General features: G+C 49.3%; 51 protein-coding genes, 8 tRNA genes and 3 rRNA genes (2 of these 62 cut by a window edge). 5 read left to right on the top strand and 57 right to left on the bottom strand.

Going from position 1 to position 57,671, the window contains the following annotated elements; translation table 11 throughout:
• The 12 genes from V3C10_00615 to V3C10_00560 all read right to left on the bottom strand — a co-directional run.
• A protein-coding gene (locus V3C10_00615) for a rhomboid family intramembrane serine protease (GenBank protein ID WVP62363.1) crosses the window boundary here: on the bottom strand, positions 1-481 show its 5' portion. 149 nt of this gene lie to the left of the window's left edge; only the first 481 of its 630 coding nucleotides appear in the window; its start codon is at positions 479-481; its stop codon lies beyond the left edge, outside the window.
• 97 nt (positions 482-578) lie between these two features.
• Entirely contained in the window at positions 579-2,462 is a 1,884-nt protein-coding gene (locus V3C10_00610) for a DUF6382 domain-containing protein (protein ID WVP62362.1), read from the bottom strand.
• A 15-nt stretch (positions 2,463-2,477) separates the two neighbouring features.
• The gene (locus V3C10_00605; protein WVP62361.1) at positions 2,478-3,032 is read right to left on the bottom strand and encodes a hypothetical protein; all 555 of its coding nucleotides are present in this window, start codon (positions 3,030-3,032) and stop codon (positions 2,478-2,480) included.
• A gap of 26 nt (positions 3,033-3,058) precedes the next feature.
• On the bottom strand, positions 3,059-3,493 hold the full coding sequence (locus V3C10_00600) for a prepilin peptidase (protein WVP62360.1): 435 nt from the start codon (positions 3,491-3,493) through the stop codon (positions 3,059-3,061).
• A 12-nt stretch (positions 3,494-3,505) separates the two neighbouring features.
• Positions 3,506-4,345: a hypothetical protein gene (locus tag V3C10_00595; protein ID WVP62359.1), complete on the bottom strand. Its 840-nt coding sequence runs from the start codon at positions 4,343-4,345 to the stop codon at positions 3,506-3,508.
• A gap of 215 nt (positions 4,346-4,560) precedes the next feature.
• Entirely contained in the window at positions 4,561-6,501 is a 1,941-nt protein-coding gene (locus V3C10_00590; protein ID WVP62358.1) for a DUF5702 domain-containing protein, read from the bottom strand.
• Entirely contained in the window at positions 6,501-6,680 is a 180-nt protein-coding gene (locus V3C10_00585; protein WVP62357.1) for a Flp1 family type IVb pilin, read from the bottom strand. Before V3C10_00585 ends, V3C10_00590 begins: the two co-directional genes overlap by 1 nt.
• Before the next feature lie 22 nt (positions 6,681-6,702).
• Complete coding sequence (locus V3C10_00580) at positions 6,703-7,917, bottom strand: immunoglobulin-like domain-containing protein (GenBank protein WVP62356.1); 1,215 nt, start codon at positions 7,915-7,917, stop codon at positions 6,703-6,705.
• A 109-nt stretch (positions 7,918-8,026) separates the two neighbouring features.
• A complete protein-coding gene (locus tag V3C10_00575; protein WVP62355.1) occupies positions 8,027-8,821 on the bottom strand; it encodes a type II secretion system protein F in 795 nt (264 codons plus the stop codon).
• A gap of 22 nt (positions 8,822-8,843) precedes the next feature.
• Positions 8,844-9,998, bottom strand: coding sequence for a CpaF family protein (locus tag V3C10_00570; protein ID WVP64548.1), 1,155 nt, complete (start codon positions 9,996-9,998; stop codon positions 8,844-8,846).
• Positions 9,999-10,075: 77 nt separating this feature from the next.
• Positions 10,076-11,086 (bottom strand): hypothetical protein, encoded by a 1,011-nt coding sequence (locus V3C10_00565; GenBank protein WVP62354.1) that lies wholly within the window; start codon positions 11,084-11,086, stop codon positions 10,076-10,078.
• On the bottom strand, positions 11,083-11,625 hold the full coding sequence (locus V3C10_00560) for a prepilin peptidase (protein WVP62353.1): 543 nt from the start codon (positions 11,623-11,625) through the stop codon (positions 11,083-11,085). Before V3C10_00560 ends, V3C10_00565 begins: the two co-directional genes overlap by 4 nt.
• Positions 11,626-12,063: 438 nt before the next feature.
• On the opposite strand from V3C10_00560, the gene V3C10_00555 reads away from it, so the two are divergent.
• From V3C10_00555 to glgB, 4 genes are all read left to right on the top strand, one after another.
• Positions 12,064-12,387: a metalloregulator ArsR/SmtB family transcription factor gene (locus V3C10_00555; protein ID WVP64547.1), complete on the top strand. Its 324-nt coding sequence runs from the start codon at positions 12,064-12,066 to the stop codon at positions 12,385-12,387.
• 158 nt (positions 12,388-12,545) lie between these two features.
• Positions 12,546-12,773: a YaaL family protein gene (locus V3C10_00550; protein ID WVP64546.1), complete on the top strand. Its 228-nt coding sequence runs from the start codon at positions 12,546-12,548 to the stop codon at positions 12,771-12,773.
• Positions 12,774-12,798: 25 nt separating this feature from the next.
• The gene (locus tag V3C10_00545; GenBank protein ID WVP62352.1) at positions 12,799-14,145 is read left to right on the top strand and encodes an alpha-amylase family glycosyl hydrolase; all 1,347 of its coding nucleotides are present in this window, start codon (positions 12,799-12,801) and stop codon (positions 14,143-14,145) included.
• Positions 14,146-14,209: 64 nt separating this feature from the next.
• Positions 14,210-16,102, top strand: coding sequence for a 1,4-alpha-glucan branching protein GlgB (gene glgB / locus V3C10_00540; GenBank protein WVP64545.1), 1,893 nt, complete (start codon positions 14,210-14,212; stop codon positions 16,100-16,102).
• Positions 16,103-16,276: 174 nt separating this feature from the next.
• Here glgB and V3C10_00535 read toward each other — a convergent pair whose 3' ends face one another.
• From V3C10_00535 to V3C10_00395, 29 genes are all read right to left on the bottom strand, one after another.
• Positions 16,277-16,894, bottom strand: a complete 618-nt coding sequence (locus V3C10_00535) for a hypothetical protein (GenBank protein ID WVP62351.1) — start codon at positions 16,892-16,894, stop codon at positions 16,277-16,279.
• An 18-nt stretch (positions 16,895-16,912) separates the two neighbouring features.
• Positions 16,913-17,761, bottom strand: a complete 849-nt coding sequence (gene rsmI, locus V3C10_00530) for a 16S rRNA (cytidine(1402)-2'-O)-methyltransferase (protein WVP62350.1) — start codon at positions 17,759-17,761, stop codon at positions 16,913-16,915.
• Between the two features lie 67 nt (positions 17,762-17,828).
• Positions 17,829-18,566: a tRNA1(Val) (adenine(37)-N6)-methyltransferase gene (locus V3C10_00525; protein ID WVP62349.1), complete on the bottom strand. Its 738-nt coding sequence runs from the start codon at positions 18,564-18,566 to the stop codon at positions 17,829-17,831.
• Positions 18,556-19,467: a stage 0 sporulation family protein gene (locus V3C10_00520; protein ID WVP62348.1), complete on the bottom strand. Its 912-nt coding sequence runs from the start codon at positions 19,465-19,467 to the stop codon at positions 18,556-18,558. The genes V3C10_00525 and V3C10_00520 overlap by 11 nt, the downstream gene beginning before the upstream one ends.
• 3 nt (positions 19,468-19,470) lie before the next feature.
• A complete protein-coding gene (holB, locus tag V3C10_00515; protein WVP62347.1) occupies positions 19,471-20,460 on the bottom strand; it encodes a DNA polymerase III subunit delta' in 990 nt (329 codons plus the stop codon).
• A 97-nt stretch (positions 20,461-20,557) separates the two neighbouring features.
• Entirely contained in the window at positions 20,558-21,154 is a 597-nt protein-coding gene (locus V3C10_00510) for a guanylate kinase (GenBank protein ID WVP62346.1), read from the bottom strand.
• 23 nt (positions 21,155-21,177) lie between these two features.
• Positions 21,178-22,782, bottom strand: coding sequence for a DegT/DnrJ/EryC1/StrS family aminotransferase (locus tag V3C10_00505; protein WVP62345.1), 1,605 nt, complete (start codon positions 22,780-22,782; stop codon positions 21,178-21,180).
• Entirely contained in the window at positions 22,775-24,721 is a 1,947-nt protein-coding gene (locus tag V3C10_00500; protein ID WVP62344.1) for a hypothetical protein, read from the bottom strand. Before V3C10_00500 ends, V3C10_00505 begins: the two co-directional genes overlap by 8 nt.
• Positions 24,722-24,744: 23 nt before the next feature.
• On the bottom strand, positions 24,745-25,587 hold the full coding sequence (locus V3C10_00495; protein ID WVP62343.1) for an ABC transporter ATP-binding protein: 843 nt from the start codon (positions 25,585-25,587) through the stop codon (positions 24,745-24,747).
• A 22-nt stretch (positions 25,588-25,609) separates the two neighbouring features.
• On the bottom strand, positions 25,610-26,617 hold the full coding sequence (locus V3C10_00490) for an iron ABC transporter permease (protein WVP62342.1): 1,008 nt from the start codon (positions 26,615-26,617) through the stop codon (positions 25,610-25,612).
• A 12-nt stretch (positions 26,618-26,629) separates the two neighbouring features.
• Entirely contained in the window at positions 26,630-27,640 is a 1,011-nt protein-coding gene (locus V3C10_00485) for an ABC transporter substrate-binding protein (protein ID WVP62341.1), read from the bottom strand.
• 24 nt (positions 27,641-27,664) lie between these two features.
• Positions 27,665-28,633, bottom strand: a complete 969-nt coding sequence (locus V3C10_00480; protein ID WVP62340.1) for an MBL fold metallo-hydrolase — start codon at positions 28,631-28,633, stop codon at positions 27,665-27,667.
• A 242-nt stretch (positions 28,634-28,875) separates the two neighbouring features.
• Positions 28,876-30,300, bottom strand: a complete 1,425-nt coding sequence (locus V3C10_00475; GenBank protein ID WVP62339.1) for a Sapep family Mn(2+)-dependent dipeptidase — start codon at positions 30,298-30,300, stop codon at positions 28,876-28,878.
• A 25-nt stretch (positions 30,301-30,325) separates the two neighbouring features.
• Entirely contained in the window at positions 30,326-31,273 is a 948-nt protein-coding gene (locus V3C10_00470; GenBank protein ID WVP62338.1) for an oligopeptide/dipeptide ABC transporter ATP-binding protein, read from the bottom strand.
• On the bottom strand, positions 31,273-32,328 hold the full coding sequence (locus tag V3C10_00465) for an ABC transporter ATP-binding protein (protein ID WVP62337.1): 1,056 nt from the start codon (positions 32,326-32,328) through the stop codon (positions 31,273-31,275). Before V3C10_00465 ends, V3C10_00470 begins: the two co-directional genes overlap by 1 nt.
• 52 nt (positions 32,329-32,380) lie before the next feature.
• Entirely contained in the window at positions 32,381-33,262 is an 882-nt protein-coding gene (locus V3C10_00460; GenBank protein ID WVP62336.1) for an ABC transporter permease, read from the bottom strand.
• 11 nt (positions 33,263-33,273) lie between these two features.
• Positions 33,274-34,203, bottom strand: a complete 930-nt coding sequence (locus V3C10_00455) for an ABC transporter permease (protein WVP62335.1) — start codon at positions 34,201-34,203, stop codon at positions 33,274-33,276.
• 152 nt (positions 34,204-34,355) lie between these two features.
• Entirely contained in the window at positions 34,356-35,918 is a 1,563-nt protein-coding gene (locus V3C10_00450) for an ABC transporter substrate-binding protein (GenBank protein WVP62334.1), read from the bottom strand.
• A gap of 18 nt (positions 35,919-35,936) precedes the next feature.
• On the bottom strand, positions 35,937-36,308 hold the full coding sequence (locus V3C10_00445) for a hypothetical protein (protein ID WVP62333.1): 372 nt from the start codon (positions 36,306-36,308) through the stop codon (positions 35,937-35,939).
• A gap of 12 nt (positions 36,309-36,320) precedes the next feature.
• Positions 36,321-36,692 (bottom strand): hypothetical protein, encoded by a 372-nt coding sequence (locus V3C10_00440; GenBank protein WVP62332.1) that lies wholly within the window; start codon positions 36,690-36,692, stop codon positions 36,321-36,323.
• Between the two features lie 75 nt (positions 36,693-36,767).
• Positions 36,768-37,451 (bottom strand): aspartate/glutamate racemase family protein, encoded by a 684-nt coding sequence (locus V3C10_00435; GenBank protein WVP62331.1) that lies wholly within the window; start codon positions 37,449-37,451, stop codon positions 36,768-36,770.
• 43 nt (positions 37,452-37,494) lie between these two features.
• Positions 37,495-37,893, bottom strand: coding sequence for a VOC family protein (locus V3C10_00430; protein ID WVP62330.1), 399 nt, complete (start codon positions 37,891-37,893; stop codon positions 37,495-37,497).
• Between the two features lie 73 nt (positions 37,894-37,966).
• Positions 37,967-39,208 carry an aminotransferase class V-fold PLP-dependent enzyme gene (locus V3C10_00425; GenBank protein ID WVP62329.1) on the bottom strand — a complete coding sequence of 414 codons (1,242 nt, stop codon included), beginning with the start codon at positions 39,206-39,208 and terminating at the stop codon, positions 37,967-37,969.
• A 525-nt stretch (positions 39,209-39,733) separates the two neighbouring features.
• Positions 39,734-40,330 carry a TetR family transcriptional regulator gene (locus V3C10_00420; GenBank protein ID WVP62328.1) on the bottom strand — a complete coding sequence of 199 codons (597 nt, stop codon included), beginning with the start codon at positions 40,328-40,330 and terminating at the stop codon, positions 39,734-39,736.
• Positions 40,331-40,499: 169 nt separating this feature from the next.
• A complete protein-coding gene (locus tag V3C10_00415) occupies positions 40,500-41,426 on the bottom strand; it encodes a LysR family transcriptional regulator (GenBank protein WVP62327.1) in 927 nt (308 codons plus the stop codon).
• Positions 41,423-42,253 (bottom strand): MerR family transcriptional regulator, encoded by an 831-nt coding sequence (locus V3C10_00410; GenBank protein WVP62326.1) that lies wholly within the window; start codon positions 42,251-42,253, stop codon positions 41,423-41,425. The genes V3C10_00415 and V3C10_00410 overlap by 4 nt, the downstream gene beginning before the upstream one ends.
• Before the next feature lie 238 nt (positions 42,254-42,491).
• Complete coding sequence (locus V3C10_00405; GenBank protein WVP62325.1) at positions 42,492-43,310, bottom strand: creatininase family protein; 819 nt, start codon at positions 43,308-43,310, stop codon at positions 42,492-42,494.
• 45 nt (positions 43,311-43,355) lie between these two features.
• The gene (locus V3C10_00400; GenBank protein WVP62324.1) at positions 43,356-44,684 is read right to left on the bottom strand and encodes a YjiH family protein; all 1,329 of its coding nucleotides are present in this window, start codon (positions 44,682-44,684) and stop codon (positions 43,356-43,358) included.
• A gap of 164 nt (positions 44,685-44,848) precedes the next feature.
• Complete coding sequence (locus V3C10_00395; protein ID WVP62323.1) at positions 44,849-45,790, bottom strand: DMT family transporter; 942 nt, start codon at positions 45,788-45,790, stop codon at positions 44,849-44,851.
• Between the two features lie 249 nt (positions 45,791-46,039).
• On the opposite strand from V3C10_00395, the gene V3C10_00390 reads away from it, so the two are divergent.
• Entirely contained in the window at positions 46,040-46,534 is a 495-nt protein-coding gene (locus tag V3C10_00390) for an Lrp/AsnC family transcriptional regulator (protein ID WVP62322.1), read from the top strand.
• Positions 46,535-46,591: 57 nt separating this feature from the next.
• Here V3C10_00390 and V3C10_00385 read toward each other — a convergent pair.
• From V3C10_00385 to V3C10_00310, 16 genes are all read right to left on the bottom strand, one after another.
• Positions 46,592-46,664, bottom strand: a tRNA-Lys gene (locus V3C10_00385).
• 18 nt (positions 46,665-46,682) lie between these two features.
• Positions 46,683-46,755, bottom strand: a tRNA-Phe gene (locus V3C10_00380).
• 153 nt (positions 46,756-46,908) lie between these two features.
• Positions 46,909-46,982 (bottom strand) — tRNA-Met (locus V3C10_00375).
• Between the two features lie 58 nt (positions 46,983-47,040).
• A tRNA-Tyr gene (locus tag V3C10_00370) sits at positions 47,041-47,122 on the bottom strand.
• 112 nt (positions 47,123-47,234) lie between these two features.
• Positions 47,235-47,307: transfer RNA gene (locus tag V3C10_00365), tRNA-Thr, on the bottom strand.
• 16 nt (positions 47,308-47,323) lie between these two features.
• Positions 47,324-47,396 (bottom strand) — tRNA-Val (locus V3C10_00360).
• A 16-nt stretch (positions 47,397-47,412) separates the two neighbouring features.
• Positions 47,413-47,486: transfer RNA gene (locus V3C10_00355), tRNA-Asp, on the bottom strand.
• Between the two features lie 164 nt (positions 47,487-47,650).
• Positions 47,651-50,538: ribosomal RNA gene (locus V3C10_00350) — 23S ribosomal RNA — on the bottom strand.
• Positions 50,539-50,985: 447 nt separating this feature from the next.
• Positions 50,986-51,103, bottom strand: a 5S ribosomal RNA gene (gene rrf, locus V3C10_00345).
• Positions 51,104-51,306: 203 nt separating this feature from the next.
• Positions 51,307-52,838 (bottom strand): 16S ribosomal RNA (locus tag V3C10_00340).
• The 16S, 23S and 5S rRNA genes sit together here with 8 tRNA genes alongside, the layout of an rRNA operon.
• Before the next feature lie 423 nt (positions 52,839-53,261).
• Positions 53,262-53,349, bottom strand: a tRNA-Ser gene (locus V3C10_00335).
• Between the two features lie 113 nt (positions 53,350-53,462).
• Positions 53,463-54,173, bottom strand: a complete 711-nt coding sequence (locus tag V3C10_00330; protein ID WVP62321.1) for a lysophospholipid acyltransferase family protein — start codon at positions 54,171-54,173, stop codon at positions 53,463-53,465.
• A 30-nt stretch (positions 54,174-54,203) separates the two neighbouring features.
• Positions 54,204-55,109: a permease-like cell division protein FtsX gene (locus V3C10_00325; protein WVP62320.1), complete on the bottom strand. Its 906-nt coding sequence runs from the start codon at positions 55,107-55,109 to the stop codon at positions 54,204-54,206.
• On the bottom strand, positions 55,099-55,803 hold the full coding sequence (ftsE, locus tag V3C10_00320; protein ID WVP62319.1) for a cell division ATP-binding protein FtsE: 705 nt from the start codon (positions 55,801-55,803) through the stop codon (positions 55,099-55,101). The genes V3C10_00325 and ftsE overlap by 11 nt, the downstream gene beginning before the upstream one ends.
• Positions 55,804-55,828: 25 nt before the next feature.
• Positions 55,829-56,902: a flagellar biosynthesis protein FlhB gene (gene flhB / locus V3C10_00315; protein WVP62318.1), complete on the bottom strand. Its 1,074-nt coding sequence runs from the start codon at positions 56,900-56,902 to the stop codon at positions 55,829-55,831.
• Between the two features lie 20 nt (positions 56,903-56,922).
• Positions 56,923-57,671, bottom strand: the 3' portion of a protein-coding gene (locus V3C10_00310) for a flagellar biosynthetic protein FliR (GenBank protein ID WVP62317.1). The gene runs 19 nt beyond the window's last position; 749 of the gene's 768 nt are visible here — the last part of the coding sequence; the start codon falls outside the window, past its right edge — the gene reads right to left on this strand; its stop codon occupies positions 56,923-56,925.

Here is a 57,671-nt window from a genome sequence, read left to right as displayed (position 1 = left end):
TTACTGCAACCAGTATCATCAACTGTTGTGTGCTCAGGTCTTCCAGACGTCCCTTGTTTACAGCCACAGCATACACAAGTCCGCCTACAACACCGAAAATAGCCCCCGATGCTCCAGCCGAGACAACATAAGACCCTCTACCTATGTTGACAGCCAAAGACACGATATTGGCCCCTACACCACATAACAGGTAAAATATAAGATATTTCACCTTGCCCAACGCCCGTTCCAGGTTATCCCCAAGAACGAATAAAACCAACATATTATTGATCAGATGGCCAATTCCAAAATGCATAAAAACAGAAGTGAGCAGTCTGTAATATTCCTTGTACCGCAATATAAGAGGTGCATACATAGCCCCCCGCTCAACCATAAACCCCGTATTTAATGAAGAGCCTGTTATCTCCAGGAAAAGAAAATAAATCACATTAACTGCTATAATAGTTCCGTTGACATATGCTTTTTTTCTATAATTATTCATATTTGCACATCCTTCAATGGCACTATTATAGCACAGCAATTACCGTTCTTCTATGGTATTTTTGAAAAACTCCGTATTGATGTAAATCGACATTTTTCTACATCTTTTTTAAGTTATCTGTAACGCTTTTTTGACCCTGTTGCATCTCTGCGAACCGGTATTTTACTTCGGCAATTGAAATAATATCACCATCCCGGATACTCACCGTCTCATTCGCCTGGAGCTTGTACCCCTCTACCGTTGTTCCATTGGTTGAATTTAAATCTGTTACGATGTATACGCCCTCCCTTTTGTCAATCCGCAGATGCAGTCTGCTTACCGTGGGACGGGAAAGACAAAAGTCCGCCAGCTCAGCATGTTTCCCGATTACAAATGGCAGGTAGGGTATCTCAATGCGGTTCTCATTCTCCCCCATACTCACAAGAACCGGGCCCGCTGACTGCCCGGCATTCTCCGAGAGAAGAGCCGTCCCCTCCTCCCGTGAATGCCGCTCTTCCCGTTTTCTTTCTTCCATCATTCTCTGACGGTATTCCTCCTCACTTTCAGGTCGAAGAAGGAACTCAGTCCCCGCTATTGCATCCTGTTCGTCATACCGGCTCTTGTCTCCTGCTTTTTCTGTTCTTTTTCCGGTCGTCCGGTGAGCAGGACTTTTATTTGAAATTTTAGAGTCCCCTACTCCCGGCTCTTCTTTAACGTGTGCCGACAAAAACTTCATAAGGAAAATAATCACCGCTCCTGCTGCAAGCCATCCCCCATATCTTCCAATCCCCTCTGTTCCGGTAAAATACCATACCCCAAGCTCTGCTCCTGCTAAAAAAGCTAAAATCCGCAGAAAATCTTTTATCCTGATACGGCCTCGACCTTGTTTTGGTTTTTCTCCATCCTGGATTTTTTTTGGGTTTTTCTTTCCCCGCTCCTGTCTTCCAGTTTTGTTTTTCTCCGTATGACATTTTTCATTTCCGTGATATCCCGTGCAGAATCCTCTCTGATTGGGTGATGGCATACAGGAATCTTCCACATGAGGTGATTTTGCTTGAGAAGGTCTCATATATGGCGGTTTCATATACGCTGCTTCCATATATTGTTCTTCCTCATATGACTTTTCCGGATATGATTTTTTCGCATAAACACTTTCCGTATACGGTTCTCCCGCATAAGATCTTTCTGAAAATAGCCCTTTTGTATAAAGTCCCTCCATGCCTGATTCTTCCTTACCTGAGCCAGCTAAATAAGCTCCTTTCATATAAGTTCCCGCTCCATAAGTACCTTTCATATGTGATGCTTGTGAATCTATTTCACTATCCTGCTGCCGGGCTTCATACGCCTCTGTCTCACGCTCCTCAAAACTGTTTTCCGGCAGACAGGGGGCTCCATTCCACCCTGTTTGCCCGGGGCCGCCTCCTTTTACCGCTCCACCTTTTCTCCGGTTTCCAAAGACTCCATCCCCGGCTCCTGTCAGGTGCCGCAGCAGATCCGCCATTCCATAGTTCTCCCGCAGGCTCTCCTGATACAGGTTATAAGCCATAACTACGCCTTCCCGGTCTTGATGGTTTATCTTTTCTAACAGGTACTGCAAAAGTCCTGAGAGGACTTCTGGAAAGTTACAGGAATACCCGGGCAGGAGGCAGAGATAGACTGTAAAGCTGTCGGGATCTATATAGATAAAATCCGGATCCAGGAGTAATTGTTCTTCTTTCAAAAGGAATTCCTCTATCCTTACCGTCACAGCGGAAATTCCCAGCAAAAGGGAGCGGAGTTCCCCTCCGCTTATTTTTCTCTGTTCCAGCAGCCTCTTTAATGGCTGCTTTGATGTTATCTCATAATAGAACTCCCTTTTCTCCTCATACTGCCTCACTCTGAATTTCAACAGGCCTTTAATGGAATTTGCCGCAAGCATACGGCATTCATATCCCCCTCCCGGTCCAAGGGCATCCAATATCATGTAATTATGATTGACCTCTCTCTGATAACGAACTTCCACCTGTCATTCCCCCACCTACACTCCGGCTGCTCTTAGCAGCCGGAGAAAATTCTCAGGATCAAATTTTTTGACCGATATATTTGTTTCTGTTTTATCCTCTGCCCCACCTTCAAGCCTGTTCCCTGCTTCCCTCAAAGCAATACGACCGCCACCACACCAGAAATAGCCCCTGTAATCCTGCTGTGCCCGGATTTCCAGTTCCCGTGCCGACTGTCCTTCCTCCAAATGAACATACCGTTCCAACGCCTCCTGTAAAACCATGTTTCCCGTCACACGCGCATGAATCTCAAACACGCCCGTTAACAGCGATGCAATGAACAGGAACATAGCCGACATGACCAGAGCCGCTTCCACTGTGAGACTTGCTTCCAGACATAGAATTCCGGTTTCTAATCCTGAATTTTTTATTCTCCCGGCTTTTTTACTTACTTGATTATTTATTTGATTATTTGTTTGATTATTTGTTTGATTATTTGTTTGATTATTTGTTTGATTTTTTATTCGATCCTTGTTTTGATTCTTTACTCGATCCTTGTTTTGATTTCCCATGTTATTATTGTTTTTTACCATAGTATTAACTCCCCATTAAGCACCGTCTATCCCACCGCTATCCTGCAAAACGTCAGCCAGAACCAGGCAGGAATAACAAACGGGACGAACGGCAGGCGCATTTTTCCTGCATTGATGCCATGGGTAAAGCCCCAGGCAGCCATTCCCAGACTGCATGTCCCGCAGAATAGAACACTGCAGACAAAAAGTGTAACCGTCTGTGAGAAACCAAGATAACAGGCGGACACGATAAAAAAGCAGCCGTCCCCGGCTCCGGCGGCCCCTCCTGTACAGATGGTCAGGATCAGCAGCAAAATACCGGGCAAAAATGCCGCCATTCCTGCCCATCCGTTTTCCGAACCTGAAAACAGGCTCAAGAGTCCCACACATCCAAACACTCCAAAAATCCACACGGGAATCTTTTTTATCTTCAGGTCATACCAGGCAGACGTCAGTAAAAATATGCTGTATATCAGCTCCATGTACTCATCCCCCTATTTTTTCCCACAGTAAGAACAGGCCCCCAGATATTCCACCTCGGATAGAGGCACCTTCTGCACGTAAAACGCAACTGAAGAGCAGTCCTTTCTGCTGTGATAATACTTTCCATTTGGCATTACATAAACAATCGCTCCCGCTCCGGCCCCCTTTCCGCACACACTGCACGGCTTATAATGAGTCCCGCTGCCGCTGACTTGTTCTCCGATGCTGTCCCACGGCAATGATTTAATATCGTTCGATATGTAATGACAGTCAGGAGTCAGATGATATCTTGTTCTGGTTCTCCCCACATAAACCATAATCTCATTTTGATCCCCCGCTTGATTCCGGTGTGAGTTTCGCCCTCCTTCACTTCCTGTCCATCCTCTCTTAAAACTCCCAGAGGCCGCGGGTACACTGTCCAATATGAAAACTCTGAACGGCAGCCTGAGCCTGTATTTGGCCTGCAGGCTGATTTCCTCCCCATCTTCTGAAATCCTCGTTCCGGAAAGGTCCAGATTACTGATTCTTCCCTGCCCGGCTGATTTTCCGATTTTAACGGCAAGCAGCGCTTTTGCCGCCCCCTCTGCAAAAAAGCCTGAAATATCCGAAGAATCTTCCCCGTTTTCTGTGTCAGAGATTTCCTCTCCTTTTGAAAGCCGGTAGCGGATATACGCATACTGGCTCATCTCTCTGGCCGTTGTCTCTAAAACCATCTGTATTTTTCTCTGCGTATCCAGCAATTCCATCGGTACCGCAAGGAGTATTACGGTAAATATAAATATAGTAAAGCTTAACGCTGCTTCAACAGTCAGGCTGGCCTCTAAGCAGTTTTCATGCATTTTATCAGTCACTCTTTATTTCCCCCCTGCCTTTCCGGGGCGGAATATAACACCCTTTTCAGAATCAGACTATAAGGATTATAATATCCATGGCGTTCTATATGTAAAGAAGCTCGGAGACTTATCAGGTGTACTTGGAGAGGCACATTTTCTGGGCCTGATTTCTGAAAAGGGCATTGTACTCCGCCCCGTAATGATACAGCCGACTTCCGGTTCCCCTCTTAATCCTAATATGCCTTTACAGTTTGTTTTTTCACGGGTATCAGGACTCCCCGGCCTTTCACCTCCGCCTCCAAACGGCAGGCGCACTTTCTCACCAGAAAATCGGGCTGGCTGATTCTTATGTTATTTTGTATCATATCCATCATCCTGTATTCCTTTTGCGTTCTGCCGGCCAGCAGAAACAGCAGTTTCAGATATGCCTGATAATCAAATCCCCTCCCCTCTTTGCCGGAATCCTCCGCCTTGCCTAAAACAGCAATACCTTCCCCGGCTAATCCCGACAGAGAAACCTTCCAGTCAGCTCTCTGCTTTACAAAAGGGACTTTTCCTCCCCTCAAAAGGATACTTACATCCTCAATGGATTCAGCCAGTGCCCAGACAGTAAGAATAAAGAAAGTTGTGACTGCCACAAGCGGCGCAACCCCCGACGCACCGGTTATGGCGATCGCCAGTTGTTCCGCCTCAGCCCTTTTCTCTGTATTCCCCAGCAGATACAAGAGATTCATTGCCTCCCTCACTGCCACGATTCTGTTCACAGCCGCCTTCAGGTTCCCGCGGTCCGTATCCTTACCTGACAAAAGGTATTCCTGCTCACATTTTACCGGCCGCTCCTGCTCTGAGAGAAAATTGGTAAAAAACGAGGCGGCATACTCATGGAGCAGCGCCGTATCCAGAAGGTTCCTTCCTGTCTCCTCTTCCTCACTGCCATGGCCGCCCCGCAGTTCCGTAACCGAAGGAAATTGTGACGTATCCACTCTGTCCCCGGACACCTTTTTTCCTTCCGGCACAACAATCGACAGTAAATCAGTACCTGCCAGACGGCTGAGTGATTCCAGGACATTCATCTTTTTCCTGTCTCTTATTCCGCTTTTCTCAAACCGGGTATCCACTCTGAATTTGCCGGTAACCGTGAGTACCTTTCTCCAAAGACGTTCTTCATCCAGCTCATCATCATCGTCATCCGGTTCCCAGGAATCTATATACTCCTGAATCTCCTCCGCCTTATCAACCGCGGCTTTGACGATCTCTTTATTCTCCCCGGCCGTTGTTTCCGTCTGTTTCACTTCCTTCCGTCTGCTTCCCTCACTGTCGGTATAAGAACGGTAACTGTCCATCTCTTCCGTCACCAGTTCCCAGGTCTGGGGCTGAAGATCGTTACGTCGTTTCTCCGCCCCCTGTTCCGTTTCTTTGACCACTGTTTTCAGTTCCTCTGCCTTCTCCTCATATTTGCGGACGAGAGCCGGGATTTTATCCAGCTCCCGTTCCAGCTTTCCGGCCGTACGTATGAATCCGGAACCATTTCCGTCTTCAAGCTGTCTGTTTCCTTTTTCCAGGTACTCTCTCTGCCTTTTCAGATTTTCTCCAATCTCCTCTACAATCCGTTCCAGCTCCAGAAGGCGCCTGCCGTTTTCCTGATATTCCTCCGCAATAGCTCCCAGACTCTCAGCCTCTTTTATTCCATCCGCCATCTCCTTCAGCACACCCGGTTCTTTTTCCACATTCCAGACTCCGAGCCTCATGTAATCAAGTATCTCCTTCTCAAACCAGCGGCCTTCCTCCTCCGTAACACCTGTGATCTTTGAAACGCTTAGTTCCCTGTCCCCGACCGGATAAAACGGCGCAGCATCAAAATAGCCCTCCAGATACGGTTCCATCTCCGCAGCCAGCCCCTCTTCATCTTCATATTCCAGCGCAAAGATCCTGTACTGCTCCCATACATCCCTGTGATATTTACTCATCAGGGAGTCAAGGGAAGAATCGAGAGCCATCTGCATATACCAACCGGTTCCCGCTGTCCTGGCGGACTCAAAAAGTCCTCCCATCAGAGCACAGATACAGGTTAAGGTGAGACTTAAAAATACGGTAATGCTTCCGTCTGCCGCCCCGGGTATCTTCCCAAAACACGGTTTTCTTATGGTCAAAAGCCGCCTGATGCAATGCAGCACTAGTAAACCTCCTTCGACTTGTTATTAATCTGTTTGAATATATTATTGAGCAGTGTATTAATCTGGGTCTTAAAAATCAGGACCAGGCCAATCACCACAACGAGCAGCAGAACTATCTCGATCACAGTTACTCCATTCTCATCGTACCAGAACGCCATTACTTCATTTTTTAATCTCATACATTCACTCCTCTCCGGTGTATCAGATTCCAAAGGCCAGAAAGGCCGGAACCGATATCATCACCATCACAATCAGCAGCATCATAAACAAAGGCAGAAGAAGCTTCGTGGATGCCTCCTCCCCCAGCCTTCTGGCAAGATTCTTTCTTTGTTCAAAAGCATTCTCCATCTCCGTTTCCAGAATTGGTTCAAGGCTCTTAGATCCGTTTTTCACGTTCTGTTCCAGTATCCCGGCCAGTTTCCTGTAAGGAAGCACTCTGCAGCGGTTGCCAAATTCTGAGTAGGCCCGTATTTCCGGCACCCCTCTCTGCATCTGGTGATACGCTGCCGCCATTTCTTCATAGGCCGCCCTCTTTCCATTTTCTTCAACGGTCTGCATATAATCCGTCACTATTTTTTCCCAGGCATTTCTTACCGGAAGACCGGCTCCCAGAAACACCACAAGCCTGGACAGGATCTCGGAATAGTCCATCATCATCTGCCGTTCCCTGTTTTTCTTTTCCTCCTTCTCCTTCTGTTTGTCCTTAAAGGGCAACAGCACTGCCGCTAATACTCCGAGCAGCGGAAATGCCAGGTAATCCCGATCCTTTTTTACGGTATAAGATATCTCCTCCCCATCAAACTGCACGGGCAGAAGAAATACTTCCGAGTGCTTCTGCTTCTCTTCCTCCTCGGCCAGGAACCGCATAAAAGCCGCAACCTTTTTCTCTTCTGCCGAGCCTCCCGGCGGAAAAACCGTCAGCCGGAATATATATTCTTCGGAATACTCTCCCGCCCTCAATCTGGCCGTCAATAATGTCTCCGTGCCGTTCTCGGGACAGTCTCTGTTGAAAACTTCCCCGGATGGGCTGATTAGTTCCGTATTCTCCGGCTGCCACTGTACAGCCACTCCATATTCATCCAGCCAGGTGGCCAGCTTCAGATTCCCCCGCACCCGCTCCAGTGATTCATTGTCCCCTGACATTTCTGCGGACAATTCCTCTACGGCTGATTGAATAGCCTGCAAAGCCTCCTCTTCGGTATACTGCCGCGCTCCAATTCTTACGTCCACGGGCGTCTTTTCCGTAAGCAGGCCTTTTACGATAACAATCTGTTCTTTTTCCCCCTGGCCATAGGAATTTCTCCCAATTCCACGGCCCCCGGCTAATCCCGGCTCCTGCCTGTCCACAAAAAAACAGGCCAGGGCAAGAAGTATCCCCATAATGACACAAATAACCTGCCTTTTTTCCACCTTCATCGGTCCATCTCATCTCCATCTTTTCAAGATCCATTCCCTTTCACTTTTTGTTACATCTCTTTCCGCTTTCTTCTGTTCCCTTTTCGGCTCTTTATTCATGCCTTTATCCCTAAAGCTCAATATTCAATATCTTCAACGCCAGAAAACAGGCGGTCACATACACAATAAGACATCCCGTCATCACCACCCGCCCCGCCGCTGTCACGTACATCTGTGAGAAGAAGCCGGGCGATGAAAACTCAATATAGAAAACAATAAAATATGGAACCAGGTTCATAATCTTCTGTTCAAACTGCTTTTCGGCCGTCATCGTCAGAATCTCCTCCCTGACCTGCAGGCGGTCACTAATCACATGAACCGTATGGTCGACGACGGAAACAAGCTCTCCCCTGCTCCTCTTGGAAACGGCAAATATCTCGGCAAAGTTCTTTATCTCCTCCAATCCGCTTCTTGCTGCGAACTCGGCCAGCAGCGTTTCAATCGTCCTGTTCATTCTCAACTGGTATGAGATGTAGGCGAATTCCACCGTGATCATCCCTTCCGCCCCATATAGTTCCTCCAGTTCCCGCAGACTCGCGGCAAAAGCATTTTCAACGGAGTAGCCCGCCCCCAGGGAGGAGGACAGAATCAGTACGGCCTCCTTAAACTGCTGCCTGAGCGCCTCCTTTCTCCGCACCGCCAGCTCCTTCCTTTTGATTAACGGATAGAGAATTCCCAGAGGAAGAAAAATCAAAAAGGCCGCTATACTTCTGTAAAATACAAACGCCGTTGCGGCACAGGCCGCGGTTCCTCCGGCCGCATATGTAAACCACTCCCGGCCCGAAAGACTGTATCTGTCGTATACCATCTGGCCGCCTGCTTTAATCCGGCGTTCCGGCCGCTCCGGCTTCCGCCTCCCGATCAATTTACTTCGTCTCCCGAACAATTCACTTATCCAGGCCGGCAGCCCGCAGTTTCTCTCTCCGCCGCAGTTCGCCCACCTTTTCCAGCGTGCCTTCCACCCGCTTCCTGTCCTTTCCCTCTCTCTCCCGGAAGGTAAAGATTGGTTCCAGTATGACTTGTCCCTCCTCACATCCCGTCACCTCCGATATCTCCAGAACTTTTCTGCTCTTATCGCGCAGTCTTCCCACATGTACCATTAATTCCACCGCCGAGGCGATTTGATTTCTCACTGCGGCCAGCGGCAGATCCGCGGCCATCAAAACCATCGTCTCCAGGCGCGTTATCATGTCCTTCGGGCTGTTTCCGTGTCCGGTAGAGATGGAGCCGTCATGGCCCGTATTCATGGCCTGGAGCATCTCCAGAGCCTCCGCTCCCCTGACCTCACCCACCAGAATCCGATCCGGCCTCATGCGCAGGCTGGCCTTTATCAAATCCCTGACCGAAATCTCCCTGCTGCCATCCCGGTTTTCAACCCTCGTTTCCAGACGGACCAGATTGGGAATATGGCGTATCTGCAGCTCCGCGGAATCTTCAATCGTGATAATTCTCTCATCCTCCGGTATAAACTCTGACAGGGCGTTTAAAAACGTGGTTTTTCCGGAGCCTGTCCCACCGCTCACAAAAATGTTGTACCCTGCCCTGACCGCTGTCTTTAAAAACTGCGCCCCCTCCCTGGTAATGCTCCCCAGGCCGATCAGCTTATCCATTGTAATAGGCTCCGGAAACTTCCTGATGGTCAGGACCGGGCCGTCGATTGCCACAGGCGCAAGTACCACATGTACCCTGGAACCGTCTTCCAGCCTGGCGTCCGCGATCGGGGAGGAGAGGTTTACCGTCCGGTTCACCCGGCTGACAATCTGCTGGATCAGATCTTCAAGCTGCTCCGCTGAGTCAAAAGTCCGTTCGGAGCGGCTGATCCGGCCGCCCTTTTCTACAAATATGTGATCCGTTCCATTGACCATGATTTCCGTTATCTCCGGATCATCCACCAGCTCCTGCAGAATGTCCAGACGTCTGAACGAATCAAACAGTTCTTTCTTCAGTCGGAGCCTTGCTTTCAGGGTCAGATACGTCTCCCCGGCCTCCTCGAGGACAGCGCTGTCAATCATCTCGCGCAGCTCCTCATCCTCCACCTGCATCCTCCCTTCCAGTTCGGCCATCATCTTGGCCCTGAGCCTGTTTTTCCTCTCCTTTTCCTCTGTCATAACCGCCGTGTCTATGGCTGTCTCCTGCCTCCTCTCAAAAGCTGTCTCACATAGTCTCCCAGTTCGCCCCATAAAAGCTGTTCCAGATAATTCTCCCTCCGCCCGAAGCTGCTGTGATACGGGAGTCTCAGCTTCCTGATTTTGTCTTTCACCGCCTTATTCCCGGATACGTCCAGGTAGTGTTCGAATTCCTCCAGCTTGGCAAGGGATACGCTGTCCTCCTTGATCGGCATATAGATGACGGAACACAGTTCCATTAGGCCGGAAGCGAACTTCCCCAGGCTCCCGATATCCAGGATAATGCTCTCGTAGCCGCTTTCGCAGGCTATCTTCCCAATCAGCCCGGCCACCTGCTCCGTGTCGGTCTGGGCAAGGTCCTCCGGATAACGCACAGGAGGCACGTAGTCCAGCGCATTGATGGAATGTACCACGCTGTTCAGCCGGAGAAGGTTATAGCTGCCCTGGGTGTAAAAATACAGCAGATCCGATAAATCCTCCCTGTATTCCTCTCTGGTCAGAACGGACAGGCCCGAGCACTCCTCCAGGTTCAGGTACAGGGTCCGCCCCTCCTGGGCCAGAAGCTGCCCCATCGTGAGCGCCAGGGAGGTCTTCAGGCACCGTCCCACCGGCGAGTAAATCCCCAATATCTTTGCCGCCGTTCCCAGAGCCTGGCCGACCGGAAGCTCCGTCTCCTTCTCACAGTAGCAGGCCATCACCTCCCGGATAATATTCTCGCTGGACTGATACTTGTAAACACTCGGATACTCCATATCGGCCTGCACGGTCTCCCCATCCGCCAGCCGGATCACCCTGCCCGCGCCGAGCGCCTCCGCCTCCTCACGGCTGACCGCGCTGCTGAGTAAAAGCAGCTCCACCGGATTGTCCTTTGCATAGCTTTTCAGCTTGTCGAAAGAGGAGAAGGCAAGCACCTCAAAGGGTATTTTCTCTTTCTGGTTCACCACATCCGCAAACCTCGCCGCATAGAGCGGGTCTACGTCATAAATTGCCATAACATGTCTCATACCATGCCTCCGTTCACCGCCAGCCAGAGACAGTACCCGCACCACAGGAAGGGGACGAAGCAGACTCCCGCTCCCTCCTGCCCGCTTGCGCAGTAATAGGGTAGAATGCACTCTGTCCGGAATATGTTTTTCATGTAATTCAGGAAATATCTGATACGATTTAAAAGAATGCGCTTTCGCAGAATATAGATAAAAGACCACGCGGCCGCGGCCGCCAGACCATAGAATATAATTTGAAACCCTCTGTCCATGCCCAGGTATCCGGCCGTCACCGCCATCACCTTAATATCCCCGGCTCCCATCATCCTGAAGAGAAAGAGCGGAAAGAGCACACCGGCCGTAAACAGGATCCGGGCAAAAAACAGAATAAAAACCGTCCCTGTCTCCCAGCCCCAATCCCCGGAGGACGGCCCCCTGATAAAAACGGTAATTCCGAATGACGCAACACCAAACAGCACTAAAACATTCGGAATCTTTCCCGTCTTCAGATCGGATAAAGCACAGCCAGACAGAAAAAACAGTAACACAAAATCTCCCACCCAATCCCTCCTTCCGAAGCGGCGGTAACGCACCTGCAGCCTGTAATATTAAACGGCAGCCAATCACACAAGATAACAATCACACAAAATAACAATCAAACCGGAAAATAAGCGAAAAACAAATGATATAGATAATAATAAAAGATAAACCACGCTGCAAGACACAGCAAGAATATTTGTTACAGGATATCCTCTGCTAAACTGTAAAGAATGTTTCTCTATTATGAACACTTTTGTCCAAAAAGTCAACTCCCTTTTTCAAAAAAAATCACCAAAAAAGGGGGGAGAATTTTATTCATTTATTCCTTCGGTCCCCGCAGCCTTTACGTTGACTGGCTTTCCTAAAAATGATAAAATAATATTAGTTCAAATTTTTAAACCAAAGGAGGAAACGCCTTGCCTGACGTATTGGAACTGAAAAATTTATTCCACGACTGCATGCCCCTGTTTATCGCACTCGGCGATGAGATACGGCTGTCCATTATCGAATCCCTGACCGATGCGGCCTACAGAACGTGCGGCGGAGATTTCTCGTCGGAAAACTTAAGCCGCCACGGTATGAATGTGCGGGAAATCACTGAAAAAACAAGCCTGTCGCGTCCGGCTGTTTCCCATCATTTAAAACTTCTAAAGGATGCCGGGCTGATTTCCATCCGCCGTGAAGGCACCTGTAATTATTACTATCTGTCCATTGGCGACAGCACCAGACAGCTCACAAAACTGGGCACAAACCTCCAGTCATTTCTGGGCATGGATGCATAAACTTTCCATTCCTGTATATACTAATTACAGCATCCATAAACTGCTGACAAAGCGCATATTTGTCACTGTCCAGCCCCGCGCGTGTTTGAGAATTCATTCCCGCCATCTGCACGCCCACGGCCGGACCATTGCACGGATTATACAGGAGTGAAATAATGATGAGATTATCAAGACAGGCAAAACGCAGTATGAAAGCCCGCAGGCTGGATCCGGAACTTCTGGAAGAGCTTAAGCAGGCTATGGGGACCATTGACACCGCCATCAACCGGTTTGAACAAGTCGTGGATCCTACATTGATCGATTGTTATATTTATGAATTAAAAGCTGCGCAGCTTCGCTATCAGTTCCTTCTCCGAAGCATTAAGGAGCAGGAAACTTACGCATAGCACACGCTGCCTGGGGAGGACAAGCATGGCACACAGTAAACACACCTGGTATGAGGAGGCCGTCTTTTATCACATGTACCCGCTGGGTATGACGGGCGCGCCCAAGCAGAATACGGAAACCGCGGCCGCAGACCGTTTTACCGAACTGGATCTGTGGATTCCGCATATTAAAAGTTTAAACTGCAGCGCAGTCTATATCGGACCGCTGTTCGAATCTTCTACCCATGGCTATGACACCAGGGATTTCCGGGCCGTGGACCGCCGTCTCGGCACGAATAAAGACTTCATAAAGTTTGTTAACCTCTGCCATGAAAACGGCATACGCGTCGTCGTTGACGGGGTCTTTAACCACACGGGACGTGAATTTTTTGCATTTCAGGATATCTGCAGCAACCGGGAGGCATCTCCATACCGGGACTGGTATAAGGGCGTAAATTTCGGCTTTAACAGTCCCATGGGAGATTCCTTTGGATATGAGGCATGGCACGGTATCTGGGAACTACCCTGCCTGAACCTGTATCATCAGGATGTGAAAAACTATCTCCTGGATACGGTCAGGTTCTGGGTCCGCGAATTTGATATTGACGGCATCCGCCTGGACTGTGCCAACGTCCTGGATTTTCAGTTTATGAAGGAGCTGCGGCAGGTTGCAAACGCCGTCAAACCTGATTTCTGGCTGATGGGAGAAGTCATCCACGGAGAATATTCCCGCTGGGTCAATGATGAGATGCTCCATTCGGTGACGAATTACGAGATGCACAAGAGCATTTATTCCGCCCACAACGATCACAATTACTTTGAACTGGCCCATAATGTCCGCAGGCTGGAGGCCGTGGCCAGGGTTCTTTATACTTTTGTCGACAATCACGATGAGGATCGGATTGCCAGCAAATTAAACAGTAAGGCGCATCTGAAACCAGTCTATGCGCTGCTGTTTACCCTGCCCGGAATCCCTTCTATCTACTACGGCGGCGAATGGGGTACGGAGGGACGCAGGACCCCGCACTCGGACGACGGACTCCGTCCTGCGATCGCCATTTCGGAGGCGGCTCCGCGGTCCTGTGAACTGACGGAGCTGATTCGTAAGCTGGGGCAGATTCATCTGGCCGAAGAGGCCTATCACGGCGGACCTTATAAGGAGCTGCTGCTGACCAACCGTCAGTATGCTTTTGCCCGTCTGTCGGAGGACGTTTCGATGATTACAGCCGTGAACAACGACGAAAATCCTGCATCGGTGAATATACCCTTTAACACCGGAGCGGATATTTGCACAGATCTATTAACCGGACGGGCATTCACCATTCAAAACGGCCGGATTCAAATAGAATTAGAGGGTAACGATGCAGTTATTCTCAGAATAACGGAGGGTTAACATTATGACGGGAAGCAAGAACACCGGCAGAACAACCAGGAAAACACCTGCTGCCAAATCAAAGATGTCCGGTCTTGGAGTGATCGGTGAGCTGGATCGGTATCTTTACGGCGAGGGACGCCATTACAAACTCTTTGACAAGCTGGGAGCCCATCCGTTTACATATCAGGGAAAAGACGGGTACTATTTTGCCGTGTGGGCGCCGCACTGCGAATCCGTCAGCGTGGTAGGCGATTTTAACGGATGGAATCTGGATTCCACACCGATGAAACAGGTGGAAAACAGCGGTATCTATGAGGCGTTTGTCCCCGGCCTCGGCTCGGGCCAGCTCTACAAGTTCGCCATCACAACCACCAGCGGAAAAATCCTCTTCAAAGCGGATCCCTATGCATTTGCGGCCGAATACCGGCCCGGGACGGCATCCGTCACTACGGATATCCGGAATTTCGGCTGGAGCGATTCCTCCTGGATGGCGAAACGCCGGGAAACCAATCCTGTAAAATCCCCGATGTCCATCTACGAAGTACATATTGGTTCCTGGAAGAAGAAAAACCGCCAGGAGAAGGACGGATATTACACCTACATGGAGGCCGCACACGAACTGGCCGACTATGTGAAAATGATGGGCTACACCCATGTGGAGCTGATGGGCATTGCCGAACATCCCTATGACGGTTCCTGGGGGTATCAGGTTACCGGCTATTTCGCCCCGACTTCGCGTTACGGAACTCCCAAAGAGTTCATGTATTTTGTTAATTACCTGCACAAAAAGGGCATCGGCGTCATCCTGGACTGGGTTCCCGCCCATTTTCCAAAAGATGCCCACGGCCTTGCCGATTTCGACGGCCAGCCGCTCTATGAATATGCGGATCCCAGAAAAGGAGAGCACCCCGACTGGGGCACCAAAGTATTTGACTACGGCAAACACGAGGTCGCCAATTTCCTGATTGCCAACGCCCTTTACTGGATCGAGAATTACCACATCGACGGACTGAGAGTGGATGCCGTCGCATCCATGCTCTACCTGGACTATGGCCGTCAGGACGGCCAGTGGGTTCCCAATAAATACGGAGAAAATAAAAATCTGGAGGCCGTCGAATTCTTCAAGCACTTAAACAGCGTGATTACCGGCCGGAAGGATGGCTCTATCATTATTGCGGAAGAATCCACGGCATGGCCCAATGTGACCAAACGGCCCGAAGATGACGGACTCGGCTTCACCTTTAAGTGGAATATGGGATGGATGCACGACTTTCTGGAATATATGAAACTGGATCCTTATTTCAGAAAACCCAACCACAATAAGATGACCTTCGGCATCACATACAGCACCAGCGAAAACTTTATCCTGGTTCTTTCCCATGATGAAGTTGTGCACCTGAAGTGTTCCATGCTTAATAAGATGCCTGGTGAGTATGAAGATAAATTTGCCAACCTGAAGGCAGGCTATACCTTTATGCTGGGCCATCCTGGCAAAAAGCTCCTGTTTATGGGGCAGGACTTTGGACAGCTCCACGAGTGGGATGAAAAAGTGGCGCTGGACTGGTATCTGGCCGACGAACCTCTCCACGAGGATTTACAGAAATACGTCCGCGGCCTCCTCACCCTCTACAGAAAATATCCTGCGCTTTACCGCCTGGACGGCGACTTTTCCGGATTTGAATGGATCAATGCCAACGATGCCGACAGAAGTATTTTCAGCTTTGTCCGCCGTGACGAGACGAAGAAGAAAAACCTGCTCTTTATCTGCAACTTCACCCCGGTCGCCCGCGAAGATTACCGGGTCGGTGTTCCGAAGCGGGGCAACTTTACGCTGCTTCTGGACAATGAACACGGCCTTTATGAGCGCGGTGAAGAGCAGAAGGTATTTAAATCCGCCAAAGGAGAGTGTGATGGCCAGCCGTATTCCTTCTCCTATCCGCTTCCGGCTTATGGAACCGCTATATTCCGTTTCTAATGGTTTGCCGGAAATGAAAGATTCATTATTATTTAAAGAATTATGGCTAAAAAAATAACAGGCCGGTTAAAAATACCGGGCTGTCGGAAAATTTCCCGACAGCCCGGCTTCTTTTGTTTTCATAATTACCCTAATATGAAAGGCCGGTTTCCATCTCCGGCGGCATGCCATCCTTTACCGTTCTTCTCTCTCCGGCATGGCAAAGCTTTTCACTGCCGCAGCCGCCTCCCTGCAGATCTCAACCATTGCGGTAAGTTCTTCAAAATCAACCGTCTTCCCCTGGATTTCCACTCCCAGCGTCCTGTTTCTGAAGACCTGGACCGCATGCAGGTTACGCTCCTTGGCAACCGGCTCCACCTTGATCCGGAATGCCTTGGTCTGCAGAAGTAAATCCGCCAGGCGGCTGCCGGGGAGTATCAACTTCGTAAAGGCGGGTTCATCGCTCTTGATCCGATACTTCGAATCCAGATCGCGGTATCTCACCTTGATATCAGCCTTGGCAATCAGCTCCATCCCCTTTTTGAAAAAAGTCATCGGCACAATATCCAGATGATAAGGATATTTAAGCTCCGCCTGTGTCATCGCCGCACAGGTTATGCCATAACCATAGTTGGACTGGGAAGTCACTACCGGGAGCACCGACACCGGCGCGCTGTCCATATCAAGAATCAACTGGCAGTGAGGATACTGTCCCGCGTACGGATTCCCCAGAAAGTATCCGCCGTTCTTTTTGTAATACTGGTATATCACCCTGTCGATCTCATTGTCCGCATAATAGGAATCCTCGTACATGAACCTCTCCTTTGTATTCTACTCTCCGTCCTCCAGAAGCTGCTGATAGACATCCCTCTTACTGATTCCCCTGTCCTTTGCCACCAGCTTCATCGACTCTTTCTTATCCTTCCCCTGGGAAAGATAATGTTCCATGTGTTCGGCAAGCGGCATCTCTTTCCAGTCCTCCTGCCCCTCTGTCTTAAGCTCTTCGATCGTCCGTCCTTCCAGCACAATCACGCACTCGCCCTTCGGGTCATTCTCTGTGTAATGGGCAATCGCCCCGCTGAGGGTCGTCCGGAATGCCGTCTCGTATTTCTTGGTAAGCTCCCGGCATACGGCCACGCGCCGGTCTCCCAGCGCCTCATAAAGCTCGCCCAGCGTCCTGAGAAGATGATGGGGCGCTTCATAGAGGATAATCGTCCTGGTTTCCGTCTTAAGCTCTTCCAGAATCCACTGTTTTTCCTTCTTATCCGTCGGCAGGAATGCCTCAAAACAGAACCTTCTCGTCGTCATCCCGGAGATAGTCAGTGCGGTAACACAGGCCGCAGGACCCGGAAGGGAGGTTAATTCGACTCCTGCCTCATAACACTGCTTCACCAGTTCCTCCCCTGGATCCGAGATGCCCGGCGTTCCCGCATCGGTGATCAGGGCCACATTCAGTCCCTCTTTCATCCTGTCCACCAGATATCTCGCCTTATCAATCTTGTTATACTCATGATAACTGGTCATCGGTGTCTTTATGTCAAAATGATTCAGCAGTTTAATGCTGTGTCTGGTATCCTCCGCCGCTATCAAATCCACGGTTTTGAGTGTGTTAAGCACGCGCAGCGTTATGTCGTCCAGATTTCCAATGGGCGTGGCGCACAAATATAATTTTCCCTGCATTTTATTCTCCCTGCGGCTCTCCGCCAATCACCAAAACGTTTCGTTGCCAATCCTCCAAACCTGCGTTTTAATAGCCATAGATATCGTAAATCTCGTCGGTGTATACGCCCGGTTCTTTATAAACAATCAGCGGTTTTTCCACCTTAATCATAGAGCGGCCTCCCCTGACCGCCTCGATCAGGACCATATTGGCCTCCTTGTCCACAAACGGGTGTACCATTTTCATCCGCTTCGGCTCCAGCCGGTATCTGGTGAGGGCCGTTATGATCTCGATCAGCCTGTGGGGCCGGTGCACCATATAGAAACGGCCTCCCGGCCGGAGCACACGCGCCCCCTCCCTCACCACATCATCCAGCGTGCACAGCACCTCGTGGCGGGCTATCGCCTTGGGCAGTTCCGGGTTTTTAAGACCGTGGCTGTCGTTCATATAGGGCGGATTTGTCGTCACTACATCAAAAGAGGCCCCGCCGAAGATCCGGCCCGCCTCTTTGATATCGCCTGTTATGATGTCTATTTTTTCTTCAAGTCCGTTGAGCTTTACGCTCCGCGATGCCATCTCGGCCATCTCTTCCTGGATTTCCAGCCCGGTAAAATGGCTCCCCTCCGTCTTGGCCTCCAGAAGAATCGGGATAATCCCGGTTCCGGTTCCCAGATCCAGAGCCTTCTCCCCCGGCTTTACTGAAGCGAAACCGGACAGGAGCACCGCATCCATGCCGAAGCAGAATGCGTTCTCCCTCTGGATGATACGGTAACCGTTCCGGTGCAGCTCATCGATTCTCTCATGTTCCTTCAGGTCAATTGTCATCTAACTTCGATTTCCCTTCCTTGCGCTCCAGAGCTTCCAGCGCCTTCAGTTCCGCATCGTTGACATTGACGCGTTCCCGTCTGCGCTTCGGCCTGAACTTAAGCTGTTCCACCTTGTATTCCCTGATTTCCTTCTCATCCCTGTCCACAATTACGACTACCTTGACAAGCTGGCGAAGTACGCTCACGCTGTGGACTTCGCCCTTCAGGCCGTCGTCCGTCGTCACATAGTCTCCGATATTCGGCAGTTTGCTGTTCAGATCCTCGTAGGTTTCTTCCTCATTCTTCAGACAGCACATAAGGCGTCCGCAGACACCCGAAATCTTGGTCGGGTTCAGGGACAGGTTCTGCTCCTTCGCCATCTTGATGGATACGGGTATGAACTCAGACAGGTAAGAATGACAGCAGAGAGCCCTGCCGCAGATTCCCACGCCGCCCATAATCTTCGTCTCATCGCGCACGCCGATCTGACGAAGCTCAATCCTCGTCTTAAACACGGCGGCCAGATCCTTTACCAGCTCACGGAAATCGATTCTTCCGTCCGCTGTAAAGTAAAACAGCACTTTATTATTGTCAAAGGTATATTCCGCGTCGATCAGCTTCATCTGAAGATCGTGTTTCTTAATCTTCTCAAGGCAGATCTTAAACGCCTCTTTTTCCTTCTCTTTATTCTTTCTCTCCACCTCTTCGTCCGCGCGGGTGGCCATCCTGATAACCGATTTCAGCGGCTGTACCACCTTCTTGTCCTCCACCTCGCGGTTCCCGAGAACCACATGGCCGAACTCGATACCGCGCGCAGTCTCCACGATCACGTGATCGCCGGTCTTTATCTCCATACCGGCCGGGTCGAAGAAATAAACCTTACCGGCCTTGCGGAACCTGACTCCGATAACTTTTGTCATAGATTAATTCTCCTTCATTGTTAACAGCATAAGCTCCAGGGCCAGCTCCGTATTGACATTCGCATTCAGCCTGGCCTTCGCTTTCTCTATTGCGTTTAAAATCAGCTCCAGGCCTTCATAAGAACTCTTCTGGCACAGATTGCTGACCGTTGTATATTCATCCTTAAACACCAGTGTATTGATGTCTTTTGTCACCTTAAACATCAGGATATCCCGGTACCAGAGCTGCATGAAATCAAGGCATTCAAACAAATCCAGGTTGTCCTCCTGCAGCTTTTTAATGTAATCAAGCAGCATGGGAATGTCCATCTCTTTTATATTCTTAAGCAATGTCAGCACTTCTTTATAAAGCAGGGAAAATTCCTCCGAGGAAGCCAGGTGAATGGCCTTTCCCAGATTTCCCCTTGCAAATGCCGCATAGATATCCGCTTTGCTCTCCGGTATCTCCATCATCTCCTCCAGGTAATCACTTATTACATGATCCTTCAGGGGACGCAGCTTCAGCTGGATGCACCTTGAAAGGATCGTCGGCAGGAACACCTCCTGGTTCGTTGTCATCAGAATGATGACCGCATAGGAAGGCGGTTCCTCTATTGTCTTTAAAAGCGCGTTCTGCGCCTGTACCGTCATCTTTTCGGCCTCGTCGACCATGTAGATCTTATAACTGCTGCTGTACGGCTTCACCATAATCGAGTCATTGATCTGGACACGGATATCGTCAACTCCAATACTGGCCGGTTTCTCGTGCGTCACCCAGATGACATCCGGATGGTTGCCCGACATAATCTGTTTACAGGAGTGGCACTGCATGCATGGTTCCTTATCACTTTTTTCACAGAGAAGCGTCATGGCAAATGCCTTGGCGAGCGTCTTTCTGCCCATCCCCTCTTCCCCCGATAAAATATAGGCGTGGGATACCTTGTGATACTCAATTGCTTTCTGTAAATGGTTCTTCACCATGTCATGTCCGATTATATCATGAAAACCTGCCATATCTTCCTCCTGAAACGGCGTAACTCCCCACCGCATACAAAATTGTCTCATATAGTATAACACAAGATTAAAATGCTGCCTAGTAGGGAATCCGAGGTTAATCCGGGGTTTTGGTTAGTGTTGTTATCGTCTCCGCAATTTCAGAAAGGCACTGATCCATCCCTGAATTTGAATACCTTTTCTCAATTCCCGCCTCTTTGAGCTTCTCTTCGCTGAAATCTTCCTCATCCGCCAGGAAGCGGCGGCAAAGTTCCGCGTATTTGGGCTGTTTCTGCTGTTTTTCCCTCTCCAGGGCACGGGTCAGCCGTTCCCCGTCCTCCACCTGGATATAGAGCGGCACCAGTTTGTCCGCCCCGAAATATTCCCTTGTACTCCGGTAGGATTCCAGCGTCCCAATCATCAGATAATTATCTTCTGCAAGGTTGATCTGGCCGTCGTTTACCGTGCTGTAGCTCCACGGCCCAAACACCGTATCATACGTCCTGAGCTCGATCAGCTTTCCTTCCCGCTGGAACTGTTCCAGCTGCCCGGCCGTGGTAAAATGGTACTCCACGCCCTCCGTCTCCCCGTCCCGAATCGGCCTTGTCGTATAAGTGACAACCGTTTTAAGCCGGGGCAGACGCTCCAGCAGCTTTTTATAGATTGTGTCCTTCCCGGACGCACTTTTTCCCATTACATAAAATATTTTTCCCATGGCTCCATACCTCTGTCATCTGTTTAAATTCCCGCCGTCCCTGCGGTATCGTTTCCCGCCTGTATTATGTCTGAAACGGCTATGGTTCCGTCCTCCGCGATTCCCTCCACGGTCAGGCCAATTTCCTGGTTTTTCCGTATCAGCTCCACGGCTTCCTCCGAAATCAGCTCCCCCGGGACAATCATCGGCACGCCGGGCGGATATACGGTAATAAAACCTCCGCTGACGGTTCCGGCGGCATCTTTAAGGGGTATGTGCTTCAGCTTTTGTCCCCATGCGTCGGAGATCTTCATTACCTTCCGGATTCCTGCGAGCCAGGTGCGCGCCGGGCCATCCCAAACGTTCCCTGTCCCCGCCGTTTTCCCGCCGTTCTCTTTTTCCTTAGTGCCGTTTTCTTCTTCCTCCGTGCCGTTCTCCCTGCCGCCGGCCAGTTCATCCAGGCGGCAAAGCGCCTCATATAATCTTCTGAATCCGTCTTCCGTATCCATCAAAGACGTCATCAGAATTAAGTAGCTGCCGCAGGCCATCTCGGGTTCCAGATGAAAGCGGCTGCGCAGCAGATCCGCCGCCTCGGCTCCATTCATGCCGCATTCCTTTGTGGAAATCACAATTTTTGATGCGTCCCTGTCTTTTATATGGTAACGGCCGCAGATTCCGTCATCCACCAGCCGCAGATGTTTGAATTCCCTTCCGCACTCCATCAGTTTCTGCAGGGAAGCGGCGTAACGCTCCATCCGCACTCTTCCCTCCACGTCCATATATCGGATGCAGTTTTCTATGGATGCCAGAAACACATAGGAAGGGCTGGAACTCTGGAAAACGGACAGATACCGCTCCACCCCCGCCCTATCGGCAAACCCTTCCTTTATATGCATCACGGCCGTCTGGGTCAGGGACGGCAGCGTCTTATGGAGGCTCTGGATCACGATATCCGCCCCACATTCCAGAGCGGAGCAGGGAAACTGCTCCCCAAAGGGGAAATGCGCCCCGTGGGCCTCGTCCACAATCAGCGGCACGCCGTGGCGGTGGGCAATCTCTGCAATGGCCCCGATGTCCGAAACCATTCCCTCATAAGTCGGCGATGTGATAAACACCGCCTGGATTCCGTTCCCGTCCTCCCCTGTCCCGGAGTGTACCTCCGTTTTCTTATCCGTGTTTTCAAAGGCGGCCTCAACTGCCGCAGGGTCAATGCCTCCCTGGATTCCGTAGTCCTTTACATAGTCGGGGTAAACATATACCGGATCCAGATGACCCAGAAGCACCGCATGATAAGCGGCTTTGTGGCTGTTTCTGGCCATAATGAGCTTCCCGCCGGGGGATGTCACCCCGCTGATGGCGCTCAGGATTCCCCCGGTGCTGCCGTTTACCATATAATAGGTCCGGTCCGCCCCGTAAACGGCGGCGGCCCGCTCCATGGATTCGCGCAGTATTTCCTCCGCATGGTGCAGGTTGTCAAAGCCGTCAATCTCCGTGATATCCACAGAAAAGGGATTTGGAAAAGAAGTTATCCCCAATTCCACCTGCCGTTTGTGTCCGGGCATGTGGAAAGGATAACAGTCCGACTCACCGTAACTGATTAGCTGTTCCAGCAGGAGATTCTTCCACTCCCCCGTATTATCCTTATTCATCCTCGGCTCCATTCTGGATTTCTGTTCCGTTTAATCTTAATTCCAGCGGCTTTGTCGTCTCCCAGGCCATCTGCCCAGAATCACTGTCATAGCTGCATCTGTGATACAGGCAGTAGATCCTGTCTCCCTCGGCCATGACCATCTCTAACATGTCACTGCCGTCCGATTCCGGCCGCACTCCCGTATCATTGACCGGTTCAATTCCGCCGCCCAGAGAAATCACCAAGATCTCCCCGTGGATATCCTCCGGATCCGCCACCGATGGGATGTACTCGCCAAAAATAGCCTGGACATTGTCAAAATAATACAGGTTCCGCATATATCCCCTAAACGGAGCGCCCGATTTCTCCAGGGTCATGGTCTGCAAATTAAGACGGTAAATCTGGCTGTCACACTCGGCCCCGTACTGCTCCGTTCTGGCGCTGTAGTACAGCCATTCACCCGCTATACAGAAGCTGTCCGCCACCAGCCCTTCCTGCCGTATCAGTCCTCTTGTACCGGCTTCGTCCTTCCAGTAAATCTTCTTATCCGTACCCGCATCGTCGATGTAGTATGTGACGTCTCCGTCTTTTCTGGGAGCCGGGCTTACCGATTTGATTACGCCCTCCTCCAGCCGGTAGATTCTGTCTCCGGCGCGCACTTCGCCGCTGCCTTCCTCCACAACCGGATTTCCCGACGCATCAAACAGGGACAGAACCAGCCCCTGATCCCTCAGCTCGATCCGGTATCCGGCCTCCGTGCCGGAATATTCCACTCCCTGTGACACACTTTCCAGCGTCCTGTCTCTCATGTAATAAGCCGTATCTTCCCAGGCAAAATAATGTTCCACATCCGAGGCCAGAGATTCCGTGTTGCCGGTGCTCAGTTCTTTCCGGTACAGCGTTCCGTCGGACAGGTAATAAAGCCACCTGGATGTGACCTGAAAACTCTCCGTCGGCGGGGGACTGTCCGTCGTATAAATCTCCTCCTGCTTTCCGCCCTCCGGTTCAGCCCTGTAGAGCGTTGTCTTGACCTGTGACGAATTGGGGATCTGATATTGGCTGATATACCACAGATACCCGCACCTTACGTCGGCCTGGGTCACATGGCCGTTCATCACAACGCATGTCTCCTCCCCCGTATCGGGATCTTTTATATAAATATCACCGGATTTTACCTCATACCGCGTTTTTTCATCAAAGGACAGGTTCCTATTCTCCACCACATCCTTATTGCTTCCGATCATGGTCAGCTCGCCGTTCCTGGAAAATGTCAGGATCTGTTTTCCCAGCGCAACGGGGCCGTCGGCCAGCCGTCCCTCTTTCGTCGTATAATAAAGCTTTCCATCCGGCTTCTGCTCCCAGCCCGGGTTCAGCCGTTCTCCCTCTATGACGACCGGGGCCTCGCTGCTTGCCGCCGTCTCCATCACAACGGCGGGGATCTCCTCCCCCTTTCTGCTGCCGCGGAACCACCTCAGCCCTTTGTAAAAGACCGCCACCGTGAAAATCAGGATAAGCACCGTTATGACCACCTTCAGGAGGCTGTAGAGGTATGCGGCAAACGAGCCCTTGTCTTCCTCCGGTTCCTCCCGGGTAAGACCTGCTTTCTCCTCGATCTTCAACCACATTGTAACCGCCGTTTCTTCCTTCAGGCTCTGATATTCCCCATCAAACTCAAAATGTGCCGGTTCATGTCCCAGTTCCTTTTCAACTACACGGTAAATCTCTTCCTCAATCCTGTCCTTGAGTTCCTCCTCATCAACCGGCAGGGTATTGGCCTTTTTGTAGAGTTTTAAGTAGACCTCCACCAGGATTGTTTCCGCCCTCTCCCGCTCTTCCACAAGAGAGCCGATTTTTCCGTAAGTATCCTGCACCGTCAGGATATAAAAATTCTGAAACGCGTCCGCGTCCCCTGATCTTGCCAGATCCATTGTCTTTTTTAAAAGAGTACGCTGATTCAAACGCATTCCTCCTTTATCGTCTGCTATTTTACCGTGAGGAAACGGCCGTTAAAGCTCAGCAGTTCCAGATCAGGATAAATCATTCTGAGCTTTCTCTCCGCTTCTTTCCGCCCTTCCTCGGTTCCATTTCTGCAGTAAACTGTTTCCCTTATCCTTCCGTTCTTCAATATTACAATCTCATCACAGTATCGCAGGGCATAATCGGGATCATGGATTGTAATCAGGCCGCCGTACTTCTTTTCCCGGATAATACCGGAAATCCGGCTCAGGATCATTCTCCTGTTTCCATAATCCAGCGCGCTGTCCGGCTCGTCAAACATCATCACCGGAGCATTCTGCATCAGGGCGCGGCAAAGAAGCGCCAGTTGTTTCTGACCTTCGCTTAACGTCAGAAAATCCCTGTCCGCTTCCTCCAAAAGCCCCATCTGTCCCAGGAGCTCCCGCGCTTCCCGCCTGTGTGCGGCAGAAGGCGCCTCATACCAGGAAAGACGCGGATTTGCCCCCATGACAACCACTTCCTCTGTCCTGATATGATATAAAATACTGTTTTTCTGGGGAATATAACTGATACAGGACGCCAGTTCCCTGCGGCCAAACGCCGTCAGGTCACGCCCACATACCGTCACTCCGCCTTTCCGGAACGGTATCAGTCCGCACGCCGCTTTTAGAAGTGTCGTCTTACCCGAACCGTTCACTCCCAGAAGCGCCGTCAGGCAGCCCTTTTTTACCGTTAAATTCACACCATCCAAAACTGCCGTCTGTGGTTCCCTGGAGTTCCTGCCGGCGGCAGTTGTCCCCTTTTGGTAAGAAACCTGTAAATCCCGTATCTCCAGAAGGCAGTCCTTCTCTACATTATAACCGTTCATCCTTCGTCCGTCCATCCTGTGTTTAAGGTTTATTCCCATTGCCGGCAATCAGCCACAAAAACACCGGCACGCCCAGAAGCGACGTGAGAATGCTGACCGGAATTTCACTTCCTCCCAGAGATCTGGCCAGACAGTCCGCCGCAAGCATAATGATGCTCCCCACGAGTCCGCTCAGTACAGCGGCTGAAAATCCGTTTTCTTTCAGAAGCATCCTGGCAATGTGCGGGGCCACGAGTCCTATGAAAGAGATCGCGCCCGTCACACTGACAATTCCCGCAACAATCAGCGTCGTCAGCGCCAGAACCGAGATCCTGACCACTTTTACGGACACGCCGAGCATGGCTGCCTCGTCGTCGGCCAGGGAAAGCATCTGAATCTGCCACCGAAAGAACAAAAGCCCGATCAACCCGGCCAGCACCACAGGAGCCGCCGTCATCAGCTTCTCATAAGTCATGCTGGAAAAGCTCCCCATGGTCCAGTATTCAATCGACGCAAGCTGGCGCTCCGGATCCGCAAGGTATTTCATCGCCATGATAAAAGAATCTGCAAGCGCCCGCACCGCAATCCCGGCCAGCACAAAATCGGAGGCGGAGCGGTGTCCGGCCATTCCCGCCAGCGCTACTGCGGCTCCAACAGCAACCAGGCCGCCCGCGAATGCGCTGCCGACCACCATACCTCCGCCCTGCCCGAAGCAGACAATGGCGAACGCCGCTCCTGCCCCGGCTCCGCTGGTAACGCCGATCAGATCCGGGGACGCCAGTGGATTGTGGAATATATCCTGATAAATAGAGCCGGCCATACTGAGGCCGGCTCCTGCTATAAATGCCATAACCGTACGGGGAAGACGCAGAGTTAAAAACACGCTCTTTGCCGTCTCATCTGCTCCCTGTCCTGACAATATACGCCCTATCTCCCGCACTTCCAGCGGATATCTCCCGGTACAGAGAGATATCACGAGGAATACAATCAGGATGATCAGGCTGTAAACATAGATTCTTTTCTTATTTCCCGTTCTTTTTTGAACTGTCATATCTTTTCTTTATCAGCGCGTGATCAGTGACCGGTCGATCTCTGCGCCGTAAAACTCCCTGTAAAATTCCGCGGCTTCTTCCTTAAATTCATCAAATGGATACAGCTCCTCATGAAGCGCCGACGACAGCCACATGCCGCCGAGAATTCCCGACGGAACAGGAGAATCCCACGCCTCAAAGGAAGACGGCATCTCATATACCTGTCGGTTCTTCACCGCATTGACTCCGGCGAGACGGCTGTCCTTCATCACATCTTCCTTCGTGTAGTCGGCCTCGGGAATCACCACGATCACATCCGGATTATAGGCAATCAGCTGCTCATAGGAAATATCCGCCCAGCCGTTATCCTTCAAATCGGAGGCCGCATTCACTCCTCCGGCCAGCCCGATCAGGGTGCTCTGGTACATCTGGGGCGTTGCGGCCCTCAGTATGCTGCTTGTTCCGGCAATATATACACTCGTAACGCCTTCTTCCGCCTTCTTTTCTGAAGAGGCCTTCTCAAGGATGCCCGCCAGTTTTTCTTCCTTCTGCGCATACCAGCCGAGCAGTTTTTCCGCCTGCCCTTCCGTTCCCGTCAGGGCGGCAATCTCCCGGATTGTCTCCTTAAGAGCCTCCATGCTTTCCGGATTTACCACCAGTGTCCTGATATTCATTCCCTCCAGAATGTCTGCCTGTTCCGACAGTTTCTTTGGAAGAATGACGAGATCCGGTTCCAGTGCGGCACATCCCTCCAAATCAAATTCCTTGGCAGTTCCCACACTTGGAAGCTCTAGAAACTCGGGGGCCGCCAGTTTATAGACAGGGCGGCTCGACGCCTTGGCTTCGATTCCGACCATTCTGTCCTGCAGTCCCAGGGCAATGCAGGCGGATGTCGTGATATAATAACCGCTCACAATCCGCTGTGCCGGTTCCTCCGCTGCGGTTGCCCCGCCTGATGCCGCGCAGCCGGTAAACACTGCTGCCGCCATGATTACTGCCAGTACTGCTGTTATGCGCTTTTTCATACTCCTTAATTTTGCCATAACCGACTCCCTTATTACAAGCTTTTATCTCAGAATCTGATCTCCGTCTTTTGCACAGAGATTGCGTTTAACGCCCAGAGCCTCCATCCATTTACGGACGGTCAGCGTCTTCCAGGGACCCGCATCCACCTGGCCGTTCTTCACGTTATCCCAAAGCCAGTCGGGAGTCGGCCACAGACAGATTTCAGGTCTGATCACACGGTAGAGATCCAGCTCCACCCCGTCCTGGCCGTGATGGGCCATCTGCACGATATCGGCCTTCAAATCTTCCGGTTTATTCTTTTTCAGGAGGTTCTGGCCCGCATCCCAGCCCATATCGCCGAGGAAGAGGATCCTCCTGCCGTTTAAATCCAGGCGGTATGCGACGGAGCTGTTGTTAAAGGTATTATGAAAACTTCGGAACGGCTTGTTCATGACATTGATTGTCACTTCGTCGACCTGGATCTGCTGCCCTTTATCAATGGACGGGTGCAGTTTCTCAGGCGCGATGTTATTAAAGGCCGCCAGCAGATTGTCCAGATTGTCCATCCTGCCCATATGGTCGCCTCTCTCATAAAACTCTCTCTCTAAAAATGAATAGTAAATATTATCAATCTCGATCGGCATCGGCTGTGTATTCAGGATTTCCGTCAGGGCGCCGATGTGATCGCTGTGCGGGTGGGTAATCAGCCACGCCGATACACGGCCTCCCTTGGCCTGAATCGTCTCAATCAGATGAGGGGCATCCTCCCTGAGTCCGCCGTCCACTACAATCACGCTTCCCGCCTTGGTCTGAATGACACAGGACAGGTTCTGGCTCTGGGTTGCCGGTGCAAGCAGCGTAAGCTCCGCCCCTCCCAGGTAAGTCTCTTCCGCCACCGGTGCAATGTCCTGTACGGCGGCCGGCTGTGTTGGAGGAATCACATCCGCATATACCGGGACTGTCACGGTCATCGCCGCTGCCAGGTAAATGCCGGCTGCTCTTTTCACCCATCTATTTATCGCTTTTCTCATCTTTGTGCTTTCTCCTTCATAATCGTAGATTTTCCTCCCACGATTATAACAGTTAGCCACCGCAAAGACAACTTAATAAATTCTGTCAATCATTGAGAAATTCTGTCAAAGCTCTTGTTTATCCTCCACCTGAAGGTCAAAAAAAGAAGAGCCGGCCCTGTCCCGCGGGTTCGTTTCATCTCCCCGTGGCAGCCCCTGCTCTTCTTCCAGATTTATGTGTTTTTCATTTGTGTATCTTTCATCTACTTGCAGATTTCCGCAATGGCCAGTGCAAACAGCTCCGCACTTTTAACCATATCTTCAATAATCAGATACTCGTCGGCTCCATGCATATGATAATCGATTCCCAGCTTCATACATCCGAAAGCAACGCCGTTTTCCAGGCGGTGTGCGTACGTTCCTCCGCCGATCGCCATGCAGTAGCCTTTTTCACCCATCACCTGCTCATAGCAGGATAACAGGGTCTGTACAAACGGTTTTTCGGCCGGTACGTGGTGAGGCGGCGTCATCCGTCTCTCCGGGTCAATCGTAATTCCGGCCGCGCTGAGCCTCGCGCTCAGTACATCCAGCATATTTTCCTTCGTAGCGCAGATCGGCGCGCGGCAGTCTATCTTGCCCATCAATCCCGTTGTTCCGTATTCCACCATATTGGTGCCAAGAGTCAGCACGCCCGACACTTCATCCTTCTGGGCAACGCCTGCTGCCTCTCCATAATAATCATTATGTGGAAAAATCTCAGAAAGTCCCTTTAAGGTCTTAATTCCTGTGCCCTCGGCAAGCGGAAGGCTCACAACGGCTTTGATCAGCCCCGTCACCGCATTATTACCGTCCCAAGGGGTGGAGGCATGGGTACTGATTCCCGTTGCACGGATTACATATCTTCCCTCGGTCCCGGCCGGTGAATCTTCCTCAGGAGCTACGGCAAACTGGATTCCAGTCTCTTCACCGGCTTTTTTGCAGATATCCCTGATAACCGTTTCCGCAAGGCCCTCAACAACGGCTTCCGCACGGTTTGGAACCACATTTCCTGCCGTTCCTCCTTTCAGGGAGACGAGTCTCGGAAGAGCGGTATCTTCCTCCCACTCGGCGCTGTACTTTGTATAAAGGCCGCCTTTTTCAATATTAATCAGCGGATACTCGGCATCCGGTGAAAATGAGCAGGGCGCTTCATTGAATTTGCTGTAATAATATGCCGTATCGCGGCAGGCGGTCTCTTCATCCGCCCCCAGAACCAGACGTACATTTTTAGTCAGCGGAATTCCCAAATCCTTTACCGCCTTCATTGCGTACAGAGCCGCAATGGCCGGTCCCTTGTCATCCGAAGAACCGCGGCCGTACAGGCGGCCGTTCCTGATAACCGGCACAAAGGGATCCGTAACGGTCCATCCGTCTCCGGCGGGCACTACGTCGAGATGAGCAAGAATATCAAGTTCTGTCGGGGCGTCGTTCAGATCGATCACCGCCACTTTATTTTCCAGCACCTCGGCTTTCATTCCCAGCTCTTTTCCAAGCATCTGGGCAAACGCCAGAACCCGGGCATTCTCTTCCCCGAAGGGCATGCCCGGCTGTTCCGGCCCGTTGACGCTGGGAATTCGGATGGCAGCCATAATATCGTTAAGCATTTCCTGCTTATGGACTTCAAAATATTCTTTAATTTTCTGATACATAATTTCCCTCTGCCTCCCGGCAATGTTATTCGTACAGTCTGCAGGCTACATGATGTCCCGGTTCCACTTCCTTAAGCTGGAAGTTTCTGCCCCGGCATTCGTCCGTCGCATGAGGACATCTCGAAGCAAATCGGCATCCTGCCGGCGGTTCGATCGGGCTCTTAACCTCTCCCCTCAGAATCTGTCTCGGTTTTCCTCTCATGGAGAGATCCGGGATCGGGATGGCTGAAAGCAGCGCCTGTGTATAAGGATGCATCGGGTTGACGAACAGCTCCTTGCTGGAAACGCGCTCCACACACTGTCCGAGATACATAACCGCAATCTCATCGCTGATATGTTTAACAACGGAAAGATCGTGTGTGATAAACATGTAAGTCAGGCCGATGCTGTCCTGCAGATCCATCATCAGGTTCAGAATCTGTGCCTGGATTGACACGTCGAGGGCCGATACCGGCTCATCGCAGACAATGAAGTCCGGGTTAACCGCCAGCGCCCTGGCCACGCCGATCCTCTGGCGCCGTCCACCGTCCAGCTCATGCGGGTAGGAGTTAATAAAACGCTGGGCAAGGCCGACCGTCTCCATCAATTGTTCCACACGTCCCTGGATTTCCCTTTTTTCCGTCATCAGCTTATTGGCGATAAGAGGTTCTGCAATAATCTCACTGACTGACATTCTGGGGTTCAGGGAAGAATAGGGATCCTGGAAAATCATCTGGGCCCTCATTCTCATTTCCTTCTGAGCCGCGCCGTGCAGTTTATACATCTCCTGGCCGTCGATAAATACCTGGCCGGAGGTTGGTTCCAAAAGGTTGAGCACAACTCTTCCAAGGGTGGATTTACCACAGCCGGATTCTCCTACTACTCCCAGGGTCTGGCCCTTCTCAATACTGATATTGACGTCGTCCACGGCGTGAAGCATGCCTTTTGGGGTCTTAAAATATTTTTTCAGGTTCTTTGTCTCTATAAAAGCCATCAGCACGCTCCTCCTTCCTTGTCATCCGTCATCGTGTGGTCGTCGGCCATTCTGATACAGCGGATTTTATGGGTTCCGGAATGGTAAATACCCGGCTCCGCCTGTTCACATTTACCGATGCAGTGCGGGCAGCGCGGATGGAAACTGCACCCTCCCGGCAGCGCCGTCGGATCCGGCATAAGTCCCGGAATCGGCTGCAGTCTTTCCGATGTGTCGGTCAGTCTCGGAATCGAATTAAAAAGTCCGACCGTATACGGATGGTGGCTCTTTGTCATGTCGAAGATATCTTCCACCGTGCCATATTCGATGATTTCTCCGGCGTACATAATCGCCACGTCATCGCAGGTCTCGGCCACAACACCGAGATCATGGGTTATTAAAATCATGGATGTATTTAATTTCTTCTTCAGGTTCTCCATCATCTCCAGAACCTGTGCCTGGATTGTAACATCCAGGGCCGTCGTAGGCTCGTCGGCGATTACCAGCTCCGGTTCACAGACAAGGGCCATGGCGATAACCACCCTCTGCTTCATGCCGCCGGAAAACTGATGGGGATATTCCGCCTTACGTTCCGTCGGGATGCCTACCATCTCAAGGATTTCATCGACCCTCTTCATAATTTCCGGGCTCGGTTTACCCAGCTTTTTACCGGGTCTTTTGCCGCCTTTTCCCTCGGCCGCCTCATGGAGCTGCAAAACCTCGGCAATCTGGTCGCCTACCGTGATTACGGGGTTTAAGCTGCTCATCGGGTCCTGGAAGATCATCGAGATCTTCTCGCCCCTGACCTTCTGCATCTCTTCAATCGGGAGATCCAGCAGGTTCCTGCCGTCATAGACAATGCTTCCCTTTCGGATATTGCCGGTTCTCTCCGGGAGGAGTCTCAGTATACTCATAGCAGTTGTCGTCTTACCGGCTCCGGTCTCTCCCACGATACCCAGGGTTTTTCCTCTGACCACGCTGAAGGAAATATTATTAACCGCGCGGACAATCCCCTCCTCCGTATCGTAGGTTACTTCCAAATCCTTTATATCAAGCAAAATATCATTATTATTCATCGTCATACTCCTTCCATTGTTACCATAAACCAGTTCGGGCTTCTTAAAGACTCTACTGTTTCAGCTTCGGATCGAGAGCATCTCTGAGTCCATCGCCCAGGAAGTTACATGCCAGCACTGCCATCATGATGGTAACACCCGGGAAGAATACAAGGTACGGGAAGTCACGCATGAACTCCTGTCCTTCTGTAAGGATAGCGCCCCATTCCGGTTCCGGAGGCTGAACGCCCAGGCCGATAAAGCTCATGGAAGCCGCCGTAAGGATAACGCCGCCCAGTGCCAGAGTCGCCTGTACAATGATAGGTCCCATGGCGTTGGGGATAATGTGACGCATGATGATACGGGCCGTGGACGTACCGCCGCACTGCGCCGCTTCAATGAATTCCGAACCTTTGATTGTCAGCACGGAAGACCGGACAATCATTGCAAACTGAGGTATCATGGAAACCATGATGGCCAGAAGCAGGTTCATAACACCGGTACCAAGGGCAGATACGACACAGATTGCGAACAGCGTGGAAGGAATAGCCATCAGCATATCCATAAAACGCATTACCACAATATCAATCTTACCGCCGTAGTAGCCGGAAATCGCTCCGATTGCGCCGCCGATAAACATCGCTCCGGCTACGGAGACAAAACCGATAAACAGGGAGATACGCGCACCGTATATAATCCTGTAAAGCAGGTCGCGTCCATAAGCATCCGTTCCAAACCAGTGAGTCAGGCTCGGCCCCTGCAGCTTATTCTTCAGATCATGTAATATAATTTTATTATAGTCGACTGTGAATCCGATAGCAATCGAGGCTACAATCATGGCAACAATGATAACCAGTCCGATGACGGCCAGTTTATTCTTTGTCAGACGATGCCATATCATGCCAAGCTGTGAATTTTTCTTCGCAGTCTGTATTTCCAACGTTGTGCTTCCCATGATGCCACCCCCTACTTTGCGTATTGTGCCTTGATTCGTGGATCCACATAAGCGTAAATCACATCCACGATCAGATTGACAAGTCCGAACATTACTGCCAAAAGCAGCGTACATGCCATAACGGCCGGAACATCCTTCGAACGGATGGACATAATCAGAAGCTGGCCGATACCGGACATTCCGAATACGGACTCCGTGATAACGGAACCGCCCAGCATACCGCCGAAGTTAACGCCGACAACCGTGATTAACGGAATCAGTGCATTTGGAAGGCAGTGGTGGAAGATAATTCTGCTCTTTTCCGCTCCTTTTGCATATGCCGTTGTGACGTAGTCCTGGCGGATTACTTCCAGCATCGTGGAACGCGTCATTCGAAGCAGTGTTGCAAATGTGGATGCCGAACTGGTAATCGCCGGCAGGATAAAGTGTGCAAAGGAATCTGAACCAAACGACGGAAGGATTCCCAGTTTTGCTGAAAAGAGAATAATCAGCATAAGGCCCAGCCAAAACGGCGGCATGGAGATGAATCCAAGACCCAGCACGGTTGTCAGGCTGTCAATCCAGGAATACTGCTTTACGGCTGAAAGGATTCCAAGAGGAAGACCGATTGCCGTTGCAAAGAGAACACTCAGAACTGCAAGTTTTGCGGTGGTTGGAAAACGTCTTATAATTTCTTCCACTACCGGCATGCCTGTTCTGTAAGAAACACCAAAATTCCCTGTTAATACATCGCCCATATACCTGAAATAACGCATAATGAACGGATCATTTAATCCCATCTGCTCGTTTAAAGCGGCTATTGATTCGGCTGTCGCTTTCTCCCCCAGAATCAGACGGGCCGGATTACCTGGCATAAAGCTCATGATTGAGAAAATAATAAATGAAATGCCGACGATAACCGGTATCATCAAAAGAAGTCTTTTTGCAATATATTTATGCATACCCCGCTCCTATCTCGAACTGTATTACCGTCCACTCCGTGGACCGTAACCAAACTACTCCTGATTTCATTCGTCCCGCCTCCGGTAATGCTGAATTTTGGAAGGCGGGACAAAATCTTCATTCAATTATGTAACGTTCGTAAGGAATCTTATTATTCCCAGCTGAATTCGTAAATGTTATAGAAGGACCATGGGTTAACCGTAACACCCTTCAGGTTCTTATTGGTCGCAATATTCTTTGTTCCGCTTAAGGTAGGAATCATAGGAAGATCCTCACTCAGCTTAATGAGAAGTTTCTCATACAGAGCGGCTCTTTCCGTCTCATCCAGTGTTACACGTGCTTCGTCCAGGTACTGGTCGGCAACCGGATCGGAATATTTGCTGTAATTGCGGACATCCATCTGGCTGGAGTGAATACCGGAGTAAAGCGCCTCATCAATCGTAGGAGCCGTAAAGGTTCCGCCGTCAACCATAATGTTTGCATCGCCGTTTAAGCAGGCGTCGTCATATGCAGAACGTTCCATCTGGGAAACATTGGCTTTCAGGCCAATCTCTGCAAGAGAGTTCTGTAAAACCTGAGCATATTTGGAAGCTTTTGTATCGTAAACGATGATGGAAATCTCCTGGCTTCCGTCTACGCCGGCCTCTGCAAATAATGCTTTTGCTTTCTCAAGGTCATAAGGATATTTGACAACTTTGTCTGTGTATCCAAGGTACTTCTCATTTGCGAACGTATCCATGATTGTTCCGTTTCCATCCAGAATGCCGTATAGCATGGATTCTTTATCTGTAGCATAAGCCAGAGCCTGGCGGGCTTTAATGTTGTCAAACGGAGCTTTTTCACAGTTGATGGTAATGTAGTTAAGGCCGAATGTATCGCCCATATGAAGCTCTAACTTATCATTTTCCTGGATACGTTTAAAGCTTGTCGGCTGTACGTCTACGTATGCATCGATATCGCCGGATTCGAGGCTCAGAACTGCGGAGTTCGGGTCTGTGATAACACGGTATTCCACGTGTTTAATCGGAACCTCGCCCATGTGGTAATTTTCGTTGGCCTCAAGAACAACCTTCTCTCCTGCCTTCCAGTCCGCTACTTTATAAGGAGCTGTCGTTACAGGATTCTTCTTGAATGCATCCTCACCCATGGACTCAAAAGCGGTCTTGCTGAAGATACCGGCTGTCGGAAGCGCCATTGCGAATAAGAACTCGGGATACGGTCCGTCCAGGATAACTTTTACATGGCTGTCGTCCACTTTCTCAACGCCTGTTACACGTGCAAAGCTTGGAACCGCCATCGGCATCGTCATGCCGCGCTGCAATGAGAAAACAACGTCGTCGATCGACATATCGGTTCCGTCTGTGAATTTAACGCCCGACTTGATGGCAAATGTATATTCCCTTCCGTCTTCGGAAAGCTCCCAGGATTCTGCCAGACACGGTTTAATCTCATAAGTTTCATTGTCCATACGGACGAGCGGGTCGTAAACGCACATGTTGATACGCATACCATTGTCGTTTAAGTTGTCATGTGTATCAAAGTTCGGCGTATCGCCATAATGTCCGATTACCAGTGTGTCTTTTACTTCGCCGCCTGTGCTTGTGCCGCCTGCGGGCTGTGTACCTGAATTTCCTGAGCTTGCCGCATTACCGCCGCATCCCGCCAGAGAAACTGTCATTGCTGCTGCTAAAACAACTGCCAGTATTTTTTTCATAAAATTCCCTCCTGTATTTTACTTGGAAAAATCAAACCAGCTGTCCACGGCCTGTGGCTGCAGGTATTCGCACGTTACAGACTCCAGTTCAAAGAATTCCTGATATGGATCCACCGCCTTGTATGCCTCGTATGGTCCGTCCCAGTCTTTGCGGCGTTCTTTATATGCATGATGTCCTTCCAGGGACTCATATTCAAATAACATAACAAACAGACCGTTGGGATTTCCGTCCCTGTCCGTCTTTCTGAAATACTTTGCGCTTACCCATTCCGGGAACAGTTCTTCTTTATTCTTCTTAACAAATTCAAACCAGTCCTTGATGATTTTGTCGTAAGCTTCCATATCAATATCTTTTTTCAATCTCCATGTTTCGTACTCTAAAAATCTCATAATAACCCCTCCTTATTTCTTATCCGTGTCCAGCCAGCGTTCCGGTTCAATCGGCTGCCAATATGTACATGTGGTCTCGTCATAATTAAAATAGTGATAATACGGATCCACCAGCTTATACGGAGCATACGGCCCCTTATAATTTCTGCGCTTCTTATATGCGTGATGTCCTTCCAGAGACTCATACTCGAATACCATAATGTAACGGCCGGAGGGAACCCCCTCAATATCAGTCTCTTTATAGTATTTTGCGCTAATCCACTCCTGGAACAGCTCTTCCTTGTGATCGTGAAGGAACTGGAACCAGTCACGGAGCATCTGGTCGTACTCTTCCACATTTACCCCGTCTTTTAATTTCCATGTCTCATATTCGTAAAATCTCATTGTAACCTTCCCTTTCTTCATAAAAACAATCCGTAAACCGTTCCGCCTGCCTGTATACTGCCGCCAGCCAATGGCTTAATCACAGTAACATTTCTTATTCAGAACTTCCTGCATCATGTACACTCCCGTATTAATATCAAATACGGGAATCTTAAACTCCCTGGTAATCTCCGATCCAAACACGGCCAGGTTACTGCACTCGAGGAGTACCGCTCCCAGAGCCCCGCATGACTCCTTCAGATGCTTAACTCCATTCAGAACATCTTTCTTCATCTTTTCGTAATCCTGCTTTACCGTTCCTTCGATTACCACTTCTTTAAAATGAGGTTCATTCTGCATTCCGTAGACTGCGATTCCATCCAGGTTCCCGGCTCCGGCCGCTTTCAGATGGCGCTCCCCCAGAAGCGCCGAATGGCCCGTCAGGATGCCGATAGACTGTTCCCCGGATATCATCATCCTTGCAAACGGAAGAAACAAAAGGCTGGAAGATATCACCGGAATTTTGACCGAATCTGCTATCTGCCGCTGGTAGAGGGCCATCAGTCCGCAATCCCCTGCAATCGCGGATACATTCTTTCGTTCCAGCTCTTTTGCAGCTTCACAAAGTCTCTTACACGCATCGGGCGAACCCTCTATCAGGTCCCTGTAACTGCCTTCCACAATGCCGTATTCAACAGGAAAATCAAACGTTCCGGGAAATCCGGGATCCCCTTTCAGTCTGTCGCCGGCCGTGGCGAATAAAAGAATTCCTACCGACATCTTCCTCCCCTTTCTTCATAAATCATTGGTTTAACTGTCTTCATCAGAACAATTCGCTGAGTGCCCCTGATGTAAACTGTTCCACTTCAAAGTGGTATCCTTCCGGACCGGTAAAGAAGAATGATTTAAGATCCAAATCCTTTACCTGCTTGATATCGGAAAGTCCGTCCACTCCTTCACATCCCTTCAGAGCTTCATGGACCTCCTCAATATTGCCGACGGTAAGGCTAATCAGCACGCTGTCCGTGGAGGTAACCTGAATGGAACCGCTCTTGTTGTCAACCGCTCCTAAAAATGCTTTATCACGGAGCCGGTATACTACTGCCCAACCAGGATCGTAAGCCTTTTCCAGCCCCAGAACCTCTTCAAAAAATGGTTTTGCAGCTTCTAAATCGTTAAAATATAAAAACGTGATATTTGACGTAAGCTGAAGTTTGGCCATTCTTTTACTCCTCTTTCATAAATTCATTCTGTTAAATCGTAACAGTTCATGCTGTCTGAACTGTTACGTTAAATCATTTCTTATAATCAGGCTCTCTGCCGATCTCTTTAATGAGTTCTTTCATAGCGGCGATCATGGTGTCGATATCCTTCTCATTATTGAAGTACTGGCAGGAGATTCTGAAACCGCCGATATAATCGGTAAATCTCTGTGCGATAAAAATTCTCTGTGCGTGAAGTTTTTTAAGAATCATTCTGTCGACATCGAGGTCGTCATATAATCTTGCGATTACGATTCCGCCGAAATGTCCCGGATCTCTGTGCGTAATAAGTGTACCACCGATCTCCTCAATCTTGTCCATGCAATATGTAGCAATTTCTCGAATCCGTTTCTCAATGTTCTCGATTCCAATCTCATTGACAAGAGCCAGGGATTCACCTAAAGCAATTGCTCCCGTGTAGTTGGAGGTTCCGCCGATTTCAAACTTTCTGGCCGTCTCATCAAATGTCCAGGCATTTACCGACGGTGCTGCCGGATTCTCCCAGTATGCGCCCCATCCGCCTTCCGGAACAGTTGTATTCAAATATCCTGCATATGACTGTTTAATCTTTGGAAGCGCTTCCTTGTTTACATAGAGAACGCCGGTTCCGTATGGGGAGTTCAGCCACTTGTGTCCGCCCGCCGTCAGGATATCGACATGGCATTCTTTTGTATCAATCTTTGTAACGCCCAACTGCTGAACGGCATCTACTACAAGGAAAATACCTTTCTCTTTACAGAACTCGCCAAGCTCTTTCAAATCTGTCTGCCATCCGTTACACCACTCCAGAGTGGACATAACAATCAGTTTTGTCTTCTCATCTGCGAGAGCTGCAAAATCCTTTGCTGTAAAACGGTTATCATCTGTTTTGCAGACACGAATATCGATGTTCTTGTCTTTTCTCATAACGCACCAGGGAAGGGCTACCTGGATAAACTCCAGATTTGTTGTGATGATGTTATCGCCATCCTGCAGTTCAATACCCTGTGCCGCGATATTAAGACCGTGGGAAGTACTCTCAACAAGAGCAATCTCTTCCGGATCCGCGTTCAGCAGCTTTGCGGCTTCTTCGTAAGCTTTATGCCTGAGAGAATCCATCGCGATATGGTGAGCGCTGGAGTTCGCCTCTTCCTGTGTAGCCGTCATTTCCGCAAATGCCTTTACTGCCTTCACGGTACGCTGAGGAGCAAAACTCACACATGCTGCATCTAAAAATGTCATCGTTTCAAGTACCGGCCACTCCTCTTTACGTATCTTTTCAAAATCAATATTCATTTCAATAATCCTCCTTGCATACATTTCCGTTAAAGCTGTCCCAAGACCTTTTCCGTACGTATACATTCATGCATGTTTGTATATTTGTATAGTAACAGTTTTCTGTTTACTTGTCAATTGCTTTGCTTTATTTTAATAATAACTTTTCATTTATACTTTATACTGCATGTTACAAAATATTTTATAGAAAACTTTTATAATTATGTAGTTTTTTTATTCTTTCAAGTCACCTTTAAGGAATTATTTCAAATGAAATCAGATAATTCCTGTCCTGATTCCGAGATGTACTTTATTTTCAATACAATTCCTCCACCTATCCAAGAAACATAAATCGACATTTCATAAAATAAATATAATAATGCTCCTTATGAGGACCACCTGCATACGAGCAGGCCTCCGTCATCCATAAAAGCAGAATTCAAAAACGCACAGAAGCGGAATCACTTCCGCCCTGTGCGCTTTGTCTCTATCTTGTTCACTTTTAATCTCTCATCTTTTATTCTTTACATCTTATTCTTTTACATTCTATTCTCTCAGAAGCAGATGAACATACTTCCGAATCAGTTTTTTATCAATTCCTATAGCAATCTCTCTCGGAATGTCCTGGATATAAACACCGTCCAATGCATAGAACATCAGGAAAGCCAGTTCATTCTCCGATATATCATCCAGTTTATTATTTCTGTTCTTAATACGCCTGATAGGCTCCAGAAAATAACTGTACTGGCGCTTCTTATCCTCCAGCATTCTCTCTCTCAACTCAGAAAATTCGTCATGTCCCTGGACATAAGCCATCGTCTTCCTGGCAAACCGGAAATCATCCGTCATACAGTTCGGCAGCCACATAAGTTCAACCAGAATTTCCTCGTCCTTAAGGCCGTCATTGTGGGCGATGTTCTTTACCACCACATTATGGATACGGTTCAACGTCTCAATGACCGTATTCTCAAAAATCTCATATTTGTTTTTAAAATGCCAATACGCCGCCCCCCTGGTAACCTGGGCCAGCTGACAAATCTGCTCAAGTGACGTCCGGTCGTAACCATTCTCTAAAAAAAGATGAAATGCCGCTTCAAGCAGATTCTGCTTTGTAAGCTCTGCATCTTCTTTCGTTTTTCTCATGAAAAAGCAATCCCCCTCGATCGTTTTATTTTACAAACATACAGCATATATGATACGAAAGTCTGGTCTTACAAAGGCATATTCTTTTTTTTCGGTCTGACGTTATTGGGCTATGTTTTAAAAATACTTAAACCTTTGGTAACACTTACATACTATCATGATCTTATCTTTATGTCAAATTAAACTCTTCCCGCAAAAAGAGGAGCATTTTCTGTGCTGCCAGTGAAACATAACTTCCCTGTAACAGGGCGGCAAAGAAGCCGAATGGCACACCGTACCGCTCGTCAATTAAAAAGTATTCCCGTTCCTTTAGTGCGGCCGAAATCTGTTTTTCGGGCAGTATCACGGTGGCGTAATCCGCCTGTGCCAGCGCATCCAAGGTACTGAGATTACGCGACACCTGCTTGACCCGCGGTATAATTCCGGCCTTAGCAAAAATCTGTTCCGTAACCATGCGGCTCCTCTGCCGGCCCGGTGTCAGTGCCACCGGTTCCATCTCCAGAAACCGGATATCCAGATAGGGACGCCCGGAACCGTCGCCGTCCTCTTTCTCTCTATAGATGAATTTCCGGTAATCACTGTCCCTGCGGGGTACAATCACCATCTGGTCGTGTATCAGTTCAAAGCTCTCCAGGCCGGGTGTAAGGATCGGAGGATGTAAAATGCCCACGTCGATCTCCCCCGCCGCCAGCATCTCCTCTATCTTGTCGCTGGCCGCTTCCTCCAGAATAATGTCAATATGGGGACACTGCTCCCGGAATCTCGGCAGAAATTGCGGCAGGACATGAGCCGCCTGGGATCCGGTAAAGCCAAGTCTCACCTCTCCCCGCTCCGCATGGGCGATATCTTCAATCTCCTTCTTCATCTGCTGCTCTTCATAAAGCATCTTATTCACAAACTCCAGGAACCGCTGGCCTTCCGCCGTCAGCGACACGCCTGCCGCCGTCCTGATGAACACAGGCGTGCCAAGCTCCCTCTCCACCTTCTGGACACACTGGCTGAGAGCCGGCTGTGCAACGAAAAGTTTCGCCGCTGCCTTTGTCATATTTTTTTCAGCGGCTATCCGGCTGATGTAATGCAAGTCTTTTAATGTCATAATTCCCTCACAGGTATCTGAATCTCTGTCACAAAATCTTCAGGGTTACTGGTATGCACAATATTGATCAGGGACGCCTCTACTGCGTGTCCGTTTATCTGATATCCATTTTTCCCGATAAAAGAACAGACTCTTTTATATTCGGCGGGAAGGCCGACATAATCGCCTATGTGGATCACTGCCGCATAGAGCGACTCCGGCAGCTCAAGCACATTGGGACTTTTAAACGGTTTCGGCACAAGCAGGCCGATTCCGCTGTAATACTTAAACTTTCCCTGCTGAATCTTGTCCTGATCCATCGCCAAAACCATTTTATTGTCAAGCTCCCGTGGAATAGACAGCCCGGCCGCCTTCACATATGCCTTATACAGCACCTCTACATATTGGCTCAGCTCATTCAGTTCAAAATTAGCATTGATATAGAATACGTATCTTGCAGGGATATATCTGAACTCACACTCCATTTTACGATGGCCCCGGCCGGCCAGCCGGATCATCTCCAGATAAAAATCAATCCGCTCCCGGATGCTGATCAGTTCCTGTATTTTATCTTCTACATCACCGCGGTTTATTTTCAGTACTTCGCCAAGGGATTCCAGATTCTTATTCTCCGCAAAGACTGCTATCTCATCCAGGGAAAAGCCGATCCGTTTCAGTTCCCTTATCATGAACATCTTATTAAACTGCTGTTGATCATAAAAGCGGTACTTTGTCTGAGGATCCACAATACTTGGTTTTAACAGGCCAATCCTGTCATAATAGTGCAGCGTCTGGTTCGAAACATTAAAATAACCGGCTACCTCAGAAATAGTATAGAGTGATTTCATGGCACCTCCTCCGCCAAATCTTTCATTCTTTTATCAACTGCCTGGCGTTACCCATCTTTGGTCATTATATCACAAAGAGGAGGGCCAGGTGAATACTTAATATCGGGTTATGCAAAAAGCCGAAGAGGGCATAGTTACTGTTCACACCGCATTGCGCTGTGAACAATAAAACGCCTCGCGGAACATTACCTGTGAATAGTAACAGGGCATATGCATATTGTGCATACACCCTTTTCTTTCAGACTGCGTCATGGAAAATATACTCTGCAATTCCTTCCGCATACTTTTCAAACTGAACCGTCACCCTGCCGTACTCTGCCGGATGGCCCAGATAACCGTCCGGAGTCAGGAACAGCGTATCCCGGCCTCCTGCCATCCATCTCTGAATATCCTCCTTCCCCAGCTCAAGGGGCGGCAGCGTCCCGGCCAGCGGCCGGTTTACCTGTTCCGGATAGTATCTGAGCATCTGGGCCGTCTCGACGGCTCCCGCATGGATATCGAAAAACCCTGTTTCCGGCGTTTCAATGACCTCAGGTCCTAAAAATGTAACATGTTTTTCGGTCCCCTCCAGGCCATACGGCGCCTTAAGGCGATGTTCCAGGACGTACCTGGCATTCATTCCCGTATTTTTTGCAGCCTGCCCAAATGCCTCAACCAGTACCTTTCCATGTACGCTGTCTCCGTGATGGTTCACACCGAACACATTGGTAAATCCAAAATTGGCAAGAGACTCTATAATGTCCTGAATCATCGCCATAACCGTTTCCGGCCGCGAGGTAAAGCATCCCGGAAAGGCTCCCGTCGCCTGGTTAATTCCCCAGTAAAATGGCGGCGCGATCACCGCTTTCCGGCCTCTCTTTTCCAGAATGTCCCGTATCAGCACACACTTTGCATAGACGAGGTAAGTATCCGTTCCAAGGCTGAGCTGGGGCCCATGCTCTTCCACCACGCCGAGGGGCAGAATTACAAGCGCATTACCGTCTGCAAGTTCTTTAATTTCCCTCCAGGTCATATCAATCATTGTCTGTGTAAAATGGTCATTTAAAATAATCGGCATTTCTATTTCCACCCTTTCTTTTTATTTCATCCGGAGCCGTTCATCTTACCGTAGGAATATATGTGCCACGGCCGATGCGATCCCCAGGGATAAAATCGTGCGTTCAATCCAGATAATCAGGATATCCTTCATTTTCAGTGGGATATCCGTAGCCGTCAGCGCCGGAATACAGGCCGAGAAAAATAATATGGCCGATACGCTCGTCACTCCTACCGTGAATTTTGTGATAACCGGCGCTCCCGCCACAACGGCCGCTGGAAGAAACATTTCAGCAATCTCAATGGCAGCCCCCTTTGCCGCCAGCATCGGTTCCGGTATCTGGAACAGCCATGTAAACGGATAGAAAATAAGTCCGATGATGTCGAATACGGGCGTCATGTCGGCTATCAGAATCCCCAGAAGTCCAATGGAGAGAATACTTGCCACCTGTGATGTCAGCATGAGAACGGCATCAACATAGTAATCTTTAAACAGGGATACCATCGACTTCGCATTGCGTGCCGTTTCCACTCCCTGATTCCATGCAAAGACCAGAACACTTCCCTCCGGCTGCGGCGGCTGTTCCGCCGGCTTATCATAATAAGAATTGGGAATCCTGGTAATCGGATAAATCCGGGCGGTAACAGCGGTTGTCCCAAAGGTAGCTAACAGGCAGGTAATCAAAAACAGGCTTGAATGCTCCCCCAGCCCCAGCGTATTCGCTATAATCAGCATAAACGATACCGCTACGGTGGAAAAGCCCGTTGCTATAATGGCGCTCTCCCTGGCCGTGTAGACCCCCCGTTTATAAAGTTTGTTCGTCACAAGAAGGGCCGTGCCATACGCGCTGATAGTCGATACCAGGGCGTCAAGTGCGCTTTGTCCGGGAGTATGGAACACTTTTCTCATAATTTTCTGCATCAGCGCGCCGAAAAATTCAACTACGCCGTAATACATCAGCGGCACAAACCCAATACCGTAAATAACCGACATAAGGGTAATGGAACAGACTAAATTGTCCCATAAAAACGGCAGATAATCGGGCTGTTTAAACAGCTCCGGCCCCAGATTAAATGCTGCCATGACCGCCACCCCTGCGCCCAGCACTTTAAAAACAGTAAATATCCGATCCGACATCGAGCGGTTAAACGTTCCCCTGATGAACGGCAGCGCCGCTCCCGCTATCACGAACAGCATAGCGATAAACGGCACGGCCGGACCAAGCAGTCCGTTCAGCCAATTATAGATATGCTGCAGAGGTGTCGTCTTTACTCCTCCGATTGAAATATCAATAAAAAACATGAACATTCCAATCAGTGAAAACACAACAAACTTAAAGGTACCTAACGTTTTCCCCACCGTCTTTTTACCGGTTTCCTCCTGTACACTCATCATAATCCACCTTTCCTTTCCTTCGTAACCCCGGTTTATATCTGTATTAATTATGTAAGATCAAGTTACTATAGAGTCAATATAAAAATAGCAGATTAGGCATAAATAAACCCGCCAAATAACAGGAGAAAACCTTATACCTGGTATAGAGTTTTTTCAAATCCGGATTATCTTCGTTTTCCTTCATCTGATACGCCCGCCGAACGGTTTGACAGGAAGACCCCCGTAAGAACGGCTGCCGATCCAATAAACTGCAGTACGGTAAAAGCTTCCCCCAAAAACACAATTCCGGCAGCAATTGAAACTACGGTTACCATATTCGTAAAGATACTTGCCTGAGCCAGGCTCAGACAGGAAAACGCATAATTTAGCAGGAAGAAAGCCCCAACCGAAGAGAACGCCGCCAAATAAAAGATGCTTCCCCAGACACAGGGTTCCTGAAGCGGACGAAGTACCGCCGCCAGAGAATTTCCGCCCGTTTTCACCAGCGCAAAAAGGATAAAAAATGCACTGCCGAATGCAATCATGACATAAGTCCTCTCAAACGAAGTAAAAAAATCCGCGGTATCCCTCATAAGCAGATTATATGCCACACTTGATATGACCGCACAGAACAAAAAGATTATACCCTTTATCTCCGTACTCCCGTCCTGCTGTACCAATGAGATTACGGCTACCCCTGCCACCGAAATGACCGAACCGAAAAGCTGCCGCCCGGAGGGAATCTCTTTTCTGAATATAATACCGGCAAACAGCGTAATAACCGGAACGACAGCCAGCAGCGTACCCGCAAATGCGGTGGACGTGCCCCTGATGCCATAATTTTCAAAGGTGTAGTAAAGAACCGGCTGGACCAGCCCAAGTAATAATATTTTCCCCAGAGGTTTCCCTTTCAGACTGACTTTCACTTTTCCCGTCAGCAATATTAAATTGAGAATTAAAAATGCCGTAGTAAACCGTACTGCCAGCAGAACAAAAGGCTCAAGCCGTAATAACGCTACCTTGGAAAACAGAAAACTCAAGCCGAAAAACGTATTCCCCAAGATTGCCGCTCCGACTGCTTTCATCATTTTTGTTTCTTTTTTTATAACTTTTGTTTCTTTTCTCATTGTTCTCATCCCCTCTCTCTTTTTGCTTGTAACAGCGTCATAACCTCCATTGACGCGGCCTCCAAGCACTTAACAGTATAAAGGCAATTAAAAAGAACATCTATTTATCCACAATAACACGTTAAAATGTTAATCTTTTCCTCATCAAAACGTTAAATTGTGAATAACCGGGTATAAAAAATAAAGCACAACCGCTTACAGTTAACCACCAATTGTGTTTAAATCATACTTTTGCTATAATTAAGTTAAATGCGAATAAAGGGGATGAAAAAAATCGATCAGACCGACCAAAAGATTATAAAACTCTTACAGGAGAATGCCCGCATGTCTTTTTCCGAAATTGGAAACAGGACTTCTCTATCCACACCGGCAGTGAGCAACCGTGTCCAGAAACTCCAGGAACAGGGCGTTATAAAGGGATATACCGCTATCCTGGACGCACAGGCTATGGATAAGAGGCTGCTATGCTATTGCCAGATCTATTTACAGGGCAGGCAGACTGCAGGAAACCAGTCCTTTTTAGATGCGGTTTTAGAGGAACCGGATATATGGGAGGCCTACTGTGTCAGCGGCGACTATGAGTATCTGCTTAAGATTGTGACAGCCTCCACCCAGTCCCTGGAATCCGTATTATCCGGGCTCCGGAGCAGATTTCCCGCCATGAAGACTAAATCTTCCGTAGTTTTGTCTTCATTGAAGGAACCGCCCTCTGTTCTTGACATTTCAAATCAGAAATTTAAATGACAAAAAAGCGGAAAGCCTGCATTCCACAAGGTTTTCCGCTTTTCGTTGTTTCATTCATGAGGCATCGGGGATTCGAACCCCGGACAACTTGATTAAAAGTCAAGTGCTCTACCGACTGAGCTAATACCCCATTGGTATTAAACCAAAGTGCCCAGAGCCGGAATCGAACCAGCGACACGAGGATTTTCAGTCCTCTGCTCTACCAACTGAGCTATCTGGGCTTGTCCTTTTTAGCACTTTGATGTGAAGCTGGGACTTTCGGTCTTCACTTACGTCATTCGCCGTATATAGACAAAATGCCAAAAACGTTCAAGAGTGCAAACACTCTTGCCAGTTTTCGGCAGCTTATCTACGCACATCTCATTGCAAAAAAATTGCGGGGGCAGGATTTGAACCTACGACCTTCGGGTTATGAGCCCGACGAGCTTCCAGACTGCTCCACCCCGCGCTAATTATTACATATTCTATTATATACAATAAGTGTGAAAAATACAACACTTATTTAATGGATGGAGGTGGATTCGAACCACCGAAGCGTGTCGCAACAGATTTACAGTCTGCCCCCTTTGGCCACTCGGGAACCCATCCAAATTATCTTTTAAGGAAGCACCATGCTCAATGTCGCGCAAAAAAACGCGCTCGTTTCGCAGGTGTACTTAATCGACTAGGCTCGAAAAGACCTCGCCAAGCGATTAATGCAAGCCGATGATCGGACTCGAACCGATAACCTGCTGATTACAAATCAGCTGCTCTGCCAATTGAGCCACATCGGCGTTTTTATAGAAGAAATGGGGCCTATAGGGCTCGAACCTATGACCCTCTGCTTGTAAGGCAGATGCTCTCCCAGCTGAGCTAAGACCCCTTATCTTTATAAAAAACGACCCAGATCGGACTCGAACCGACGACCTCCGCCGTGACAGGGCGGCGCTCTAACCAACTGAGCCACTGGGCCATATATACCTTCAAAACCACATATTGAAATTCATCCGTTTTTTTAACTTTGTTTCCCCGTCAATTCACTAAACTCGGTAACACCTCGTTAAGTGTCTGACGTGCCTCGTACTAAGTTCGGCAATACCTCACTAAGTACTCTGGCAATATCCATAACCTAACCTTTTGGTTAAGCCCTCGACCGATTAGTAACAGTCAGCTGCACATGTTGCCATGCTTCCACCTCTGCCCTATCTACCTCGTCGTCTTCAAGGGGTCTTACTCTTGCGATGGGATATCTCATCTTGAGGGGGGCTTCACGCTTAGATGCCTTCAGCGTTTATCCCGTCCCGACTTGGCTACTCTGCCATAGGATTGATTCCTAACAGATACACCAGAGGTCAGTCCATCCCGGTCCTCTCGTACTAAGGACAGCTCCTCTCAAATATCCTACGCCCGCGCCGGATAGGGACCGAACTGTCTCACGACGTTCTGAACCCAGCTCGCGTACCGCTTTAATGGGCGAACAGCCCAACCCTTGGGACCTACTTCAGCCCCAGGATGCGATGAGCCGACATCGAGGTGCCAAACCACTCCGTCGATGTGAACTCTTGGGAGTGATAAGCCTGTTATCCCCAGGGTAGCTTTTATCCGTTGAGCGATGGCAATCCCACTTTCATACCACCGGATCACTAAGTCCTACTTTCGTACCTGCTCGACCCGTCAGTCTCGCAGTCAAGCTCCCTTATGCCTTTGCACTCTTTGAATGGTTTCCAACCATTCTGAGGGAACCTTTGAGCGCCTCCGATACCCTTTCGGAGGCGACCGCCCCAGTCAAACTCCCCACCTGACATTGTCCCACCACCGGATCACGGTGGCTGGTTAGAAATCCAGTATCACAAGGGTGGTATCCCAACAGTGACTCCAAGAAGACTGGCGTCCTCCCTTCTTTGTCTCCCACCTATCCTGTACATGCAATACCGAATCCCAGTATCAAGCTAGAGTAAAGCTCCATGGGGTCTTTCCGTCCTGGCGCAGGTAACCAGCATCTTCACTGGTATTTCAATTTCACCGGGTGCATTGTTGAGACAGCGCTCAAATCATTACGCCTTTCGTGCGGGTCGGAACTTACCCGACAAGGAATTTCGCTACCTTAGGACCGTTATAGTTACGGCCGCCGTTTACTGGGGCTTAGATTCAAAGCTTCGATTGCTCTAACCTCTCCTCGTAACCTTCCAGCACCGGGCAGGCGTCAGCCCATATACCTCACCTTACGGTTTTGCATAGACCTGTGTTTTTGCTAAACAGTTGCTTGAGCCTATTCTCTGCGGCCCACTCTCGTGGGCACCCTTTATCCCGAAGTTACAGGGTCATTTTGCCGAGTTCCTTAACAATGCTTCTCCCGCCGGCCTTAGGATTCTCTCCTCATCCACCTGTGTCGGTTTACGGTACGGGTACATATCACACAATAGCGGCTTTTCTCGACAGCCCCTACGCCAACTTCGCTACTAATAATTCGCTACGCATCACGTCCTCCTGTTGTTAAGCGGATTTGCCAGCTTAACCAGTCCTACGCTTGCCCCGGTCTTTTCATTCCCGGGTTTGGCACCGGTTCTGTGTCCCCACAGTTCTGATGATATGCAGTACAGGAATTTCAACCTGTTGTCCATCGACTACGCTTCTCAGCCTCGCCTTAGGCCCCGACTTACCCAGAGCAGATCAGCTTTACTCTGGAAACCTTAGATATTCGGCCTGGAGGATTCCCACCTCCATCTCGCTACTCATTCCGGCATTCTCTCTTCTTAAAAGTCCACAGCTCCTTATCGGTACTGCTTCGCTCCTTTAAGAATGCTCCTCTACCAATTGTCTTACGACAATTCCTAAGCTTCGGTGTTGTGTTTTAGCCCCGGACATTTTCGGCGCAGGACCTCTCGACTAGTGAGCTATTACGCACTCTTTGAATGTGTGGCTGCTTCTGAGCCAACATCCTAGTTGTCTTTGAAATCCCACATCCTTTTCCACTTAACACACACTTTGGGACCTTAGCTGTAGGTCTGGGCTCTTTCCCTTTTGACTACCCAACTTATCTCGTGCAGTCTGACTCCCGTACATCATTTACGCGGCATTCGGAGTTTGATATTCTTCGGTAGACTTTGACGTCCCCTAGGAAATTCAGTGCTCTACCTCCGCTAAACTAATACGAGGCTAGCCCTAAAGCTATTTCGAGGAGAACCAGCTATCTCCGGGTTCGATTGGAATTTCTCCCCTATCCACACCTCATCGCCACCCTTTTCAACGGATGTGCGTTCGGTCCTCCATTTCCTTTTACGGAAACTTCAACCTGGACATGGATAGGTCACCCGGTTTCGGGTCTGCACATGCTGACTTGACGCCCTATTAAGACTCGCTCTCGCTTCGGCTCCGCACCTGTAGTGCTTAACCTTGCCAGCATCCGCAACTCGCCGGACCGTTCTACAAAAAGTACGCGGTTGCACCTTAACGTGCTTCCACAGTTTGTAAACACAGGGTTTCAGGTTCTCTTTCACTCCCCTCCCGGGGTCCTTTTCACCTTTCCTTCACAGTACTATGCGCTATCGGTCACTAAGAAGTATTTAGCCTTGGGGGGTGGTCCCCCCGACTTCCCGCAAGGTTCCACGTGTCTCGCGGTACTCTGGATCCTGCTGCTGCCTATTGTTTTCATGTACGGGGCTTTCACCCTCTCTGGCCGGTCTTTCCAGGACCGTTCCATTAACAAATCGGCTCACGTATGCAGTCCGTAACCCCAGAGTGCACGCACTCTGGTTTGGGCTCTTTCCCTTTCGCTCGCCGCTACTCAGGAAATCGATTTTTCTTTCTCTTCCTCCGCCTACTTAGATGTTTCAGTTCAGCGGGTTCCCTTCCATACGTTATGTATTGGCGTATGGATACTTGAGGTCTTCTCAAGTGGGTTTCCCCATTCAGATATCTCCGGATCAAAGGATATTTGCTCCTCCCCGAAGCTTTTCGCAGCTTATCACGTCTTTCATCGGCTCTTAGTGCCAAGGCATCCACCCTGCGCTCTTATTAGCTTAACCAATTGACTCAAACCTGCGGGTGCGGGTTCTTGTCTAAGATTCATAGCGTTGAATCTCTGGTTTAGGTTTACAAATAAATTCGTTTTGGTTTGTTTTTTTCGGTTACACTTTCGTGTAACACCTCGGATGTCTTGATTTTGTCTCTCTCCCCTTCCTTATGGCAAGCCACTCAGAAGAGTTTTGAAACTCTATCTAGATATTATTTCAATATGCAGTTTTCAAGGTACATATCTGACTGAAGTTTATCAGTCATTAGCAAACTCGATGAACTCAAATTCACTAATCACTGGTAAAAACCAGTTATATGGAACAGCACTACCCTGCTGGAGTGGGTTAACACATCGTCATCACAGATGTCTTTTTCATCTGGTTAAAAACTACAAATTCATCCATTCAGATGTGTCCGTTCTATATAAAACACTCTTGCGAGTGAGTTTTTAAAAAGTAATCCGGCAGCCACCTGCTTTCCCATATCGTTACCAATATAGTATCATCGGCCGCTCAGGTCTTAACCATCGTGTTCGGGATGGGAACGGGTGTGACCCCTGAGCGCATCGCCACCGGAAATTTTCATTTCCAGGCTACGTTAATTGCACCTCCAAAAGCTACGCTTTTCTCGGTCGTGGTTGGCACCACTTATGCATCCATTCCGCTCCATCCGCTCTTGAAAGCAAGCTTTCATCGCTTCTGTCTCTTCATTTCTGCGCAATTAACTCTGTATCCTCGAAAACTCAACAGTATATAAAACCTCTACTTCTTCTTCCTTAGAAAGGAGGTGATCCAGCCGCACCTTCCGATACGGCTACCTTGTTACGACTTCACCCCAGTTATCGGTCCCGCCTTCGGCAGCTCCCTCCTTGCGGTTGGGTCACTGACTTCGGGCGTTACCGACTCCCATGGTGTGACGGGCGGTGTGTACAAGACCCGGGAACGTATTCACCGCGACATTCTGATTCGCGATTACTAGCGATTCCAGCTTCGTGCAGGCGAGTTGCAGCCTGCAGTCCGAACTGAGACGTTATTTCTGAGATTTGCTCCACCTCGCGGTCTCGCTTCTCTTTGTTTACGCCATTGTAGCACGTGTGTAGCCCAGATCATAAGGGGCATGATGATTTGACGTCATCCCCACCTTCCTCCAGGTTATCCCTGGCAGTCTCCCAAGAGTTCCCACCTTCACGTGCTGGCTACTTAGGATAAGGGTTGCGCTCGTTGCGGGACTTAACCCAACATCTCACGACACGAGCTGACGACAACCATGCACCACCTGTCTTCTCTGCCCCGAAGGGAAGGGGACGTTACTCCCCGGTCAGATCGATGTCAAGACCTGGTAAGGTTCTTCGCGTTGCTTCGAATTAAACCACATGCTCCACCGCTTGTGCGGGTCCCCGTCAATTCCTTTGAGTTTCATTCTTGCGAACGTACTCCCCAGGTGGAATACTTACTGCGTTTGCGACGGCACCGAAGAGCTTTGCTCCCCAACACCTAGTATTCATCGTTTACGGCGTGGACTACCAGGGTATCTAATCCTGTTTGCTCCCCACGCTTTCGAGCCTCAACGTCAGTTATCGTCCAGTAAGTCGCCTTCGCCACTGGTGTTCCTCCTAATATCTACGCATTTCACCGCTACACTAGGAATTCCACTTACCTCTCCGACACTCTAGTTCCATAGTTTCCAAAGCAGTCCCGCAGTTGAGCCGCGGGCTTTCACTTCAGACTTACAGTACCGTCTACGCTCCCTTTACACCCAGTAAATCCGGATAACGCTTGCCCCCTACGTATTACCGCGGCTGCTGGCACGTAGTTAGCCGGGGCTTCTTAGTCAGGTACCGTCATTTTCTTCCCTGCTGATAGAGCTTTACATACCGAAATACTTCTTCACTCACGCGGCGTCGCTGCATCAGGCTTTCGCCCATTGTGCAATATTCCCCACTGCTGCCTCCCGTAGGAGTTTGGGCCGTGTCTCAGTCCCAATGTGGCCGGTCACCCTCTCAGGTCGGCTACTGATCGTCGCCTTGGTAAGCCGTTACCCTACCAACTAGCTAATCAGACGCGGGTCCATCTTGTACCACCGGAGTTTTTCACACGGCATCATGCGATGCTGTGCGCTTATGCGGTATTAGCAGTCATTTCTAACTGTTGTCCCCCAGTACAAGGCAGGTTACCCACGCGTTACTCACCCGTCCGCCACTCAGTCAATCTAACTTCCATCCGAAAACTTCCGCTAAATCGCTTCGTTCGACTTGCATGTGTTAGGCACGCCGCCAGCGTTCATCCTGAGCCAGGATCAAACTCTCATGTTTAAGATTTGATTCCGTTCAAAAATCGCTTGGCTATTTTTGTCCGTTTGTGTTCGCTTTTGTAGCACTCTCGTGCTCCGCAAGTGTATCACGTTTTTACTTGGTTTTGTTCTGAATGTTCTCTCGAACCTCTAGGCTTAACCAAAAGCCTTTGTTCTTTAAGAATTTTCAAGGTTTTACATACTGTTCAGTTTTCAAGGTTCTTTGTTGTTGAACGCTGTTTTTGTCCTCAGCAGCAACTTTTATATCTTACCATAATCGCTTTTGTTTGTCAACAACTTTTTTTATTTTTTTGAATTTCTTTTTTTTGAACCGCTGCTCGTTTTCAGCAGCTTGAATATCATATCATAACTCTCAGTCAGTGTCAACACTTTTTTTCAAATTATTTAAACATTATATTCAATAGGTTCTTTTCAAAAAAGAAAACGGAGAAAGAGGGATTTGAACCCTCGCGCCGGTTACCCGACCTACACCCTTAGCAGGGGCGCCTCTTCGGCCTCTTGAGTATTTCTCCGCAGTTATTACTTAATGCTATTTAGTTCTGCGCATTGGACATGCTCATGTCGAGCGCATTGTCAATTATACTAAATAAGATTTGGGTTGTCAAGCCTGTTTTTCCAGATATTTTTATATATTTTCATTTATCTTATTTTGTATCCGTTCATGCACTATATCTGCGATTTCTACCGTCTTTAGTCCCATATATTGTTCGTATGGAATCGGCTCCAAATAGTGAACCTGAACCGTTTCCTTCTTAATAGAAGAAACGCCAAACGGTTTATAGCTGTCAATCAGCGCAACGGGCACAATGGGACACCTTGCATTAAAGGCGCTTTTGAAGGTTCCCCCTTTGAATTTCAATATCTGGTTCCCTTCCCTGCTTCTGGTTCCCTCAGGGAAGATAACATAATTATTGCCATTTTTCACATCTTCAGTCATCTGATTAATAATTCGCAGAGATTCCCGGATATCCTGGCGGTCCATCGGAATTCCTTTTAAAAGCTCCAGAACCTGTTTGACCAGAAAAACATTGGAAACCTCTTTCTTAACGACAACGCTGAGAGGCCTTGGGCATGTGTCTATAATCGCAAGCATGTCGAACAGTCCCTGATGATTGGGAAAAAGAATAAAACCGTCCTGAGCCGGGATGTTCTCCTCACCGCATCCCATCACATTGACACGGCCTGTCTTATTTACCTTGCCCACAACGCCTTTCAGATAGCTGTACCGTTCTTCCTGTGTGTGAGTGTCGCCTTTGCGGCCCATCTTCCATATATTAAACATCCACCACGGAGCTCTGTAAATGTTTCTTAAAACCATATATGTGATTCGATTCATGATGTCCCCCTGTCAGTCTTAATCACCGTTTTACCGTTTCAGCCTGCCCATGGCAAGCATGCTGCCCAGACAGCCGGATAGGATTCCCACGGCCGCGCAGGCGCGCACAACTCCCGGAAATACGGACGGAAGCGGTAAAAGGCGTATTCCTTCCCCAAATAGATGAAACTGTGTAACCGCAAATTCTGTTCCCCAGCGGTATGTAAAATATAAAAGCACAATGGGCAGGACCATACCCGCAATTCCCATAATCAGTCCTTCAATGATAAACGGGATTTTAATAAAAATGTCCCTGGCTCCCATCAGCAGCATCGCCTGGGTCTTCTCCCTCTGCGCCGCTATCCCGATTGCCAGCGTATTATAGATCAGCAGCACCGACGTCAGTACGATGACAACGACACTTCCAAATGTAATTGTGGAGATGGCATTTTTGATCTTCAGTACCGCCTTTACCGTGTCCGCCGAGTTCCTGACACTTCTGACTCCGTCCAACTGCCCTACATAGGCCACAAATTTCTCCTGGCTCTCCACATCTTTTAAAAACACCTTATAGTTATTGGAGTGTTCCAGCGGATTATCCTCCTCAAACACGCCTTCCAACAGATTTTCGCCTTCGTAATATGTGTCGCGGAATGTATTCCACGCCTCCTCCGAAGAAGTGTAGACCGTATTGGTCACTTCCGGGCGTGCCCGGAGCAGTTCCCCGATTTCATCCACGCGCCCTGCAGGCACATTATCATCGAAAAATATTACAACCGCCACGTCTTTTTCCGTGTTCCTGATGGCCGTGTTGACATTGAGTACGACCAGGTAAAAAAGGCCGAACAGAAAGATGCAGACCGTCATCGTGACAACCGATGCAATGGTATATACCTTATTTCGCCATGTATTTTTAAATCCCAGCCTGCACAGGTATGAAAATGTCTTAAGGCTCATAGAAATATCCTCCCCGTTTGCTGTCCATTATCACCTTGCCGTGCTGAAGTGTAATTTCCCGTTTCTGCATCCGTTTCACAATATCCCGGTTGTGGGTCACTACAATGACCGTTGTACCTGCCTCATTGATCTTCTCCAGGAGCCACATGATCTCAGCCGCATTTTTCTGATCCAGGTTGCCTGTTGGCTCATCGGCCAGTATCAGGGCCGGTTTATTCACAATCGCCCTTGCCAGGGCCACACGCTGCTTCTCACCGCCGGATAACTGATCCGGATAATTCTTAATCTTCCGTTCCAGCCCCACCCTGGTGAGCGCCGTCATCACCTGTTCTTTTATCTGCGCCGGCGGCGTCTCGTTGACCATCTGGGCAAATGCCACATTTTCATATACATTAAAATCGGAAAACAGTTTAAAGTCCTGGAAAACAACGCCCAGAAAACGTCTGTAGCGGTATACCTGCCTCTGTTTCAACTGACTCAGCAGAATCCCGTTTACCGTAATTTCCCCCTCCGTCGGTTCCGTCTCCTTCAGGATCAGATCCAGAAATGTCGTCTTGCCCGCACCGCTGTCTCCCAGAAGAAATACAAATTCTCCCTTTTCTATTGTCATGTTTACCTGCTTTAAGGCCTTCTGCCCCGTCTGGTAAACCTTACTTACCTTATCAAAAACAATCATGTTGTTTTCCATCTTCATCCATACCCCGTATGCCGATTATCCGTCAGTGTTTACCTCCGTCCGTCTTCTTCTTTAGATTATATACGAAAGCGAGAATTCCCGCCACTGTCTGGTAAAATTCTTCCGGAATTTCCATGTCCAGTTCCACATTTTCATACAGTCCGCGGGCCAACGGCCGGTTTTCCATAATATAGACGCCGTTCGCCTCGCCAATCTCAACAATCTTAAGCGCTACACGGTCCGCTCCCTTGGCCACCACGCGCGGCGCGCGGTCCTGATCCGTATTATAGGAAAGAGCCACCGCAAAATGGGTTGGGTTTCTGATAATCACATCCGCTTCCGGCACCTTCTGCATCATTCTTCTGGATGCCATTGCCCTCTGCTTCTGGCGGATCATGCCTTTTATCTGCGGATCGCCCTCCGTCTGCTTATACTCTTCCTTCACATCCTGCTTGCTCATGCGCATATCTTTTTCATACTCCCACCACTGGAAGAGAAAGTCAAATACGGCAATAAAGATAAAAATCGCGCCTACGGTATTTACCATCGACGTCATCGTGGAACCGACATAGGTAATCGCCCCCGCCACGCTCCCATCCATCAGACGGGCAAATTCGTGGAGCCTGTTTTTCAGCACATCAAAAATAATCCAGGTCAGAACCGAGACCTTAATAAGCGCTTTCAGCAAATCCACCATAGAGCGTACAGAAAACAGCCGCTTCATTCCCTGGATTGGGTTCATCTTGCTTGCCTTGAATTTAATCGCGTCCATGGAGAATAGCATCCGCGTCTGAGCGGCTGTCGCAGCAACCGCCGCCAGGATGCTGAGTCCGGCAATCGGAAGAACCGTCTCGATAAAAAGCAGCATCCCCTTGGACAGCTTGTCCCCTACATTGGCGGGGTTGACCGGATAAGATGTTCCTGCATAGGAAAAGAAAAGACTGACGCATTTCCGTATATTCTCATACATAAAAGGGGCCAGCAGTTTCAGCCCATTAAAAAGAACCAGGAGCGATACCACCGCAACGATATCCTGGCTCTGAAATATATGTCCTTTTTTTCGTTCATCCCTCCGCCGTTTGGGAGTGGCTTTCTCAGTCTTCTCGTCTGCAGCCAAACAGTATCCCCCCTCTCATATCAGAACAGTGTCAGAACCTTCTGCATATCCTCCATCAGACTTACAACGTAACGATCTATAAATTCGCCCAAAGGCTGTGCAAATAACATCATCAGTAGAATGCCGGCCGCGATTTTGGTCTGGAGATTAATGACAAATACGTGTATCTGGGGGATCAGTTTCATCAGAATCCCCATCGCCGCTTCCAGGATGAATTCAGCCGCCGCAAACGGCAGCGCCAGTTTTGCCGCCAGAATAAATACAGAATGGAAAAGGGTGAGCAGATACGCCGTGACCCGCGGCAGCAGAATCATATAAGCGCCCACCGGTACCACTTCATAAGAATAGGCAAAGAGTTTGATCATGACCAGATGGCTCCCCGTTGCAAAAAAATAAAGTACAAACAGCATATTCAGCATCTGGCCCCAGGTCGACGCCTGCACGCTGCTCACCGGATCCATGACCTTTGCCATGGACAAGCCAAATACCGTGTCCATCAAATCACCGGCCACATAGAGCATATAGTAATAGACCTGGAATACCATTCCCATCAGGAGTCCGATTCCCAGTTCCCGAATCATGGCAAGCACCATATCAGGCGGTTCCAGCGCCGCCACTGCCGCCCCATCCTGCAGCGGAGCCAGCAGAAGACTCACCGAAAAAACCAGTCCCACCCTGGCCATCATCGGTACATTTTTTCTTGCAAATATCGGGTTCATCCACAGGAGGGCTCCCATCCTGACAAATACAAGGAGAAAGACATCCAGAT

Origin of the sequence: [Clostridium] symbiosum (assembly GCA_036419695.1) — a bacterium.
GTDB lineage: Bacteria > Bacillota > Clostridia > Lachnospirales > Lachnospiraceae > Otoolea > Otoolea symbiosa_A.
Note: the sequence above shows the minus strand (reverse complement) of the source record. Positions and strands in the feature narration are given on the sequence as shown.

Bases quoted from the DNA above. Each gene is read 5' to 3' on its own strand.
- V3C10_00425 (WVP62329.1), bottom strand. From the start codon at position 39,208: ATGAATATTGATTTTGAAAAGATACGTAAAGAGGAGTGGCCGGTACTT.
- rsmI (WVP62350.1), bottom strand. From the start codon at position 17,761: ATGCAGGGAAAATTATATTTGTGCGCCACGCCCATTGGAAATCTGGAC.
- glgB (WVP64545.1), top strand. From the start codon at position 14,210: ATGTCCGGTCTTGGAGTGATCGGTGAGCTGGATCGGTATCTTTACGGC.
- V3C10_00605 (WVP62361.1), bottom strand. From the start codon at position 3,032: ATGGTAAAAAACAATAATAACATGGGAAATCAAAACAAGGATCGAGTA.
- V3C10_00450 (WVP62334.1), bottom strand. From the start codon at position 35,918: ATGAAAAAAATACTGGCAGTTGTTTTAGCAGCAGCAATGACAGTTTCT.
- V3C10_00405 (WVP62325.1), bottom strand. From the start codon at position 43,310: ATGCCGATTATTTTAAATGACCATTTTACACAGACAATGATTGATATG.
- V3C10_00555 (WVP64547.1), top strand. From the start codon at position 12,064: ATGCCCCTGTTTATCGCACTCGGCGATGAGATACGGCTGTCCATTATC.
- V3C10_00490 (WVP62342.1), bottom strand. From the start codon at position 26,617: ATGACAGTTCAAAAAAGAACGGGAAATAAGAAAAGAATCTATGTTTAC.
- V3C10_00475 (WVP62339.1), bottom strand. From the start codon at position 30,300: ATGTATCAGAAAATTAAAGAATATTTTGAAGTCCATAAGCAGGAAATG.
- V3C10_00505 (WVP62345.1), bottom strand. From the start codon at position 22,782: ATGAATAAGGATAATACGGGGGAGTGGAAGAATCTCCTGCTGGAACAG.
- V3C10_00550 (WVP64546.1), top strand. From the start codon at position 12,546: ATGAGATTATCAAGACAGGCAAAACGCAGTATGAAAGCCCGCAGGCTG.
- V3C10_00445 (WVP62333.1), bottom strand. From the start codon at position 36,308: ATGAGATTTTTAGAGTACGAAACATGGAGATTGAAAAAAGATATTGAT.
- V3C10_00410 (WVP62326.1), bottom strand. From the start codon at position 42,253: ATGAAATCACTCTATACTATTTCTGAGGTAGCCGGTTATTTTAATGTT.
- V3C10_00545 (WVP62352.1), top strand. From the start codon at position 12,799: ATGGCACACAGTAAACACACCTGGTATGAGGAGGCCGTCTTTTATCAC.
- V3C10_00420 (WVP62328.1), bottom strand. From the start codon at position 40,330: ATGAGAAAAACGAAAGAAGATGCAGAGCTTACAAAGCAGAATCTGCTT.
- V3C10_00600 (WVP62360.1), bottom strand. From the start codon at position 3,493: ATGGAGCTGATATACAGCATATTTTTACTGACGTCTGCCTGGTATGAC.
- V3C10_00580 (WVP62356.1), bottom strand. From the start codon at position 7,917: ATGAAGGTGGAAAAAAGGCAGGTTATTTGTGTCATTATGGGGATACTT.
- V3C10_00480 (WVP62340.1), bottom strand. From the start codon at position 28,633: ATGAGAAAAGCGATAAATAGATGGGTGAAAAGAGCAGCCGGCATTTAC.
- V3C10_00535 (WVP62351.1), bottom strand. From the start codon at position 16,894: ATGTACGAGGATTCCTATTATGCGGACAATGAGATCGACAGGGTGATA.
- holB (WVP62347.1), bottom strand. From the start codon at position 20,460: ATGGCAGGTTTTCATGATATAATCGGACATGACATGGTGAAGAACCAT.
- V3C10_00390 (WVP62322.1), top strand. From the start codon at position 46,040: ATGCGAATAAAGGGGATGAAAAAAATCGATCAGACCGACCAAAAGATT.
- V3C10_00400 (WVP62324.1), bottom strand. From the start codon at position 44,684: ATGATGAGTGTACAGGAGGAAACCGGTAAAAAGACGGTGGGGAAAACG.
- V3C10_00465 (WVP62337.1), bottom strand. From the start codon at position 32,328: ATGAATAATAATGATATTTTGCTTGATATAAAGGATTTGGAAGTAACC.
- V3C10_00495 (WVP62343.1), bottom strand. From the start codon at position 25,587: ATGAACGGTTATAATGTAGAGAAGGACTGCCTTCTGGAGATACGGGAT.
- V3C10_00565 (WVP62354.1), bottom strand. From the start codon at position 11,086: ATGAGACATGTTATGGCAATTTATGACGTAGACCCGCTCTATGCGGCG.
- V3C10_00440 (WVP62332.1), bottom strand. From the start codon at position 36,692: ATGAGATTTTACGAATATGAGACATGGAAATTAAAAGACGGGGTAAAT.
- V3C10_00525 (WVP62349.1), bottom strand. From the start codon at position 18,566: ATGACAATTGACCTGAAGGAACATGAGAGAATCGATGAGCTGCACCGG.
- V3C10_00395 (WVP62323.1), bottom strand. From the start codon at position 45,790: ATGAGAAAAGAAACAAAAGTTATAAAAAAAGAAACAAAAATGATGAAA.
- V3C10_00470 (WVP62338.1), bottom strand. From the start codon at position 31,273: ATGGCTTTTATAGAGACAAAGAACCTGAAAAAATATTTTAAGACCCCA.
- ftsE (WVP62319.1), bottom strand. From the start codon at position 55,803: ATGAAGATGGAAAACAACATGATTGTTTTTGATAAGGTAAGTAAGGTT.
- V3C10_00510 (WVP62346.1), bottom strand. From the start codon at position 21,154: ATGGGAAAAATATTTTATGTAATGGGAAAAAGTGCGTCCGGGAAGGAC.
- V3C10_00485 (WVP62341.1), bottom strand. From the start codon at position 27,640: ATGGCAAAATTAAGGAGTATGAAAAAGCGCATAACAGCAGTACTGGCA.
- V3C10_00435 (WVP62331.1), bottom strand. From the start codon at position 37,451: ATGTCGGTAGGAATTCTTTTATTCGCCACGGCCGGCGACAGACTGAAA.
- V3C10_00325 (WVP62320.1), bottom strand. From the start codon at position 55,109: ATGAGCCTTAAGACATTTTCATACCTGTGCAGGCTGGGATTTAAAAAT.
- V3C10_00330 (WVP62321.1), bottom strand. From the start codon at position 54,173: ATGAATCGAATCACATATATGGTTTTAAGAAACATTTACAGAGCTCCG.
- V3C10_00570 (WVP64548.1), bottom strand. From the start codon at position 9,998: ATGCAGGTGGAGGATGAGGAGCTGCGCGAGATGATTGACAGCGCTGTC.
- V3C10_00415 (WVP62327.1), bottom strand. From the start codon at position 41,426: ATGACATTAAAAGACTTGCATTACATCAGCCGGATAGCCGCTGAAAAA.
- V3C10_00585 (WVP62357.1), bottom strand. From the start codon at position 6,680: ATGAGATTAAAAAATGAAGTAATGGCGTTCTGGTACGATGAGAATGGA.
- V3C10_00430 (WVP62330.1), bottom strand. From the start codon at position 37,893: ATGGCCAAACTTCAGCTTACGTCAAATATCACGTTTTTATATTTTAAC.
- V3C10_00460 (WVP62336.1), bottom strand. From the start codon at position 33,262: ATGGGAAGCACAACGTTGGAAATACAGACTGCGAAGAAAAATTCACAG.
- V3C10_00520 (WVP62348.1), bottom strand. From the start codon at position 19,467: ATGACAAAAGTTATCGGAGTCAGGTTCCGCAAGGCCGGTAAGGTTTAT.
- V3C10_00455 (WVP62335.1), bottom strand. From the start codon at position 34,203: ATGCATAAATATATTGCAAAAAGACTTCTTTTGATGATACCGGTTATC.